A 57,671-nucleotide genomic window follows, 5' to 3' on the forward strand; every position below is an offset into this window, starting at 1 on the left:
AGTTACGTATTGCTTCGGCGGCTCGCTGCGCGATCCCATCTCTCCGGGCTGTGTGGATCGCGTCGGGCAGCCTGCTGCTCCTCAGCGCGGGCGGCTGGTGGGCGGCCCGGTTCGTCCGCTCCCACGGCAGGGGAGGTCACCGCGGCTGCCGACGGCCGGTGACGCCCGGACGGACGCAGTCTGGTTCAGGCACAGCGGAGTCGGAATGGCGGGCCATGCCCAGCGGGTTTCCGTCCCGGCGAGGAAGTCCGCCGGGACTCACGGCAGCACGCGGCAGAGGAGAGACATGGCGACGATCGGCGTACGGCCGGAGCGACAGGAACCGGACTCGACCGTGGCGGAATCGGTCAAGGACTACTACGGCAGGGTCCTCGCGTCCTCCGCGGATCTGAAGACCTCGGCCTGCTGCACGGACGCGGTACCGGCGCCGCACATCGCCGCGGCTCGGCGCAGTACACGACGAGGTCATGGAGCGCTTCTACGGCTGGTGGCTCGCCCATCCCACCCGCGCTTGAGGGGGCCACCGTGCTCGACCTGGGCTGCGGCAGCGGACGCGACGTCTACGCGCTGTCCCAACTGGTGGGTCCCACGGCGGCAGGGTGATCGGCATCGACATGACCGAGGAACAATCCTCGCCGTCGCCCGGCGCCACCAGGACTCGGCACGCCAAACGGTTCGGCCACGCCACCGACTTCCGCCACGCCTGCATCGAGGATCCCGCGGAGCGGGTACCACATCGCTGCGCGATGTGCAAGCGAACCCCCGTGCTGCGCACGGGGGTTGCGCTCCCGCTCCGCGGGAGCGCTGGCGGGTGGCTGCGCCACCCGCCCAACCCCGATGCTACGCATCGGGGTTGACGCTCCGTCCGCTGCGCTCCCGGAGCGGCGGGACTTCGTCCCGCTACCGGGCTCCCGTTGCGCTGCAGTCCGGGCCGGCGGGTCCGCTGCGCTCCCCCACCTGACGGTCCTTCCAGCTGCGCCTCCAGGACCTTTGGGGCCCACTTCGCGGGCCGGGCTGGCTGCGAGAGTGGGGGGCCTCGTTCGTTTCGGGTTCTGGTGTAGTGGGTGCATCAGGTTGATGCACCATGTAGCGTTGGCGGAAGTATGGGACACCCCTCAACCACCCGATGCGGGCCCAGATGCCCGCGCCTTTCGGAAAAGGGAAAACGCATGTGGAGTGCTCAGGACGTGGCGCGGGATCAGGTCCGGCGTCAAGCGAATGGCCTGGACATCGCCGCCGTTGCGGAAAAGGTCGCGGAGGCCGCTGTCCGTGAGCGGGAGACCGCGGAGCAGTTGAGGGGGAACGGTTCCTTCTACGAGTTCGAGATGGACCGGGAGGGGTTGGCTGCCATCTGGCTGGCTAAACACGCTGAGTGGCAGCGCGTCAGAGACTTGATGACTGCAGCCGGTTGGAGCGTGTACGAGCCAGAACAGGACGCTCAAGGCTCGGTGTGGGCTCGCGAGCGTGAGGAACGGCTTGCTGGTGCTCTTGCGGCACAGGCCGCCTTCGGGGAACGGCAGGGGAGGAAGCGGATGAACTGCGAGCGGAGGTCCGGCTGTCCGCCGCGCCCAGTCGACTGATCCAGACGGTGGCCAGCCGGACGGGGCTGCGCCCCTCTCAGGTCCTGGCCCAGCTCGCCGAGCGGATCGTCGTGGGCGAGGACGGCACGGTGTCCGTCCCACCCTTCACGCCGTCCTGGTGATTTCCGAAGCGAGCAGAAAAGAAGGCAGAGGAGGAGCGTGGAAATGCTGGGTATCCGGCTTCGGGAACACCAGGTCGATCAGAAGTCGGCGTTTCGGAGGTGGATGGGATTCCCTGCAAGATCATCAGTGCCGTCGGAGGGGGCACGGGGCACCATCGTGTCCGCGACCGGATCGGGCAAGACGATCACCGCCGCCGCGTGCGCGCTGGACTGCTTCCCGGGCGGCCGGATCCTCGTGACCGTGCCGACCCTGGACCTACTCGCACAGACCGCTGAGGCGTGGCGCCGGGTGGGCCACCGGGCCCCGATGGTGGCGGTGTGCTCGCTGGAGAGCGATGCGGTGCTGGACGGGTTGGGGGTGCGTACCACCACGAATCCGATTCGGGTGTGGCTCCTTTGGAGGGACGGCCCTAGCTGCGTGAACTGCGGCTTGAGGCACGCCCGAGTGATCGACTCGACCACGACAGCGGGTCACGCGGTGACCGGCACCCTCCGCGCTGTCGATCTTGATGCGACGCGCGGGCGTGACCTGCTGGTTCCGAAAGGATCTCCACGACCGGCAGTCGAGCCCAACCGGCAAATGCCCAGCTCAGCCTGTCCCTCCAAAGGAGCCACACCCGTCGGTGATCGTGGAGATGGTGGACTTGGAGATCTCCGCCCCGTAGACCTCGGCGAGATGCGCGGAGATCTCCCCGTGCGTCAGCCCTTTCGCCGACAGGGACAGGACCATTTCGTCCACCCCGCCCAGCCGGCGCTGCCGCTTCTTGACCAGCTGCGGTTCGAACGACCCGGCCCGGTCCCGCGGCACCGCGATCTCGACCGGCCCCGACTCGGTGATCACCGTCTTCGACCGGTGCCCGTTGCGGTAGTTCTCCCGGCCGCCTTCGGCCCGCTCACCGGGCTCATGGCCCAGATGGTCGGTGAGCTCGCCCTCCAGCGCGGACTCCAGCACCCGCTTGGTCAGCTGCTGCAGCAGGCCGCCCTCCCCGGTGAGCTTCACCCCACCGGCCTGGGCCCGGGCCACCAGCTCGGCAACCAGCCCGTCATCCACGGCACCCGTCCCACTCACCACGGCCTCCCCGGCCTTGATGTCACTCGCCACGTCAGTCATCAACTGTCGCTTCCAGCTCGGGAGTTACACCGCTCACCGTACAGACCCGACGGCGGGGGAAGCGTGGGTGCATCTGCTGGTTGTCGGCCATGGCGAGTGCCGCCGGGAGCGGTTCTCCGTCCTGGCGGTCTTCGTCGGCCAGTTTCAGGGTCACGCATTCGTCGTCGTGGTGAAGCCGGGGCGGCCCGGGCAGGTGCTTGCGGCAGCTCTCCGTAGCGGTGGGTGTGGGGCCCGGGGCGTGCGGGTGTTCAGTTGGTGCTGTTGTTCTCCTTGCCTGACGTTTTCGTGTTCGCGTTGTTGTTCGACTCGTCCGGAAGGGCGCCGTTGAGGAGCGCGCCCAGGGGGTTGCCGGAAGCCAGGGCGGAGACGTTGTTGAGGGTGCCGTCGATGATGCCGGCCTGCGCGGGGGCCGCGGAGGCGAGGGCTGCACCGGTGGTGAGCGCGGCGATGGCGAGGATGCGGGAGGATGACTTCTTCATACCGTGATCAACTCCCACAACGCCTGCCGGGATACGCGTGCAGTCCGCTGAAGGGGCCAATCGTGTTGGGTGCGGATCCTTTCCAGGGATGGTTGAGCTGGGGTTTCGCTGATCCGGGTGTGGGTGGGGTGGCGGCTTGTCTACCGTGGCGGTAGAGGAGGCGGTGCCGGATGGGCTAGTTGATCGGTGAGCTGGAGGAACGCCAGGCGGCGGTGCGGTTGCGGGTGGAGGAACTCGAGCGGGAGGTGGCCGCGTTGACCGTTCGGCTGGAGGCCGAGCGGGGCCGGCTGGATCGGCTGACGGTGACGCGGGAGACTCTGGAGGAACTCGCGGCCGAGGGAGTGGCCCTCGAAGTGGCCCGGCCGCCGGCGGAGACCTTGCCGGTGGGCGGGGGCCGGGTGGTGGGGGTGCAGACCGTGACCTTCTGGCGGGAGGGGATGACCAGCGTGGATCTCCCGCCGGTCTACCGCGACATCGTGGACGTGATCGACGACGCGCCGGGGGCGGTGCAGGCGAAGCAGATCGTGCCCAGGATCGGGCTGCCCGCCCAGACCTCGAAGATCGAGGCGACACGGTCGAAGCTGAAGAGGCTGGTTGAGCGGGGCTGGCTGGCCGAACAGGCGCCGGGGCAGTTCACCATCTCGGCCCACCGGGCGGCAGCCGGCTCGGTGAGGTAGGTCAACTCCCGGTGTTCAAGGGGCTCTTCTCCCTACATTCGTAGGTGCGAACCGAAACGAACATCAGGAAGAAGAGCCCGGATGGAACGCTACGGCACCAGCGATGTCCCCGACCCGTTTGCCTGCTCGATGGAGGCGGTGAAGTCGCTGGCAGCACGGCTGTCGGCGCGTGAGACCGCCGAGCTGGACCACGCCGCGGTGGAGCGTCTGATCGAGGTCGACGGCAGGGAGATCCTGCGCCGCTTCTTCCAGGACCACCTCGATCTGCGCGCGGTCCGCGAAGAACAGCACCCGCCGCCGGAGCCGGTCCTCGGTGCGGACGGAGAGAGGCGACCGTACCGCGAGCGGGGACACGAACGGCAGCTGACCTGTCTGTTCGGAAAGGTGACCGTGACCCGGTGCGCCTGGCGGAGCCGGGGGCGGGCCAATGCGCACCCGGCGGACGCGCGGTTGTCGCTGCCGCACGGCCGGCACAGTCACGGCATCAAACGCCTCGCTGTCCGCGAAGCGGTCCGCTCCTCCTACGACCAGGCCGTCTCGGCGATCACCGACCGGTGCGGGAAGGTCCTGGGCAAGCGACGGGCCGAATCCCTGGTCGTTGAGGCCGCCGTCGACATCGACGCCTTCTACCACCACAAGATCGCCCCCGCGTGCACGGCCGACATGCCCCTGGTCATCCAGGTCGACGGCAAGGGTGTGGTGATGCGGCCCGAAGCGTTGCGCGAGGCCACCCGGCGGGCCGCCGAGGCCAAAAAGCGCCGCGGCCGACAGGCCCGGCTCGCGCCGGGTGAGAAACCGAACAGGAAACGGATGGCGACGATCGCCTGCGTCCACGACACCGTCCCCGCCGTGCGTCGTCCGCACGACATCGTCCACCCGCCGGGCGGTCGCAGCGGCCTGCGCACGCCCAGTCCCGGCCCGAAGGCGGTCAACCGGTGGTGCACCGCCTCGCTCATCCACGACCCGGCCGACGTGATCGCCGAGGCGTTCACCCAGGCCGCCGACCGCGACCGGGGCCACCTGCGGCCCTGGCTCGTCCTCGTCGACGGCGCCCACCACCAACTCGATCTGGTCGAGGCCGAGGCACGGCGGCGCAAGGCGACGATCCACGTCCTGATCGACTTCGTGCATGTCGCGGAATACCTCTGGACGGCCGCCCACGCCTTCCACCCGGCCGGCAGCGAGGCCGCGGAGACCTTCGCCGCGGAGAAACTCACCGCGATCCTGCACGGACACGCCGCCCGCGTCACCCGCGAGATGACCACGCAGGCCGAGAAAGACCAGCTCACCGGCTCCAAGCGCGAGGCCGTCGGCACCTGTGTCCGCTACCTGACCGGGCACCTCGCCCGACTCCGCTACGACATCGCGCTGAAGAACGGGTGGCCGATCGCGACCGGTTCCGTCGAGGGAGCCTGCCGCCACCTCATCGGTGACCGCCTCGACATCACCGGCGCCCGCTGGGGCCTCGACAGCGCCGAAGCCGTACTCAAACTCCGCGCCGTCCACGCCAACGGAGACCTCGACGACTACCTCGCCTACCACCACACCCGCGAGCACCAGCGCACCTACCCCGAACAGCGGGATTACCAACTCGGAGCCTGATCAACGACCTTCCCCCAGAAGGATCCGCACCCAATCGTGTTTGTCTGCCGGAGGCGGCTGCCTCCCACAAGGGCACCTGCGCCCGGACCGGCCGGGCGCACTGCCTGGATACGGGCCCGGCCGGCCCTCGCAGTGCACTGCGGCCCCGGAGGCGCCCCAAGGTGAAACCGTAGTTCAGCGGTTCGTACGCCTTGCCCAAGCTTGTTCTTTATCTACCAAGATCTTCCGGGCTTGCCGATGGCCTTGAGGGTCTCGGGGCGTTTGACGGTTTTGCCGACGTCGTAGCGGGGTGCCTGGTGTCTGTTCTTGGCGCCGGAGGGTCGTCCGGGGCCGGCGCCGCGGGGTTTGGGAACGCGGGCCGGGCAGGCGAGGTGAGCGCGGATGTTCCTGAACCCCCGGCGGACCCGGGCCGGGCTGAGCCGGTCCGAGGCGGTGGGTCTCTCCCAGGGCCGGCGGAGGTCTTCGGCGAGAGGGCGGGCGAGCCGGAGCTGGGTGTGAGCGACGATCAGGATCCAGGTCCAGTGGTCCGCCGCCTCGGGAGTACGGAGTTTCGGGGTGGTCCAGCCGAGGGTCTGCTTCGCGAAGCGGAAGGTGTGCTCCAGATCGAAGCGACGGAGAAATGCCTGCCAGAAACGGTCCACATCGTCCGGGGTGGCGCCGGTCTTCGAGGACCATAACCACACCGGCGGAGCGTCTCGTTCCTTTGACAGGTGCTCGACCTTCAGCCGGACCAACGTGCCCTCAACCAGGGGTAGTTCACCGTCGTGGTCGAGCCAGGACGAGCGGTGGGTGAGCCTTGGGTGGACTCGGTCCCATGCCTGTGTTTCGGCCTTGCCGTAGTTGGTGGTGTCGGTGACGGTGGTGATCGCGGGCTCGGGCCAGGTCTCCGGCTTGGTGAAGCGGAACTCCGGTCCGTGCTTGGGCGGCCTGCCGTTCGTCCCCGGCCGGCGGGGCGGCTTCGGCAGCCGCATGACGCGGTCGGAGCGGACCCGGCCGACCAGCTCGACCGGCAGATCGCGCAGGACCCACGCCAGGCGGGTGACGTCATAGCCGGCGTCGCTGACGATCACGATATGCGGGTCCCCGTTCTGCCACTGGCCCGCGGTGATGAGCCGCTCGACGACTCCTCGCAGCTGGGCGGCGGTGACCGCGGTCGCGTCGTCCACCGGTCCGAGCCGGACCGCGTCCAGGATCGCGGTCCAGGACGTGGCGCCCGGCTCCAGCACGGCGACGAAGGAGTAGGGCCAGCCCGGAATGAACTGCGACGCCGTCTTCGCACGGCCGTAGACGTGGCAGAACAGCCGTTCCGCCGAGCACGGCGCGTCCGAGCGAAGCCACGATGACACGTCGACCGCCAGCACCAGGCGCCCGCCGTCGAAACGCGGCAGCGACAGCCCGGCCAGCACCGTCCGCAGCCGATCGGTGTCGATGCGGCCGTGGTTCAGGCCGCCGTACATCGCTCCGTGTCCACGACGATGTTCGGGCAACAGTGTCAGGTCCACCGGGGACTTCACCGCACCGTCGGCACACAGCACCGCGTCCGCCAGCTCGAACAACTCATCCCGCCGGGCGGTCAGACACTCGTAGAACTCTCCCCAGAAGCGTGACGCTTCCGCGAACGCTTCCCTCCGTACGGCATCAGGCAGCAGACTCACCCTCACGGCCTTCGTCTTGGTCAGTGCACCTTGGTCGGAGCACATAATCAGACGAAGGCCGCCCCCGCGTCCGGCGAATCCCTAGGTGAGCGACTCAGTTCGAGACACCGTTCGAGGCCGGAAGAAAAAGAACAAGCTCAGTCACCGAAAGCGAAACGGTCCACCGACTCCGTCGGCAGACCGTCATGCAAGATCGAGGCTAACTGCCACCCCTTCGCTTATCCCTCACATTCTTACTCTTAGGGCTCAGAGTGATCCCCAAAGCGACAGCAAAAAGTACGGGAAGGCTTGTATTCCATGGAGGGCTCAAATCGACGCACAGCCAGAAAGCGACGATGATCAGCGCGATAGACGTGAGGATTTTCCAGATACTCATTTCTATCCCTTTCATAGCTTGAGCGAGTCGACCAGTATTGCGCGCCATTCTGCATCACTCATAGATGTCTCGCTTGATGCCTTGTAGCTTTCTATCGAGTTTCCAGAGCCTGAACTTCATCCTGAGGGTGGACTTGAGTTGCATGGCGTAGGGGCTACCACCAATCTTGGCCGCGACCCCGCCCCCAATCGCTCCAGTTCCGCCCGCCCACAATGCGCCCTCCATTGTCGACTTCTTTCCATTCGCGACCACATAGGCAGTAACGCCTGCGCCAATACCGACTGCCACACCGCAGACAATCGATGCACCGCAAAGTGCGCCCCCGGCAAAACCGGCGACCCCAATAAGAGCCGCACCTATTTCTTTTCTGTGGTCCCAAACGGAATCAGCGACATCCGCAGCGGCCGACGCAACCTCCCCCCCGGTTGCATCCCAGGCGTCACCCAGACCGCTGGTAAAGCTGTCCCAGCCGCTTTTCTTGTTCTGAGTGCGCTGCGCATTTTCCTTATCTTTTCGGTTGGCATTGTCTATCGCTTGGCGCTGCTGGGCATTGGCGTGGTCGACGTTCCACTGCGCCTGAGTGTAGACGTGGTTCGGGCCGTAGGAGTTGCGGCCCTGGTTGCCGTAGACGTTGTATCGGCCCTTGCTGGGGTTTGCGAGGATGCGCTTCTTGCTGCCCGGTGTCCAGGGGACATAGCTGCCGGAGTTGCCGGGGCTGCCGGGGTTTCCGCCTGAAACGGCGGTGTTGGGGCGGGGCTTTGGCTTCTTCGTCGGGCAGGCTTCGTAGCGTCCACCGCAGGCGAGGTACATGCCGGTGGGATCACTGAAGGTGAGGGGGTTGTTGATGCTGTAGCTGTAGCCGTTGAGGGTTTGTGCCTTGTCCGTTTCGAGCAGTGGGTCGACGCTGATGAACTGGCCCAGAGCGGGGTCGTACTGGCGGGCACCGATATGCGTGAGGCCGGTGGTGGCGTCGGAGGTCTTTCCAATGAAGCCCTTGTCGTTGGGCCAGCTGCCAGCCGATGCTCCCCGCGTATTGCCGAAGGGGTCCATGTGGCGCTTGGTGTACGTCTGATCGATGGCGTCGATGGCGAGGGTCGAGGTGCTGTGGTGGTCCGCCGCCAGGTAGGAGAGTCTGTCGCTGCCGGTTTCGTTGGATCGTACCGCGACGGTGACTTCGTCGGTTCCGTAGTGGCGCTGTGCCCAGGTGCTGCCGTCGGCGCGGAGGTGCAGTTCGGTGTCGCCGGCGTAGAGGACTCGTTCGCCGCCAGTGGTGCTGCGGATGAGGAGTTCGCCGGCCGCGTCGTAGAGGTACTCCGTTGCCTTGCCGTCCTCGGTGACCTTGGCGAGGTCGCCTTCCTCGTTCCAGGAGAGGGTCTGCTGCTTGTTCGGTCCGGGTCTGCTGGTGGTGTTGCCTGCGGCGTCGTAGCTGTAGGTGCGGTTGGGGGCATCACAGTTGGCTGCGGTGCTGGTGGCGGTCAGTGTGTGAGGCTGCTGGCCCGTGTAGCAGTACGTGGTGGTGGTGTCACCGGTGCTGGTGTGCTTGGTTTCGCTGGTCCGCTGGCTGGAGGAGTTGTAGGTGTAGCTGTTCCAGTACGGGGCGGGCCCGGACAGTTGGTCGGCATTGCGGGGGGCGGAACAGTCCTGAGAGGAGGGTGTCCAGGCTTCGGTGAGGCGGCGGTAGCTGTCGTAGGTGAAGCACTGAGTGTCGGCGGTGGTGGTACCGCCGAGAGTGGCGGGGTCGGAGATCTTGGTGACGTTGCCCGCCTGGTCGTAGGTGTAGTTGAGGTCTTGCGGCCAGTAGGAGTGGGTCTCATCGGTGACAAAGCTGCGGGTCAGTCTGCCGGTGCCCTCTTCGTACCGGTTGTTGATGTACGCCTTCTTGTGGTCAGGGGTATTCGCGGCGCCAAGCGTCAGTTTCAGGGGCTGTCCGAGGGCGGAGTAGTCCGTCTCGAGGAGGTAGCCGGTGTGGCCGTTGATCGAGGTGACCATGCCCTGGTCGTTGTAGCCGTATTCAACGGGCTCAGAGGGCAGTCCGCCGAGCGCGGGTTCCTTGTTGAACTGCAGGCTTCCGTCCGGGTTGTATTCCGTCTCCATCGGGATGGTTGCCGGTGCTCCGGCTGCGACCAGGGGGTCGGTGTCGGGGAGGCGGAGTTCGGCGGCAACGGGTCGGGACATGATGTCGTAGGCGGTGATGGCCTGGGTGTATGCCCTGCCCGTCTTGCCTCCGACGTACCGGGTGCTGTCTACGGGCAGCCCCTTGAGAAGGGTGTCGTAGCTGTGGGCGGTGAGCTGGGTGGCGTCGCTCTTGGTGCCGCTCCATGTAGCGAGCGGGCGGCCGATCTCGTCGTAGTCGGTCAGAATGCTCTTGCCACGTGAGTCAGTGGCCTTGACCTGCTGGTCCAAAGCGTTGTACGCCAGTGTTGCCTGGCCCTTGTCGGGGTCGCTGACCTTGGTCTTGCGTCCGTAGAGGTCGTAGCCGTAGGTCCATTTGGCGCCGTCAGAACCCGTGACGGAGCTTTCCTGACCGTCGAGGGTGTACTGGTGGGTCACGGCCTGGTAGGCGACGCCGGGAGAGCTTCCATACTCGGTGTCGTTGGGCTGCTCGCCAGCGTAGGTGCGTGTCTCAATGATGCGGCCGCGGATGTCGGTGATGGTGCGTTGTGCGGTGCCGCCTTGGACGGCGGTGGTGGCGGTGGAGTCGCCGGTGTAGCTGGTAGTGGTGGACCACTTCTCCTTGCCGCCGACGAGCAGGGTGCTGGTGGTGGCTCGTTCGGCACCGTCGTAGACGGTCATGGTCTGGGAGGGCGACTCACCGTACTCGGCGCGTACGTAGGTGCCGTTGGGGGTGCTGGAGGTGTCGAAGATGTCGGCGTGTGTTTCGTAGGCCAGGCCGCGGGTGTCATAGCGGGTGTCCGTCAGCAGCCGGCCGCCAAGGGGGGTCGGTGTCTGAGTCTGGACGGGACGCAGCAGGGAGTCGTAGAGGGAGTAGCTGGTGTTGTAGGTCTTTCTGTCTTTCTTGAGGGTGGAGGTGGAGACCCAGGATGGGCCCGTGGTGTTGAGCTGGTACTTGAGGGTGATGTTGGCGGCGTAATCTGTGGCCTTGGGTTGGTTGGGGAGCCATACAGCCGTCAGGCGGCCGAGGGAGTCGTAGGTCTGTTCGGTCTTTTTCGAGTTGGCGTCGTAGGACCGGATGGGCTGGCCTCGGCGTGGGTCGAGGAAGGCCACGGACTGGTGGCCCTTGGCGTTGATGGTGATGGTGCGGGTAAGGGGGCCTGCGTCGGCGGGCGTGTAGGCGATGGTGCTGGTCTTGTTGTCGGCGTTCGTGGTGCTCAGCGGGCGGCCGAGGCTGTCATGGGTAGTTGTGGTGACGGCCTGCCAGCCGGAGGGATTGCGCTGCCCGTTGCTGTCGGCCGTCGCTGCGTAGCCGGTGGGGCGACCGGTCCAGGTCACCAGCCCTTTGATCGGGGTCTGGTTCGGTGTCCAGGTGGTTGCTGCCGGGTTGTCGTAAACGGTGGCGGTGTCGGCCAGGACGTCGCCGCGCGTTGTGGAGGTGCTGGGAAGGCTGAGTGCGGTGTCGAGGACGGAGCAGGCCTGGCCGACGGTGCGGGTGCGGGAGACCAGGTTGGTGATGCCTGCGTCGGCGTTGCGGGCGTACCAGGTCCGGGTGCAGGTGTTGTCGCCGCCCTTGCCGACTTGCCCGGCGTCCTCCACGAGGACGGGCATGCCGTAGTCGTCGTAGGTGGTGCCGACGGCGTGGGCGCGCCAGGTCTTAGACGCGGCCAGGTAGGTGTGGGTGGTTGTCTTCTTGGTGCGGACATAGCGGGCGACGTGGTCGTCGGCTTCCGGGGCGGTCTGCCGGGCGGTTTCCTTGGACCACGGGTCGTTGACGACGGACTCGATGGGTGTGCTGCCGTTGTAGGTGACCTGCTGGCGCAGTTGGCCGGCGTACTGGTCGGCATCGGTGATGGCTGCGATGCCGAGGGCGGGTGCGGCGAGAGGTGCGGTGCTTACGCTACGTGTGGTGCCGTCGCTTTGTTTGTCTCCGTCCATGCCCTGCATGTAGAGGGAGACGGTCTTGGAACGGGTGGTGTCGGTGGCGCCGGTATAGGTGGTGACCTGGCGGTAGCCGCGCCAGTCGGACCAGGTCCGCTCGTCCTTCGGCGTGAAGGGGCTGTCGGCGTGGTGCCAGGCGGCGCCGCTGTAGTCGTAGGCGTGCTCGACTGGCAGGTTGCCCGTGCCTGGGTCCGATTCGAGGACTGCGGTCACGCGGTACTTGTGGAACCAGTCGATGGAGGCTTCGGGATTGCCGTTGATGTTCCAGTACTGCGGGAAGCAGTTGCGGGTATTGGTGTCCGCCGGAGCGTCGATGACCTGGCTTCGGACGCACTCGGGTGAGGACAGGGTGACGGTGGTGACGCCTCCGGTCTCGGAGGTGATGGTGGAGATCCGCGGCCTGGTCAGCGGCAGGATGTCGTCGGTGCCGTCGACCCGGTTCTCTCGCCACTGGTAGGTGAAGCTGACGGGGTTCGTCGTGATGTCCGCTGATCCGGTCTTGCCGGTCCGTTTGATCGTCTGAAGGGTCAGGACGTGGTCGGAGGTGTCGCCGTCGAGGTCTCCGCCGTCCTCGTACTTCTGGGTGAACGCCCAGGAGTCGACGGGCTGGTAGTTGTTGTCAGCCGCTGACCAGGAGTGGGTGCTGATGCCGGTGAGCCGCTTGAGTGAGAAGAATGAAGGGCTGGTCGCGAGGCAGTCGGTGTCGCCGTCGGTGCAGATGGAGTCGAAGGGCACGTCGGGCCACTGGTCGGCCGTGTCCTTCGTCAGCGGGGCGCAGTCGGAGGTGGTGCAGCGGTCGGAGTAGCTGAAGGTGACCTTCGCGTCGGCCTTGTCGGTGAACAGAGCACCCTTGCGGAGGCCGTACTGGATCTCCTTCAGGTAGCCTCCGCGGGTGTAGGAGGCATTGGCTGTGCTTGCCTTGTTCTTCTTGTAATGGTTCGACTCTTTTGTGTACCAGTAGGTTGTGGCATTGCCGCTGGTGTCCACGACATAGTCGAGGTTCCAGCGCCATGCCTGGGTCTCGGCGCGGTCGGCGAAGGCATCGCCGTTGGCGTATCCGGGCTCGCCCGTGTCATCGCCGAAGACCGGGGCGGTCCACACGGAGTTGGTGCGCTCGTCGGTAGCGCCGTCGAGCTTGTGCTTGCCGAAGACGTACTGGGTGCCGTCGCCGGTGGTGACGGTCCAGTACTCGCCGTTGTCATCACCGTTGACCGGGGTGGCGGACGTGTGGCGGGTGACCTTGGAGGCGTCGTCACCGGCCAGATGCCAGGTGCTGTCCCATGAGCCTGACTTCTTGACCAGCCGGGTGGACTTCCCGTTCAGGACGAGCTGAGCGTTGTCGTACTTCCAGCAGCGGTCGAAGACGTCTTTGTGCCCGTCGTCGTCGCAAGAGCCGTAGCTTCGCTCGATGTAGGACTCAGTGAGGGAGAAGCCCTCGCCGAGGGCGCTGCCTTGGTTGTTCGTGGTCGCGGTGCGGCCGTCGACACTGCCTGAGTCGTAGGAAAGGGCCAGAGCCGGTTCTGGTCCTGCGGCGGCCGGCGGGAGAGTGAAGTCGTAGTCCCAGGTGTAGGAGCCGGAATTGCCGCCCGCTGCCCAGGAGGACGAAGTGGAGAGCGGGGTGGCCGAGTAGTCGCCGGCACCCGACGGGGCGGGCCCCGCGCTGGCCGCAGCGGCAAGTGCGAGAACTGTCATGCTGCCGCTGTCACTGCTCGTGCGGAGCTGGGTGGCAGGTCCTGATTCGGCGGTGAGGCTGATCGGGGCGGTGACTGTCTGCGAGGTGATGTCGTTGTGCGAGGTCAGAGGCGTCTGCTTGCGGCAGGCTGCTTTGTCGGGAGTGGTCAGGGCGCAGGCCGGGAGTTCGACGAGGCGGAGGCGCGCACCCCAGGCGCCGCCGGCGGCGGCAGCGAACTTGCTGTAGTCGATGGTGAGACGGGCTGAGCCACTGGCGTCGCTGATGGCAGTGAGCAGGACGCCGGTGACGTCGGCCTTCGCCGCCGCCTTCTGGTCCAGGACAGTGATCCGTGCCTTGGATCCGGGCTTGAGTGACTTCTTGTCCTCGTGCGCCGACAAGGTGACGGGGAGATCGCCGGCCTTACCGGATACGCCACCGGCCTTGAGTGTGAAGGCTTTACTTCCGGACTTCGGCCAGGATGCGGTTGCCTCGGCCTTCGCCTTGTGTGACCGGGCGGCGCTGGCTGCCTTGTCGGCAGCGACCTTCTTGCGTGCCTTCTTGGCGCCGGGCTCGTCGGCCTTCTTCACCTCGGTGACACGCTGCTCTGGCAGGCCAGGGTCTCCCAGAGCCTTGGGGCCGTCCTGGGCGAATGCCACCTGACCGGTCGGCATCATCAGTGCTGCGGTCAGCACTCCGACTACCGTGGTGAGGCGTTTGCGCCCCGATTTTCCTTCCCAGAACCGTGTTCTGCGTATGCCATGCATCATGACTGTCCGTCCCCACCCTGAAGTGCTGCGAACTACAACCGACCAGTGACATGTACTGAAGGGGTGGTGCGGTCTGCTTGAGGACCGCACCACCCTGTATGTGGGTCAGTCGCCCACGTAGGACTCGACCTGCGCGGAGCCGGCCATCGCCCCGGCCCACAGCCTCACGCTGGAGATCTGGGCGGGCAGATGGTGCTTCCACGCTCCGCTCATGTACGCGGTGCCTACAGCGAACTCACCGCTGCCAATCTTTGCCGTGTAGGACGTGGTCTCGCCCTTGTCCACGTAGCTGATGTAGAGACCGACCTTGCCGTCAACGGAGTCGTGGATACCGGTCAGCCGGACATCGCTGCCCACCTCGACTTCGTCGGAGACGACCCCGGAGAAGGTGCCGTCGGTGTTGAGACGGCCGAAGCGCCACTCGCCGAGCAGCCTTGTTTCCTCTTCGAGGGTCTCTTCGTTCCACACCGTGTCCTTGCCGGCCAGCCGGTACCACATGCCCCAGGCTGAGCCGTCCTGTGCCCGCTGTCCGAAGACCTGCCCGGTGTAGCCGATCGGCTTGGAGGCGATCGCATCCTTGTCCAGCTGTACGAGGGCACTCGCCGTGAACGACGCGCTGTCGTCCACCAGCGGACCGCTCGCGGTAGCCGCGTCGTCGACGCCGTCGAACACGATCGTGTCCTGCTCGATATGAGCTCCGCCCGACAGGTTCAGCGTCTTGTCGTAGCCGGAGGTTGCGTCTGTGATCGAGGTGCTGCTGGTGCTGGTCGGGGTGAAGTCCGCCATCAGCTCGACACCGGCGTAGCTCTGTGAGGTCAGCAGCTTGGCTTCGTCCTGCAGCTCCTCCGGTCCGAGGGCGTGCTGCCAGACAGTCACCTCATCGATGGAACCGTGCATGAAGTCCTTGTAGGCGTCAGCATGCATCACGCGCCCGATCTGCAGTGGCCCGTCTGCTTCCCACGCATCACCCGCTGGTGTGCTGCCCTGCGGCACACCGTTCACGTAGAGGCTGATCGTTTTGTCCTGCGCGTTGTGAACGCCAGCGACATGGGTCCACACACCACGAGGAGAGGGCTGCTTCGACTTGATCTCGTGATAAGTCGCATCGGAAGACAGCGTGCGCATGCTCCACGTATTGCCGCTGGATGCGTCGTAGCTGAGATAGAAGGGGCTGTACTTTTTGGCGAACGGGCTCGTGGTGGGCGTCTGCCCCATAACCGTCAAGGTGTGACTGGCAGCAGGATCCACTCGCACCCACGCCGCGACCGTGTACGAGGAACGGGTCTCCAGCACCTGGCCGTCGGTGGCGGCATAGTCATCGACCCCGTCCAGCACCAGTCCCCGGTCCGTGACTTCATCCTGCAGCGGGGCACCGTCGGCGGCGAACTTGATCAGACCGCGGCGCCCCCGGTCATCGCGTGTGGCACCAGCGAGAGTGGCGTCGTCGCTGCCGTCCACGGTTGCGGCATCCACGGCTGTTGCTCCGCTGGTTTCGGCGAAGTGCCATCGGCCGGCCGGTTCCGTCGTGGCAACAAGGAAGTCGATTACGCCTTCGGAGCCGTAGCGGCCCGCTCCCACGTTGTCCTTGGCTCTGACATACAGGGTGTGAAGCCCCGCCCGCTTCGGGGTGACCTTGATGGTCGCAGTGGATCCGGCGATGTCCGGGGACCAGGCCGCCTCCTGCGACATGCGGTACTGATACGCGACCACGTTCGCCTCGCCACGGACGGTGAATGTGGCCTCCGCGTTGGGCGCACCGGCACTGGGGCAGTCATTCGTGACGCAAGGCAGGTACGGCGTGCCAACGGTGATCGTCGGGGCTTCCGGGCGGCTGGAGTCGACTGTGAAGTAGCACCAGCCCGTGGTCGAGGCGTTGGACGGGCCGGGCAGTTGGTTCTTGCCCTCGTTGTAGTAGGAGCGAGTCCATGACCGGTACCGGTACAAGCCCCCGTCGGCCAGGGTGGGTGTTTCCCCCGTGAGCCGGTGGTTGTCTCCCACGTACCCGGTGGTTGGACGTTCCATCTCAGTGATGGCATTCGTCCAGGTGCCGTCGGAAAGCTTCTTGTCCACGTCCATGGCGACCCGCAGCTGCGCCTCCGACTCACCACCAGGAGCCGTCTGAGGGGTGGATGTCAGGACGGGTGTCGGGTCGGAGACCATGGTCGGTGCCGACTCTTTGACCGAACATGTGTGGCTCGTACCGCTCGCGAGACCGATGTTCGACGGCTTGGCCGGCAGTCCGACGAAGTCCACTGCAAGCGTCGCGTCGTTCTTGAACCGCTTCCACGCCGCCGTGTCCGTCTCGTCATGTGCCTTCAGCATTAGCGTGAGACGCGAGAACTTCCCCTCTGCGAAGCTCCGTACGGTGGCGGTCAGGTTCTCATTCGGCTCATCCGGCAGGTTGTCGTTGAACTCGATCGGTGCATCAGGCGAATTCGGATCACACAAAGAACCACGACCGGCCGACACGTGACGGTCAACCATGGTGTCCCACCCGCCCTGCGGACGCGTGGCCCAGGTCGTGGCGGAGGAGATGTTGTCTGGGGTGCGGACCAGATCCACCCACCGCGGTTCGCACTGGAACGCCCACGGCTCGGTGATGCGGAAGGTGGCGTCCAGGACATGCTTGCCCTTCAGGCTCGCGGGCGAGAACTCGAAGTACAGCCGCTGCACGTAGCCCGGCCCGCACTTGTGGCCGTTCCAGGTACCGCACTTGCCCATGCCCATGCCGCGGCCGTCGCTGCCGTTGCCCCAGCCGTAGGACTCGTAGCCGTCGTTGCGCAACAGGGTTCGCTCCGCCTCGCCCCAGGAGACGGTGGGATCGATGAAGATCGGAAACGCCCCGGACTCGGTACTGGTGAGCAGTTGCGGGTCCGAGACGACAGCCAGGCTGTCCTTGTCGACCGTGACGTCCATGCGCACGACCTCATCGCCCTGCCCCGGCGCGAGTCCAGTACCCGAGGGCGCCGTCTCCGACGGATCGCCCGGGACAACCGGATCGTCAAGTGCTGTGACAGCGGTGCCCAGCTGAGTGGTGGTGCCGTCCGGCTGCGGGTCGGCCTGTTTGCCGGCGGAGTTCCACATCTGAGCCGTGGGGGCCTTGAACACCGTGTTTCCGTCGCCGTCGACAGCCGCCAGGTTGCCGGCCGCTCCCTTGCGCACGGTCAGGCCCTTGGTCTTCAAGCCGAAGGTGGGCTCCTTCACTTGCGGCAGCGCAGCTGCCTCGGGCGTCTTGACCACCAGCACTTGCTGGAAGCTTTCGACCGTAGCCGTAACCTGCAAGTCCACATCCGGCAGGACGTTCGGGTAGACCGCGCTCGCACCGTCCAGCACTGGCTCGGGCAGTTCGCCCGGCCAGCTCAGCTCGAGTGACTGGCCGCTCTCGGAAATCCGCGCCAGCGGATCATCCTCACCACCGCCGGAGAACGACATCGGCACAGCAGCTGCCTTCGGGCCGACCGAACCGTCCGCCCGCCGCACCAACGTCGGATCAGGACTCAGCCACCCACCATCCGAGTCCTCCACCCGAACCGGGACAGAGGACTCCTCAAGAGTGAAGGAGAACCCGTCTGGATTGGCAAAGACTGTGGTCCGCTCCGACCGCTCCCCCACCACCTCGACCCGCTCGCCCGACTCAGCAGCCTTGGCAAGCGCCCGCTGGCCCTCTGTCAACGTTGTCGGCTCCGAGTCCGCAGCCGGAGCAGCCGATGCTGTCGGCAACGCCATCACCGACAACATCGACGCCAGCGTCACGCTGACCGCAGCCCCACGTCTGAGCCTCAACACACGACTCCCCCACCACAACTTCACAGTTCCCACCCCGTGGCCAAGAGATCTTCAAAAGTGCCGCGAGTCAACGCCAACCTCCCTGCCAGGTCAAGGGGTTGAAGAAGGGCACGTGGCCGTGTCGGCCGACCCTGATCCCAGGAAATACCACTACATGACGGAGCTGGGCGCTATGCGCAAGGAAGCCGATCAGTCACGATGGGTAATCAGCCCTCGGTGCCCTCATGTCAGGCCGCCGTAGACGGCACAGCAAGACGGTTGGCCGACACGCCGTCAACCATTCAGGGCATTTCCCCGCAGGCCGCGCATCGTTCCGAATTGTGCGTGCGACATTCAGCCCATGGCGCGAGGGGACTTTCAATTGCACTGTGCAACAACCAGCGCGAACCATTAATGTGATGCACATCACACATTCTGACCCGCTATGGGAAGCTCACCAGCCTCAACACGTGAGATGACCTCTTACTGAAATTGAATTCGTGGTCTCGTAAGAGTTGATGGTTGGTCGTCCGCTATGGGGTCGGTTCGTACCGGCCAGTGCAGTGGTGGGTAGCGCCCCGGGCGAGAAAATCCGCAGCGTCCGGACAACCGTGAGGCCCGTCGATATGTGGGCGGCCTCGATGACGCGGTCCTGCTTCAGGCGCGTCTTCGTCGTCCAAGCCGCTGCCTCCGGGTGCACAGTGAGTTGGCCCGAGCCGGCGTCGAAGGTGACGGCTGCGACGTGCCCGGCCAGTCCCCGGGGCGATGGCCGCCCACCGATCGTGCAATGTGGCGCCGGCGGCCGGGAGCTCCCAGACCCGCTCGGTGACCAGTGCCCCGAGCACGTCGCCCAGACCCATTGGATCGCGCCCGTCGTGCCGGGCTGGCCGGACGGTGCGGGGGCTTGGGTTGCTGCACGCGGCCGCCGTTCTTGCGTGCCGTCTCCTTTGCGGCCTTCAGGGCGACCCGGGCCAGGTCAACACCGCTGGGCTGTGCTTCCTGGGACATCAGGCCACCGCCCCGGCGAACTCCTGGACCCGGTGGCGAGCGCACACGCTGCGGCTTGGCAGAGGCGAGCGGCCGCACGAGACATCCCCGTCCCGGCCCGAGCAGACCCGGCCCGAGCTGGGGCTTCACCCCGGATCGTAGACACCTTGGACACTGGACCTTGAGGGTCCAGAGGAAGAGATGTCACTGATGGTGATGAAGGTGTACTCGGCGGAGTTCAAGGCGGATGCTGTCGCGCTGTACCTGTCGGACCCGAAGAATACGTTCGAGGGCGTGAGCAAGGACCTGGGCGTCAGCCGGGAGACGCTGCGGAATTGGGTGCGGGTCGAGCGCACCCGGCAGGGCCGTGCGGCGGCCGCGAGTCGCTCGCCGCGGGCGGTACAGGCCGTTGATGTACCCTCCGACGATGTGCTGAAAGAGGAGAACAAGCAGCTCAGGGCTCGGATCAGGGAGCTGGAGACCGAGCGGGAGATCCTGCGGAGGGCCGCGAAGTATTTCGCCGGCGAGACCAACTGGTGAGCCGTTTCCAGTTCGTTGATGATCATCGCGGCGCGTTCGGCGTCAAGCGGCTGTGCCGGGTCCTGGAGGTCTCCCGGTCCGGGTTCTACCGGTGGCTGAAGGGCGCCCCGGCCCGCATCGAGCGGGCGCGGTCCGACGCCCGCCTGGCCCGGCGGATCCGGGAGATCCACAAGGAGTCCGACGGTACCTACGGCGTCCCGCGGATCACGGCCGAGTTGTGGGACGCCGGGATCGAGGTGAACCACAAGCGGGTCGCGCGTGTGATGGCCCGGATCGGCCTGCAGGGCGTGCATCTGCGTAAGAAGGTCCGCACTACCGTCCCCGAGCCGTCCGCGACGCCGGTGCCCGATCTACTGCGGCGTGACTTCACCGCGAGCGAGCCGAACACCAGGTACGTCGGCGACATCACTTACCTGCCCATCGGCGACGGCCAATTCCTTTATTTGGCAACGGTGTTGGACCTTTGCTCGAAACGGCTGGCGGGCTGGTCGATCGCCGACCACATGCGCACCGAGCTGGTCACCGATGCGCTCCGGGCTGCGGCCCGTACCCGCGGCGGAACTCTTGACGGGGCGATATTCCACAGCGACAACGGCGCCCAGTATGCGTCGAAGGAGTTCGCGAACGTGTGCCGCGAACTCGGCGTGACCAGATCACGTGGGGCGGTCGGAACCTCGGCGGAGGTGAGTCGGCGGCGGGAATTTCACCCACCGCCGCTCTCAGAACCGTGCGTGAACCTCGCGACTCACACGGCTCCCATTGTTGAACCAGTGGGCAACGCGCCATGCTTCCAGTGAGCGAACATGCCCGGGAATGCTGAGGCAATCTCAGCCAGCCTTCTCCGGGCCTTTCTTGAAGCACGACGATACCGTTTGTACTTCCTCCGGGCCCATTTCACCAGGAACGGATTGATCTGCTGTTCCAGAAACCTGATCAACCTGGACTTGTAGAAGCGCCCATAGTAGTTGATCCATCCCGCCACGACGGGGTTGATCATCGCGGCGATCTCCTGAAAGCTCAGCTCGGTACAGCGCCCCAGTCGCCAGCTCCGGATAGTCCTCGCCATGGACTTCATGGCTGTTTCGCTCACTGCGGGAAGGAAGCCGGTCTTCAGCCTCCCATCCCGCAAGCGGGCAGCCCGAGGACGGAAGGTATACCCCAGAAACGTGAACTTCGTGACCGGGAACTCCCGTTCACGACCTTCCTGTTTGCAGTACACCACCCTGGTTTTCTCCGGATGGAGACGTAATCCGAACTGCAGCAGCCTGCCCTCGATGATGTCGCGGACGAAAATCGCCTGCTTCTCACTGGCACAGTGCACCACAGCATCGTCGCCGTACCGCTCGAATCTGATCGCCGGGTACTCCCGGACCAACCACGCGTCAAAGGCGTAGTGCATGAACAGATTCGACAACAATGGTGAAATAGCAGACCCTTGGGGAGTCCCCTTTTCCCGCCTGACGAGCGTTCCGTCGGGCTGTTGTACGGGGGCGACTAGCCACCGTTTCACATACAGCAGAACCCACGGAAGATTGGTATGCCTTTCCACTGCCGCGTTGATGGGGCCGTGCGGCACGTTGTCGAAGAAGCCCTGGATGTCAAGGTCGATCACCCAAGGATGCCTCCAGCACCGCTGCTTGCACGTCTCCACCGCATCCAGCGCGGACCGCCTCGGGCGGTAGCCATACGAGTCCTGATGGAAGATCTGCTCCACCTCAGGCTCCAATGTCATAGCCACTACCGTCTGGGCGATCCTGTCGGCCACGGTCGGAACCCCAAGGCTCCGAATCCCACCGCCGGCTTTGGGAATATCAACCGCTCTCACGGGTGGAGGGAAGTAGCTTCCCGAGGACAGCCGGTTCCACAGCTTGTACAGGTTGTTCTTCTCATCCTGCTCAAACTCCGCTAAAGACTGCCCATCCACCCCAGCCGCTCCCCTGTTGGCCTTGACCTTCAGGTATGCGTTCCAGACCAGCCGCCTCGGAATATCAAACGGCTTGTCCGCTGGCCTTGTCTCGACCATCCGATTCCTCCCATCGCTGGTTGATCGCCGATCGACACCCAACAACACGTCCCCTTCGCTCCACCCCTATTACGGAGGTTTCATCACTACTACGGGACGTTCCGCCCTCCCGACGCGCGACCGGTACTCCGGCCCTCATGACTCTTCGCCACTTGCGCCTCTCCCTCTCGCGAGCCACGTCAACCCCACGGCCCCGGCGTAGTTCTCCCTTGAGTTGTTCTGCCCCGGTTTGATGTGGCTGGTTGCAGGACGAGCGCGACTTCTGATGATCTTTCAGGTCTCTACGCCAAAAGATCGTCACAGGAGTCGCGCTCGTGCCCGTATCTTCGCCGATCCCCCCTGCCGTTGGCCAACTCGCCGACCTCGCCCTGTGGGAGGCCGAGCTCGCCACCGGCCCTGCGGCAGTGGAGTCCAAGCTGGTCAGCAGGTTGCGGCAGGTCCCGGACCTGCGCGCGAAGCGTGGCCGACGCCACGCCCTCGCGGTGATCCTGACACTGACCGCGTGCGCGACGCTGGTGATCGGCGGCGACTCGATCGCCGCGATCTGGCAGTGGGCGACCCGTGCCCCGCAAGCGAAACTGGCCCGCATCGGCGCCCGGTACGACCCGCTGGCCGGCCGCTACCTCGTGCCGAGCGAGCGCACCTTCCGGCGAGTGCTCGCCCATCTGGACGCCGACGCCCTGGACGCCGTGACCTGCGAATACACCACAGACCTCGCGCGCGGCACCGTCCCCGCGCCCGAGATCCCCGCCACCCCGGGACCGGTGGAACGCGAACAGCGCCGCGCCGCTCAACGCTCAGCCGAGCACCCGGTGCCGGACGGGCTGCTGCCGACCGCCGCCCTGGACGGCAAGGCCCTGGCCGGCGCCCGCACCGAGAGCGGACGGGTCTTCCTGGTCGGCGCGATCGACCACACCAGCGGCGCGGTCCTGGGCCAGAGGCAGGTCCCCGACAAGCGCGGCGAGGGCGAGGCCGCACGGGCCCTGCTCACCCGACTCGACCTGCCCGGAAGGGTGTTCACCCTGGACGCGCTGCACACCACGAAGAAGACCGCCCGCCTGATCACAGGCCCTCTCCACAGCCACTACGTCCTGATCCTCAAGGGCAACCAGCCCCTCGCCCACGCCGCCGCCCAGGCGCTGCTGACCGGCGCGGACGCCGACTTCACCGAGACCACCGCGATCGACGACGACCGCGGCCACGGCCGCACCGAACGCCGCACCCTGCGCACCGCACCCGCCGACGACACCCTGTTCCCCGGCGCATCCCAGGTCTTCCGCCTCCGCCGCGACACCGGCAACCTCGACGACGAATGGACCAGCAAGGAGATCGTCTTCGGCGTCACCAGCCTGCCGCCCGACCTCGCCGGCCCCGCTCACCTCAACCACTACGAGAGAACCCACTGGACTGTGGAAAACAAGATCCACTGGGTGCGGGACGTCACCTTCCGAGAAGACAACTCCCAGGTCAGGACCGGTACAGCACCCCGAGCCCTGGCCGGCTTCCGCAACCTGGCGATCAGCACCATCCGCCTCGCCGGACGCGCCAACATCGCCCACGCCCGCCGCGACCTCCTCCGCCACGAAGACGCCTTCGCCGTCTACGGCATCTGACCAACCACCACGGGACCGGACATCACACAACTACGCCGGGGCCGTGACGTCAACCCATGGATCGCGGTTTCGCGTCGAGGAGTTCTCCAGTTCCGTTGTGAAGCCCAGACTGAGCTCGCGCCACCTTCATGCCGGACACCGCCAGACCAGTAAACAGGTTCCCGTCTGGCTTGTCCCAGGACAGCATTGAGGCCCTGGTTTTGATGTCGTCTAAGCTTTACGACACGTCATCGGCGGTTCACTTGCGTTCGCCTTCTCAGCCCACACCTGCCATATTTAGTACGGCTTTTCCATGACGCTCACCACCACGGCTCATTCACCGCAGCAGCTCATGGTGGTTTGACACCTGCACCTGCATGCCGATGCCGAAGGACCTACCTTCATCTCCACAACAGCATGGCAACTGTTCGTTCCCGTCTTCTACATCAGAACCTCACAATCACCTTCTGGACACACCAACGCCGCCGCCGAATCCTTCAACGCAAGCCTGAAACGGGAGACCTTGCAGAGAAGGAAACGCTGGTCAGGGGCGCGCGAGGCCCGCCTCGCGGTGTTCCGGTGGGTCACTCGCTACAACACGAAAAGAAGACACTCCGCACTCGGCCAGATCAGCCCGATCACCTACGAACAACGATCGATTACGCTGGCCACTGCTGCATAGCAAACGGTGTCCACGATCCGGGGTCAAGCCCCCTCACGCCGGAAGCCGGGGGTGCCTGGTCGACGGCCAGGGCGGCGGCTTCCTCCCGGCACAGCTTGCACAGACCGTCCTCGATGGCCCGGCCGGTCAGCATGATCCGCGCATCGCAGTCGCCGCAGTCATCGCGTGGCGGACCGTCCGGCACCCGCTGCTGCACCACCACGGCCGGGGCTGGCTTGGCGATCTCATGACAGGACCTGCCGCCGGTCACCGACGGCCGTAAAGGCGCCAAGGCCTCCCGCCATGGCGACGGCCAAGAGACCGGACAACGAAAAACCCCGTCCCTGCCTGCTGCAGGAACGGGGTTCTTTCGTATCGAGCGCCGGGCAGGCCTTGCACCTGCATCTCCCCGCAGGAAGCGGGGCATCTTTCCTTAGACGACCAACGCACAGACAGCAGCCGCCGAGGCGTACCGCCCATCTTCATGATCGACTCTAGCAGACGCGGCAGCTACGCAGACCGGGGCGTCTTCGCAGTCGCCACCTCCTCGTCCGGACTTTGGCGGGGGACGGCTGCCCGCAGGTTCGTGGCCGGTCCGCGCAGCCCGACGCCGAAGGATGTCCCCGTCGCCCTCGCGGGGCACCGGGCCCGCCCCCAGGCGCCCTGCTCCTCCGCACGGGTGACCTCTGCGGCGAACCGACCCGGCCAGCGCCCGGCGTCCCGTATGTGTAGTGCTGTGATCAAAAACGTGATGCGTGCCGCGGCCGTCGCCGCCCTGGCCCTGTTCCCGCTCACCGCCCCGGCTGCCGCCTCCACCGGGACATCCGCGGGACGGGCGGCGATCGACTGCCCGTCCGGCTACGTGTGCGTCTACCCCGAGATCAACTTCGGCGGGCAGCCCTGGGTACGCCGTGCCGCCGACGGCAGCGTGAAGGACCTGCCCTCCGCGATCCGCGACCGCGGCAGCTCGATCCGCAACAACTCCGACCGCACCGCCCGCGTCTACGAAAAACGCAACCATGTCGGCCGGTGGGTGTGCGTCACCCGCAGCGGCGGCTCCATCCACGACCTGCGCGGCTACAACCTCAACGACCAGACCCGCTCCTTGAAGATCAACTCCAACGACTGCGGCTGACCCTCCCCCACCACCAGGCCGGGGGCCGGCCGGGCATACCGGCCGGCCCTTGACCAGGGCGCCGTGCCAGGGCGCCGTGCCGGACGGGCGGTAACTCTGCGCTCGCCCGGCCCGCAGCAGTCGTGTTCTTTCCCGGTATGACCACTGCCCTCACACGAGTGGTATGAGCGGACAACACCCGACTCACCGTGCGGCCGGCCGCTATCAACGGAACATGCTCAAGCCTGTGTTGCGCGGTCTTGTCGCCGCGGTGCTCGCCGTCCTGCCCCACGTCCTGTCCCCCGCTGTTGCCCATGCCGCGCCCCAGACGCTATTCCTGCCCTGAGGCCGTCGACCGTCTGCCTCAAGGCAGCGAGTCCCGTGACGGCTACAACCGCGACCGTTTCCGCCACTGGAACACCGGCGCCGACCCGGACGACGGCTGCAACACCCACGCCGAGGTTCTCATCGCCGAAGCCCTCGAGGCGCCCGCCGTCGCAACCGGCTGCCGTCTGAGCGGCGGACTGTGGTTCTCCTACTACGACACCACCTGGGTCACCGCGGCCTCCGGCCTGGACATCGACCACATGGTCCCGCTCGCCGAAGCCTGGGACTCCGGCGCCTCCGCTTGGACCCCACAGCGCCGCGAGGTCTACGCCAACGACCAGGGCGCCGCGGCCAGCCTGGTCGCCGTCATCGCCCGCTCCAACCGCAGCAAGGCCGACCAGGACCCCGCCCAATGGCTGCCACCCGCCACCAACGTTCACTGCCGCTACGCCGCGGAATGGCGTTGTCACGTTGGTGGGGTGTTGATCGGTTGAGGACGTGTCAGGGCGTAGAGGGGGCGGACGGGGCCTAGATTACGCTGCGGTGGGCGGGGCGGTGGCGCCAGTGATCTGGTCCCAGATGGCGAAGCAGACGATCATCTCGACGCGGTAGTGGGCGGCGGTCATCAGATAGCGGCGGGGCCGAAAATGGGGTGAGATGCCGCTGAACGCGGACAGGAACCGCTGGGCTCCGCCGACGCTGCGGAAGCCCTTCATGGCACGCTCGCGCTGCCGGGTGGGCTGATGGGAGTTCTCCGCCCGGTTGTTCAGGCTTTTGTGCGAGCGGTGTTCCACGGAGGGCATCACCTCGCGGTGAGCCGCACTGTAGGAGCGCAGCTTGTCGGTGACCACCACCCGCGGCACCGAGCAGGCCTTCTTGAGCAACCTGCGGAAGAACCGCCGGGCCGCAGCGGTGTCCCGCTGGTTCTGGACCAGGATGTCGAGCACGGTGCCGTCGGCGTCGACGGCCCGCCACAGGTACTTCCGCTCGCCGTTGACCCTGATGAAGACCTCGTCCAGGTGCCACTTGTCCCCGAGCCGGGGCCGCCTGCGGCGCAGGCCGTTGGCGTAGGACTGCCCGAACTTCGCGCACTAGGTCCTGTCTGAGATTCAGATCATGAGTTAGGTGGATCGCCTGCGCGCGGAGGCTCGGTCTTGATAGGTCATGAGTCATGGCGCGAGGCGATCTCACCGATGAGCAGTGGTCCCTGGTTGAACCCCATCTCCCGTATGCCGCGGTCGGGCCCATCCCTGATCTGCGAAAGTACTTCAACGCGGCGATGTGGCGGTTCCGCACCGGGGCTCCCTGGCGTGATCTGCCGACCGAGTTTGGGCCCTGGCAGAGTGCGTACGACCGCTTCCGGATCTGGGCGAAGCGGGGCATCTTCCAGCAGGTGATGGAAGCGATGATCGCCGAGGCTGCCGCCCGTGACCAGGTTGACATGGGTCTGGTCAGCGTGGACTCGGCAACCTCCCGCGCTCACCACCATGCCGCCGGGATGGTCCTCGATCCCGAGCAGCTGGCGGCCCTTGAGGCCGCCGCCGAAGCGGAAAAGGGGGCGGCAAGGAGGGACAACAGCCGCAGGACGGACAAGGTGATGCCCAAGGCGAAGACGAGGCACGCACCGAGCGACGACGGATCCGCAGACGGCGCCGGGCCCGGTTGAAAGCCGCTGAACTGGGACGTTCCCGAGGCGGGCTGACCAGCAAGATCCATGTTGCGGCCGATCGCCGGTGCCGGCCGCTGGTGTTCGTCCTCACCCCTGGACAGGCGGGTGACAGCCCGCAGTTCACCGCGGTCCTCAAGCGGATTAAGGTCCGCGGCCCCGTCGGACGCCCCGGACCCGGCCGGACGCCGTGGCCGGGGACAAGGCGTACTCCTCCCGGAAGAACCGCCGCTACCTACGCATACGCGGGATCAAGGCGGTCATTCCGGAGAAGGCCGACCAAGCCGCGAACCGCAAGAAGCGCGGCAGCGCCGGCGGCCGACCCATCTCCCACGACGCCGAGCTGTACAAGGACCGCAACACCGTGGAGCGCTGTATCAACCGGCTCCGCAACTGGCGTGGCATCGCCACCCGCTATGACAAAACCCCGCAGAGCTACGAAGCCGGACTCCATCTCTGCGGCGCGATGCTCTGGATCCGCAGCATCACACCGCACTCATGATCCGAATCCCAGACAGGACCTAGGGTCTGTCCGGGTCAGCGGCCCCTGCGCACCCGGGCCGCCGCCCGGGCCTCCGCCGCCTTGCGGGCCTCGGCGGCCTTGCGGGACTCCTTGGCGGGACGGCCCGGACGGCTGCCGAGGCCACGGAAGGGCATGTTACCGCTGTTGGCCTTTGTCCCAGCCGGCGGCCGCTTCGCACCGGTGATGGCGGTCAGCGTCGCCTCGCCGGAGCGCACGGGGGTGACGGTCGGCCGGATGCCGGCGTCGGACATCATCCGGTTCATCTCGCGCCGTTGGGCGGGAGTGACCAGGGTGACCACGGTCCCGGACTGTCCGGCCCGTGCTGTGCGTCCACCGCGGTGCAGGTAGTCCTTGGGGTCGTCCGGCGGATCGACGTTGACGACGAGGTCGAGCGCGTCGATGTGAATGCCCCGTGCCGCGACGTTGGTAGCCACCAGCACGGTGATGTCACCGTCCGCGAACCGGGTGAGCGTGTGCGTGCGCTGCGGCTGCGACTTGCCACTGTGCAGGGCGCCGGCCCGCACACCGCCGGCCCGCAGATGACGTGTGAACTGGTCGACGCCCGCCTTGGTGTCCAGGAACATTAGCACCCGGCCGTCCCGCGCGGCGATCTCGGTCGCCGTGGCGTACTTGTCGGCGGGATGAACGGTCAGGACGTGATGGTCCATGGTGCTCACCGAGCCCGCCCCGGGGTCGACCGACGCGTGGACCGGGTCGTTCAGATGACTCCGCACCAGCTGCTCGACGTGACGGTCGAGCGTGGCTGAGAACAGAAGCCGCTGCCCATCGGAGGGGACCTGTTCCAGAATGTCCGAGACCTGCGGCAGAAACCCTAGGTCGCACATCTGGTCCGCCTCGTCCAACACCGTGATCCGAACGTGGTTCAGATGGCAGTCCCGGCGCGACACGAGGTCGGCCAGCCGCCCTGGTGTCGCGACGACCACATCGGCACCGCTCCGCAGCTCCGCCACCTGCCGGTTGATCGACAGCCCGCCGACCACCGTCGCCAGCCGCACGTTCAGCGTCCGTGCGTACGGCACCAGGGCGTCGCTCACCTGCTGGGCGAGCTCCCGGGTCGGCACCAGGACCAGCGCGAGCGGCCGCTTCGCCTCCGCCCGTCGGCCCGCTGTCCGGACGAGCAGAGCGAGCCCGAAGGCCAGCGTCTTGCCAGACCCCGTCCGCGCCCGTCCGAGGACGTCCCGGCCGGCCAGCGCGTCGGGCAGCGTCGCCGCCTGGATGGGGAACGGTTTTGTCACCCCGAGCTCTCCCAGTGTCTCCACCAGCTCCGGCGGCAGCCCGAACGCGTCGAACGACGTGGCCGGGGTCGCCTCCGGCGACGCTGTCACTCGTGGGGGCGTGCCACCCCTGGAGAGTCCGGAGGCCGACGGCTTCGCGTTCATGAGGCACCTTCCTGATCTGGCGCCCGGAACACACCGGGGTCCGTACCGAGCGGTACGGACCCCGGTGCAGTGAAGCGCGAGCACAGTTTATCAGCGGCCCGGAATACACCTCCGGCGCCGATTTCTCCGTCTTCGCCGGTGCCCGCAGCCCTCCCTGATCTTGCGTGGGTGTCCCCGGCTTCAGTCGGGAGGGGAACGCATCCTTATCCCGGAGGCGCGAAGCGCCGGAGTTCTCTGCGCCTCCGGGGTGGTAGTCAGACAGGCCGCCTCTGGTCCTCGATGTACTGACGGACCACGGTCAGCGGCGCTCCGCCGCAGGAACCCGCGAAGTAGGAGCGGGACCAGAAAACCGAGCCCAATGCCGTTTAGATAGGCGGTAGTTGCTAGGTTCACGGCATGCCGCAGGGGGATGGGGAACGCCGGGGCGTACGTCCGACGGATCTGGTGTCGCTGGGAGCGTTGACGACGTTGGTGCCGCGATCGGTGCTGGACGAGGCGATCGCGGTGACCGAGGCACATGAGGTGCGGGTCCGCAAGCTGCCCGCGCACGTGATCGTATACCTCCTGATGGCATTGTGTCAAGCCCCTGGTTTCGTAGAGACCTCTTCTATGCGGCCTGACGCCTCTGGGCACTCTGGTCGCGTGCTTCGATGATGATCCGTTCGAACTCTTGCGGCGGCACCCCGCCGGCCGCGCTGTGCCTCCGGCACGGGTTGTAGAACCCGGTGATCCAGGTAGCGATCTTCAGTCGAGCCTCTGTCCGGGTCTCGAATTGGTGCCGGTGAATGTACTCGACCTTGATCAGCGAGTTGAACGATTCCGCGGCGGCGTTGTCCAGGGCTGACCCCACTCGCCCCATGGACTGCACCACGCCCAGCCGGTCACACAGGGTGTCGTACGCCTCGGACGTGTACTCGCTGCCCCTGTCGCTGTGAAAGATCGTTCCCTCCACCTGACCACCCCGTATCGCGGCTGCCATCTTCAAGGACGCGCCGACCAGAGCCGCGTCGTGTGAGGGGCCTCGCGTTTTCCGGACAGTGAGCTGACCGTCTATTTCACGCGGCTATGTGCAACTCCGTGTATTCGGCGTGGACTTCTCGCGGCGGGCGGTAACCAACAGCCGAGTGGAGGCGCTTGTGATTGTACCAGAGTTCGATGTATCGAGTGATGTCCTGTCGGGCGGCCTCTCGGGTCAGGTAAGTCACGCGGGAAACCCGCTCGTTCTTCAAGGCCCCGAAGAACGATTCTGCCATGGCGTTGGTGTGTCCAGAAGGTGATTGTGAGGTTCTGATGTAGAAGACGGGAACGAACAGTTGCCATGCTGTTGTGGAGATGACCTCGATTCTTCACTTGCGGTGTGACGTCGGTCGGTTCGGCGGTTTGCCCGTAATGTCCCCTGCCGTTCGAGGACGGGCCGTCGCGTGACGCTGCGGGGCGTCGGGTTCCACGGGCCCGAGGGTGCTGCGGGTCCTCTCCTCTCCGCTGTCGTCGGGGCGGGGCCGACCGTCAGGTGTGGGCCGGAAGCTGGGTGGCCCGCTGCCAGGCGGTGGCGAACGCCGGCGCCCAGGGCCAGGTGCGGTCGAGGTGGAGGGTGCGTCTGCGTGCGTGGGCGGTGAGCCGGGCGGGCAGGTGGTAGAGCCTCCTGCGGATCGTCTCCGGTTCGGCGGCGGCGAGTTCGGGCTCGTCATGCAGGAGAAGGAGCCTGGTCCATGCGTCGAGGTCCGCGGCGATAGTGGCAGCCAGCACCCAGGCGGCGTTCAGCTGCCAGGACTTCGAGGGCAGCAGCCCGAGGCCGATCCGCTTGATCGCCTTGACACGATCCTCGACCTCGGCATGATCACGGTAGAGAGCATCGACGAACCACACCTGCCCGGAGCCGGACACCCCGGAAAGCCCCTGGTGGGCGGGAATGTTCGTGGCGACGATCTGGTAACGCCAGCCGGTGCGCTGCTCGAACGCGGTCAGCTTCTTCAGATCGCGGCGCGAGGGCTTGACCCGGCGCACGATCAGCCGCATCCCCTCGGGCCAGCCGCTCAGGTCGCGCACCCCGGTCAGCTCGGCGACCTGGTAGGTGACCTTCTGTCCGTCCGGGCCCTTGATCTCGTGGACCTCGCCGTCCTGCCGCAGCGCGTCGTTCCACACGTCCGCGGGCAGCAGTGCGATCGCGGCCTCGTCGGCGGTATTGATGGCCCAGCCGGTCACCCAGCGCACTCGGCGGCGGCTGGTGGTCAGCGCCTGCAGATGCTCAAGGAGGCCGTGGCTGAAGGCCGCGCCGTCGATCCTCACCAGCAGCTTCGACCACAGCGGCAGCGGAGTTGCCGCAGCGCGGCGGCCAGCACCGTCTTGTGGTCGGCGACGTCGTTGGACGCCGCGTTGCCCGGCCGTAGCAGCATGGTCACGCACTCGCGGGTATTGGCCAGCCAGGCGCCCAGCGGGTGATGTCCGTAGCCGCCCTTGAACGTGCCGGCCGCGCCGTCCTTCTTGCTGGTGCAGGTCACCAAGGTGGCATCGAGATCCAGGACGTACCAGTTGGTGAGCGTGCGCCCGCATACCGAGATCCACGGGAACCCACCGGGTCGCAGGGCGAGCAGCGTCCACACCCCACGCCGTATCACGGCGCGCACGCGCTCCACCCGGGCTCCGACAGGGCCGTCGATGGCTTCCAGCGTGCGCCACAGGGTGCTGTCCGAGACCGGACGGGGGAAGAACGGCCTCCAGTGCTGCTGCAGTTGCTCGGCCTGCAGGACATTCCTCGCGCCGAGGACGATCGCGCAGGCCAGCTGGACCAGGGCCATCCCGCGATCCCGCCACCCCGGCCCGACGCCGCGGGGCAGCGCGGCGGCCAGGGCGCGGGTCAGCCCGACCCGGTCCGCGATCCGGTGCAGCAGCACCACGCCCGCATGCCCGACCAGGTTCTTGCCGTCGGCCCGCACAACGAGCCGACGATCCCATTCGGTAGCCTGCACCTGTTGGGTGCCCCCACTCTGCGACGTTCTTGATCTAGGAAATTCAGATCATCGCAGGTCAGGGGCACCCTTCCGCTATCAGGGCGTCACATCACTGACGGACGGCCCTCGTAGCTGAATACACGAGGATGAAGGTAGGTCCTTCGGCATCGGCATGCAGGTGCAGGTGTCAAACCACCATGAGCTGCTGCGGTGAATGAGCCGTGGTGGTGAGCGTCATGGAAAAGCCGTACTAAATATGGCAGGTGTGGGCTGAGAAGGCGAACGCAAGTGAACCGCCGATGACGTGTCGTAAAGCTTAGACGACATCAAAACCAGGGCCTCAATGCTGTCCTGGGACAAGCCAGACGGGAACCTGTTTACTGGTCTGGCGGTGTCCGGCATGAAGGTGGCGCGAGCTCAGTCTGGGCTTCACAACGGAACTGGAGAACTCCTCGACGCGAAACCGCGATCCATGGGTTGACGTGGCTCGCGAGAGGGAGAGGCGCAAGTGGCGAAGAGTCATGAGGGCCGGAGTACCGGTCGCGCGTCGGGAGGGCGGAACGTCCCGTAGTAGTGATGAAACCTCCGTAATAGGGGTGGAGCGAAGGGGACGTGTTGTTGGGTGTCGATCGGCGATCAACCAGCGATGGGAGGAATCGGATGGTCGAGACAAGGCCAGCGGACAAGCCGTTTGATATTCCGAGGCGGCTGGTCTGGAACGCATACCTGAAGGTCAAGGCCAACAGGGGAGCGGCTGGGGTGGATGGGCAGTCTTTAGCGGAGTTTGAGCAGGATGAGAAGAACAACCTGTACAAGCTGTGGAACCGGCTGTCCTCGGGAAGCTACTTCCCTCCACCCGTGAGAGCGGTTGATATTCCCAAAGCCGGCGGTGGGATTCGGAGCCTTGGGGTTCCGACCGTGGCCGACAGGATCGCCCAGACGGTAGTGGCTATGACATTGGAGCCTGAGGTGGAGCAGATCTTCCATCAGGACTCGTATGGCTACCGCCCGAGGCGGTCCGCGCTGGATGCGGTGGAGACGTGCAAGCAGCGGTGCTGGAGGCATCCTTGGGTGATCGACCTTGACATCCAGGGCTTCTTCGACAACGTGCCGCACGGCCCCATCAACGCGGCAGTGGAAAGGCATACCAATCTTCCGTGGGTTCTGCTGTATGTGAAACGGTGGCTAGTCGCCCCCGTACAACAGCCCGACGGAACGCTCGTCAGGCGGGAAAAGGGGACTCCCCAAGGGTCTGCTATTTCACCATTGTTGTCGAATCTGTTCATGCACTACGCCTTTGACGCGTGGTTGGTCCGGGAGTACCCGGCGATCAGATTCGAGCGGTACGGCGACGATGCTGTGGTGCACTGTGCCAGTGAGAAGCAGGCGATTTTCGTCCGCGACATCATCGAGGGCAGGCTGCTGCAGTTCGGATTACGTCTCCATCCGGAGAAAACCAGGGTGGTGTACTGCAAACAGGAAGGTCGTGAACGGGAGTTCCCGGTCACGAAGTTCACGTTTCTGGGGTATACCTTCCGTCCTCGGGCTGCCCGCTTGCGGGATGGGAGGCTGAAGACCGGCTTCCTTCCCGCAGTGAGCGAAACAGCCATGAAGTCCATGGCGAGGACTATCCGGAGCTGGCGACTGGGGCGCTGTACCGAGCTGAGCTTTCAGGAGATCGCCGCGATGATCAACCCCGTCGTGGCGGGATGGATCAACTACTATGGGCGCTTCTACAAGTCCAGGTTGATCAGGTTTCTGGAACAGCAGATCAATCCGTTCCTGGTGAAATGGGCCCGGAGGAAGTACAAACGGTATCGTCGTGCTTCAAGAAAGGCCCGGAGAAGGCTGGCTGAGATTGCCTCAGCATTCCCGGGCATGTTCGCTCACTGGAAGCATGGCGCGTTGCCCACTGGTTCAACAATGGGAGCCGTGTGAGTCGCGAGGTTCACGCACGGTTCTGAGAGCGGCGGTGGGTGAAATTCCCGCCGCCGACTCACCTCGAAGCAGACCCCGGTACGCCCGGAAGATCTGCGGAGCCTGAACCGCTTCAGCGTCGCCGCGAACTCTGCTGACATGTAGTTCGACCCGCGATCGGAGTGAAATATCGCGCCGTCGGCGAGTTTCCTGTTCCGTGCCGCGTTGCGAATTGCCTGGGATATGAGGGGAGTTTGATAGTGGTCGTCCATCGCGTAGCCGATGACTTCCTTCGTGCAGCAGTCGATGACGGTCGCGAGATACAGCCACCCTTCTCCGGTCTTGATGTAAGTGATGTCGCCGACGAGTTTCTCGCCGGGGGCGTCGGCGGTGAAGTTGCGGCCGACGAGATCCGGCACGGCGCCCGCGGCGGCCTTGGTGAGCGACCACCGCTTCGGCTTCGGCTGGCAGGGCACCAGGCCCAGTTCACGCATCAGCATACGGATCAGCTCCAGGCCGGCGGTGTGGCCCCAGCGGGCGAGCTGGGCGTGGATGCGCCGGTAGCCGTAGGTGCTGTCGGACATGTCGAATGCCTTCTTGATGAGCAGTTTCAGTTCCTCGCGCCGCTGGACCGTCGCAGAATTGGGACGGTTCCGCCATTCGTAATAGCCAGACTTGGACACGCCGAGCCGTTCACACATGAACTCGACGGAATACGCGCACTCCGCTGTGCCGAGCCGCATCGTTTCGATGAACTCGTACTTGCTCGCTACCGGGGATCCTTCGCGAAGTACGCTGCGGCTTTTTCAAGAAGGAGACTTCCGCCTCCAGTTCACGGATGCGCCGGTCCTGTTCCTTCAAGCGCGCCCGCTCATCGAGCGTCAACGGTGCACCGGCAGCTGGCTCGTTCCGTTTCTGGTGTTTCTTCACCCAGCCCCGGAGTGTCTCCGAGTTCAATTCGAGCTCGCGGGCCGTCTCCGAGATGGTCTTGCTGGACCGGAGTGCCATCTGGACGGCTTCCTCACGAAACTCCGGGGTGTACTTGCTGGGTGGCGCCACTTCGAACTTCCTCATTTCCTTGACAGAACAACCCTATTGGGTCCCTGTCCGGAAACTCCGGGGCACCTCAAAGTTCACCACCTCCGACCTGGACGATCTACTGGCCAGGCTCGACCGGCACACCGCCGATCACCAGGCAGAATCCTCCGCCGCCCCAGCCGCATGATCAACCCCCGAAGAACTTACGACGCAGACCACTAAGTGAAGTGGCCGAAGTGCCTGCGCTGTTCCTCGCTCAGATAGTTGGTGGGCAACGCCCGCTCCTTGATCGTCGGCGTGATGCGCGCGCGGCGGTGCCAGGCGACCTGGCGGAACGTGAGGTGATCTCCCATTTCAGCCCAAGACATCAACCCATGTGGTAAATGGTCAGCCTGAACGCATCCGCCTGTGCCGGCACCCCGTACGGGGTGCCGGCACAGGCGGGTTCATGGGGAGTGCGAGGGTGGCGAGGTCGGGGTGGGTGCGGCCGGGCGCTTCGGCTGTGCCGGGCCGCACCCGTGGTTACAGAGTGCGGGTCAGGCGGTCGGTGAGCAGCCGGGTGAAGCGGGTCGGGTCGGGCAGGTCACCCCCTTCGGCGAGCAGTGCGCTGCCGTATATCAGTTCGGCGATCTCCGCCAGCGCGGGGTCGTCGGCACCTGCGTCGTGTGCTGTGCGCAGGGCGGTGATCAGTGGGTGTGCGGGGTTGAGTTCCAGGATCCGCTTGACCGGGGGTATCTGCTGTCCCATCGCCCGGTACATCTTCTCCAGGGTCGGCGTCACGTCGTGGGCGTCGCCGACGATGCAGGCAGCCGAGGTCGTCAGGCGTGACGACAGGCGGACCTGCTTGACCTGCTCGGACAGGGTGGTGGTCAGCCACGCCAGCAGGGCTGCGAAGTCCTGCTCGCGCTGGGCCTTCTCGGCGTCGGTTTCCTGGTCGCCGTCGGCGGACTCGTCGAGATCAACCTGGCCCTTGGCGATGGACTGCAGACGGTGGCCGTCGAAGGCCGGGACCCGGTCCACCCACACCTCGTCGACGGGGTCGGTGAGGATCAGAACCTCGTACCCCTTGGCTGTGAAGGCTTCCATGTGCGGGGAGTTCTCCACCATCGCGCGGGTCTCGCCGGTCAGGTAGTAGATGGTGTCCTGGCCGTCCTTCATGCGCTCGACGTACTCGCGCAGCGTGGTGGTCTTCTCCGGGTCGTGCGTGGAGGCGGCCGACACCAGCTCCAGCAGGGCCTCGGTGTTGTCCGTGTCCTCGACCAGGCCTTCCTTCAGCGCCCGGCCGAACTGCGCCCACACCTTCGCGTAGCGCTCGGCATCCTTGGACTGCATGTCCTTGATGGCGCCGAGGACCTTCTTGACCAGGCGCCGGCGTACGCCGCGGATCTGTCGGTCGTGCTGGAGGATCTCGCGGGAGACGTTCAGGGACAGGTCGTGGGCGTCCACGACACCCTTGACGAAGCGCAGGTAGTCGGGCATGAGCGCTTCGCAGTCGTCCATGATGAACACTCGCTTGACGTACAGCTGCACGCCGGGCTTGGTCTCGCGGGAGAACAGGTCGAAGGGCGCCTGCGAGGGGATGAACAGCAGCGCCTCGTACTCGAAGGTGCCTTCGGCGCGCATATGGATCGTCTCGGCCGGGGGCAGCCAGTCGTGGCTGATCTGCTGGTAGAACTCGTTGTACTCGTCCTCGGTCACCTCGCTGCGCGGTCGGGCCCACAGCGCCTTCATCGAGTTGAGCGTGTCGATGTCGCGGGTGGTATCGCCCTCGGTGTCGGTGCGCTCGGTGGCCATCCGGATCGGCCAGCGGATGAAGTCCGAGTACCGCTTGACGATCTGACGGATCTTCGACTCGGAAAGGTAGTCGGCGAGCCCGTCCTCGCTGTCGGCGGGCTTGAGGTGCAGGGCGACCGAGGTGCCCACGGGCAGGCCGTCGACGGCCTGGAGGTCGTAGGTGCCCTCGCCGTCGGACTCCCACTGGGTGCCGGAGTCGGTGCCGGCCCGCCGGGTGCGCAGGGTGACTTTGTCGGCAACCATGAACGCCGAGTAGAAGCCGACGCCGAACTGCCCGATCAGGCTCTCAGCGGTGGCGGCGTCCTTGGACTCCATGATCTTCTCCAGCAGGCCGACGGTGCCGGACTTGGCGATCGTGCCGATCAGCTCCACGAGATCGTCCCGGGTCATGCCGATCCCGTTGTCACGGACGGTCAGTACGCGGGCGTCCTTGTCGACCTCCAACCAGATGTGCAGGTCGGTGGCGTCGATCTCGGCGAGGCTGGAGTCGGTCAGCGATTCCAGCCGCAGCTTGTCCAAGGCGTCGGAGGCGTTCGAGATCAGCTCGCGGAGGAAGATGTCCTTGTTCGAGTAGATCGAGTGAATCACCAGTCGGAGCAACTGGCGGGTCTCGGCCTGAAATTCCAGCGTCTCGACACTGCTGCCCATGTGGGTCTCTTTCTGTGGGAACGTCATGAACGGACTTGGACTCGGGCCGAGACGGACCGTTGCCCGCCGTCGGCGTGGTTCGGGGCGGCCCGGACCGCACCCGCGTGATGTGACTCTGCGTGGTGGGAGTCAGTCATCGTCAGCGGCTGTCGTCGTGCGCCGGCTTTCGAGGGCGTCCAGGGATTCGACGAGGCCGGTGTGGCGGGCATCGAGGTAGGGACGCATGCCGGCCAGGGGCGCAATGAGCTCGGCGGCGTCGGCGGCGCCAAGAGCGGCATGCAGGGCGGCCTGGGCTGAACGCGCTTCGGGCCCGAGGTGGGCGAGCGCGGTGATCTGTCCGGCGAGGCGGCGCAGGTCGGCGGCGTGGGCACGGGCCCAGGTGGCGGTGGCGCGTTTGGCGGCCCTGGCCTGGCGGGTGGCCGTCACGCGCTGTTCGCCGGTGGTGCCGACGGTACCGGGGCGGCCTCGCAGGTAGCGGCGTTCGGCGGCCTGGCGGCTGGCGACGCCGAGAGGGCCGGCGAGGTCGGCCCAGCTGGCGCCCGCGTCGCGGGCGGTTTCGATCAGGCCGGTCTCCCAGCCGGCGAGCTGCTCGCGCACCTGCCGCAGCAGCATCAGGGAGGCCAGCGCCTGCTCGGGACCGGGCCCGGCGGCGTCGGGGGTCTCGTGCCGGGCATCGCGCAGCGCGTCGTCTATGGCGGCAAGGGCCGCCGCGGCGGCGAGAAAGGACGCCGGGCTGTGGGCGTCGGTACTGGTCGTGGACGGCTGGTCGGCTGCGGTCACGGGCACCTCCCTCGGACGGCCATCGGGTCGACGACATCGTGTTTGTCATCCATTGGATGACATGTTACAACGGTGTCAGTGCAGCGCATTAGCAGCAACTACTCGAACCTGCTGGAGGTGTTTTCACGATGTTGATGCGCACTGACCCCTTCCGTGAGTTGGACCGGATGGCGCAGCAGCTGATGGGCCCGGGCACCTGGTCGAAGCCGTCGGTAATGCCTATGGACGCTTACCGCGAGGGCGACGAGTATATGGTGGCCTTCGACATCCCCGGCGTGACCGCGGACGCGATCGACATCGACGTCGAACGGAACATGCTGACCGTCAAGGCCGAGCGGCGGCCAGCGGCGAAGGCCGACGACGTGAAGGTGGAGCTGTCCGAGCGGCCGCTGGGCGTCTTCTCCCGCCAGATCATGCTCGCCGACACCCTGGACACCGAGCGCATCCAGGCCGACTACGACGCCGGTGTGCTCACCCTGCGCATTCCGATCGCCGAGCGCGCCAAGCCCCGCAAGATCTCCATCGGCGTCGACTCCGGCCGCAAGGAGATCTCCGGCTGACACCGGCCGGACCGGTGCGGAGGACGGACAACTGATCTCCCCTCCCCGCCCTCCGCACCCCCGTGGACAGCCCGACGACAAAAAGGGATGGCGGCCGATGACCTTGCGACACGAAGCATTCCTCGACCGCGTGAAGCAACGCGGCGAATACGACACTGCTGAGGAAGTGAGTCCATCATGATTTAGGTGTTTTTCGACTCTTTGGCCTAGTGGTTTTTTGTGGCTCTCCTACCGTATGGGTGGGTCACGCTGTGGCGGGTTGGCGGTCGGGGAGGGTGGGGCGATTGCCCGCGAGGGTGAGCATGACCAGGGAGATGATCGCGTCTGGGGAGTGGAAGCCGAAGCCCCGGCGGATGATCAGGCGGGTTTTCGTGTTCGTGCTCTCGATGAGGCCGTTACTCATGCCGGTGGTCAGGGCCGCGCGGATCGCTTCGTAGTGGCGGCGGATGCGGTGTTGAAGGTCGACGAAGGCGTCGGTGCGGCACCGTCGCGCGCAGCCGATCCACCGGTCCAGGGCCTTCAGGGCGGCGGCGGGTCGGGTCTTTGCCAGGGCGAACACCGTGCGCAGGGTCTCCTTCAGTCGCCAGGCGCGGTGGAGGCGGGGGTCGGTCGCGGTGATCCAGGTGAGCTTGGCGGCCTGCCGGTCGGTGAGGTCGCCTCCGTTCTTCCACAACGCGAACCGGGAATCCTTGAGTGCCTGGGCCTGCTCGCGGCCCTCGGCGCCTTGGGCCTGGTGGCGGGCCCGGTTCCACGAGGCCCGGCGCTCGGTGTCCAAGGCGTCGGTGGCCCAGGCGACGACATGGAGGGGATCCATCACCCGGACCGCCTGCGGGGCCCGTTCGGCCAGGGTTTCGGCGATCCGGGCCGCGCCGTCGGCGCTGATGTGGGTGAGCCGGCCGGCCCGCCTCTCGCCGAGGTCGTCGAAGAAGCGGTGCAGGACGTCCTTGCCGTGGCCGCCGGCCATCCACACCACCTTCGCGGTGTCGTGGTCCACGATCACGGTCATGCACTTCTGCCCCTTGCGGTGGCTGATCTCGTCGATCCCGATCCGGGTCAGCCCCGCGAGCCGGTCGACGGCCGCGTCGCGGTCGGCGACCACCCGCGCCACGATGCCGCCGACCGTCCGCCAGGAGGTCCGCGTCCACTGCGCGGTCGCGGACTTGGAGCACTCCGCGGCCAGCCACGCGGCCTGCCGGTCGAAGGCCAGAGTGTGTCCGGCGTCGTGGCGGGCCCAGGGCACCGCACCGGTCACGATGCCGTGGGTCCGGCAGCGCACCCGCGGCGTGTCGGCCTCCAGGAACACCCGCATCGCCCCGTGGCCGAGATCCCGCCACCGGCGTCGGCCCCCTCCGGCCTCATAGCCCGGGGCCCGACGACGGCACACCCCGCACGCCCCCGCCGCCGCGCGTCGGACCGTACCGACACGATCACACACTGCTCGTACTCATCGATCCGGACACCTTCGATCACCGTGTGGTCGACCGTCAGCGTCCACTTCCATATCCCGAAGACGGACACGCCGTTTTCCTGCTTGATCCAACTTGGGACTCGAGACCTCAAGGATCACAGGAGACGGCGTGTTCCACGTATCCGGGCAGGTCAGGACACCCACTCATACCGCAGGAGAGCCGAAAACTGCCGCTGGAGATTGGGGTTCAGGCAGTCAAGCTTTCGCCATACCGCGCGGGTCCCCGACGCACCGTCCCAGGCACCTGAGCCCGGCCGCCGGTTTCCTGGCATGCTGTGGTCCCCTTCACCTTTCGGATCCCGGTCAGCCATCGGACCCAGCAGACCTCCCTCCGAGTCTGTCCCGCCTGAAGCGGGGATGTGTCAAAGCGCCTCGTGACGCACAGGTTGGTCTTGACCACGGCGATGCAGTGGGCCTTCTTCGTCTCGACCAGCCAGGTGACGTTGGCCTTCACCGAGTGCAGGGCATCGAAAGTGACCACCGCGCCGGCCAGGTCCAGCGGCGCGAGCAGCAGCCTGAAGTGCCGGGTTTCGTTGGTCTTCGCGCCGACCTCGACCTGGCCGAGCGTGGCGACCCGGTGGTGCGTGACCGCCGAGAGCAGATGGCGGCGCGGCGCGTCCAGGCGGGCCGAGCCCTTGAGTGCCTTGCCGTCGACGGCGATAACCCGCCGCGGTCGCCTCGCCGACGTGTCCGCGCCCGCCGACGTGCGGTGCTGGTCGGCGAGGCAGGCACCCACGGCCTGATCCAGGGCGTCGCCGTCGAGCGCCATCAGGACGCGTCCGATCGTGACCGGCTTCGGGCCACGCCGCCGGCCGAGCAGATGACGGCGGATCCCCAGGGAAGCCAGCACCGTGTTCGTGGCCCGCTCGGCGAACCCGGCGATCTCATCGAGGCTCTTCGCGCCGGACACGACCGCACAGGCACACACCAGCGGAACTGACACCAGCGAGTACCACCGGCCCCGACGCGAGCGCGGATCCGGCACCGACTCGAGGTAAGGGCGCAGATCAGCAACTCGGTCCGCATCCAGCGGCCCCAGCTTCTCCGGTACGGCAGGGATGGAGGAAGATGCAGCGGCAGGCACGGGACATCCTCATGATCATCTGGCTTAGCCACCACAACGATCACGAACCCCCGCGCCTGCACTGCTACCCGCGGCCCCGATCATCAACCACCCGTGCATCCACGGAACTTGAAGGAGCCCTGCGAGATAGGCCACGTCCCACCCGTCGAGTACGAGACCAACTACTACACGGAACTCACGAAACCACAGGTCACACCCGCAATCTGAGATCTCTACCGAACCCGGGGCGGTTCATCATGGGCCAGGGCCATCGTGCACCTCCCGGTCGGATTCACCGTTCACCGCGGAGAGTTGTACGGTGGCCCCTCCTTCTTCAGGGTGCACGAGCGGTCCACCAGGGGCAACACGGCGGCGAGCCGAGGGCGCACATCGGCCAAGAACGACTACACCACATCAAGGGACGCCATCGCTCACGCTCGGCCACAGCTGTCCCCTGCCGGGCTGAACGGCCCATTACCGATCACCTTCGTGAACCGGCCACGGCCTTCTCGTCCCACAGCCATGCACATCGCTCGATCATCACGCGGCGGTCCCGGCCTCGGCGTGAAGCGGCTGTGCCGGGTTCCGGGGGTCTCCCGCTCCGGCTGCTACCGCCACCAGGCCACCCCCACCCCCTTGTGATCGCCGACCGCGAGCTTCACTGCCGAAAACGTCCGCGCGTCCTGCTCCCCACCGCCGGAGACCCCGCTCCGGCCTGATCGGCGATCGTCTACGGTCTTGCCACCCCTCGACCTAACCCGACAAAAACACACATAACACAATCGCACAAAGTCCCGGAGGATGCTCTGTTCATGGCGGAATCTCGTGGTACTGTCGCTGCGTTATGCGCTTCGGTTCGGGGGAGGAGAAGCAGCGTGATGATCAATATGCCAGGGGAGACCACCCCCGGAGGCAGGCTTCCTCAAGATCAGATCTGTCGGCCTGTCAGGGTGGATCACTCGACTGAACTTTCTGATTCGATCATTCGGATTCCGATCGACATGCTCCGCAACGCGGAATCCCCTCGCCTGGCCGGTATCGACCAGGGCCATGTACGCACCCTGGCCGCGTGTGCCGACAAACTCCCACCGATCATCGTGCACCGTTCGACCATGAAGGTCATCGACGGAATGCATCGGCTGCACGTGGCCCGTCTGAACGACCAGGAAACCGTTGAGGTCCGCTACTTCGAGGGATCGGAGCGGGAAGCGTTCCTCTTGGCCGTCGAGTTGAACATGAAGCACGGCCTGGCGCTGACCCTCTCCGACCGCAAGAAGTCGGCGATGAAGATCCTGGAGGGTTTCCCCGAGTGGTCGGACCGGGCGATCGCTGTGAAGACCGGCCTTTCCGGCAAGACCGTCGGGGCATTACGCCGAAAATTCGCGGGGCAGATCGCGCAGGCTCCCCTCAGAGTCGGGCGCGACGGCCGGGTCCGGCCGCTCAATTCCCACAAAGGCCGCCGGAAAACCATCGGAATTCCCCCCGAGGAATCGGACGTCCTCCTGCGGGAGACCACTAAACCGGCCAGTATGTCGGTGCCGACGGCCCGGGACACGCAAAAACGATTGGTCAGGGACGACAGCCCACTGCAGGGCGCTAAGGCGCACACCCGTGCGCCGCAGGCCGGCCTCTACCCGATGGGCTCGCTCGTCGACCCCGTCGCCCAGCTCGAGTCGTTGAAACGGGACCCCGCCCTGAAGTACAGCAACGACGGTCGGGAGATGATCCGCTGGCTGGAAGCCCGCATCATCCGCAGGACCGATCCCGGTCTGGTGCTGCAGGCACCCGCTCATCAGGCGAGGAAGATCGCCGCCCTGGCACGTGCGTGCGCGGCGCAGTGGAACTGCATAGCGATGCGTATGGAGCTCGTCTGCGACGAGTGCTCGCAGGCGTCCAACTGAGGAAATTCCGCAGTCGGCCCTCGTGACCTGGATCTCTGTGCCGCCCCGTGCCGGGCTCGCGGCGTCATGGCCTCGTCGTGACGCCGCTGGCGGCATCCCCCGCGGAGAAGGCGCACTCTCCGGAGACCTGCAGATGCCGCCGACGACACCACGCGTGCCTGCCGCTCAGCTCGCGTAGCGGTCGAACGTGGACGAGGGCTGAGGCCCCGCGATCACGTCCAGTCGCGGGTCGACCGTGAGGATCGCCTGATGAAGCCGCTGCAACTGCGGCGACGGCTCCACCCCCAGGTCCTCGATCAGCCGGGTCCGCAGGCGCTGGTAGACGCCCAGCGCCGACGCCTGCCGGCCCGAGCGGTACAGCGCCACCATCGCCTGCGAGTGCAGGCCCTCGTGTCGGGGATGCCGCGCGATCAGATCGGTCAGCTCCGCGATGAACTCGCAGTGCCGGCCCAGCCTCAGCTCGGCGTCGATCCGCCGCTCTATGGTGACCAGACGGCTCTCCTCCAGACGGGTCGCCTCGATCTCCAGCACGGAACCGATCCGCACGTCGACCAGAGCGGTCCCGTCCCAGAGGTCGAGTGCCCGCCGGAAGAGGGTGGCCGCCATCAGGTCGTCGCCTCTGTCGAACGCGCGCTGCCCCACGGTCACCAGACGCTCGTACTCGTGGAGGTCCACCTGTTCGGGCGGGATCTGGAGGAGGTATCCACCGTACCGGGTGACCAGGATGTCCTTGGCGGTGCCCGGGGCGTCCGGGCCCATGGCCGTGCTCAGCCGCCGCCGCAGCTGAAGGATGTACGTCTGCAGCGTCGTCGGGGCGCTCGCGGGCAGATCGACTCCCCAGATCTCCTCCATGAGCGTCGAGATCGGAACGACCCGCCCTGGATAGAGAGCCAGAAGCGCCAGTATCTGCCGGGGCTTACTTGCGGTTGGTACGACATTCACACCGTTGACATCGGCACCAAGCGGGCCGAGGACCTTTACCCTCACAGATTCCTCCTAGAATCCGGCGGCTTCGCGCTTGCGAGCCGACATCGAATCTGATCTGTAGCGCATGTCGCATTGACAGACTCCGCAGCCTCCCCCTGCCAACCGAGCCGTCGAGTACGTTAACCGCTGGTGCGGCCCGGCTCCGCAGATACTCCACCGCTTTTCAGGTATCCCCCTAATGGCGCTTTCGCCGTTGCCCACCGATACCTCTTGGACCAGCGGAATTGTGTCGACCCATTGCCAGGTGCGGCAAGTGCTTCCCTCAGGACGCGACCGAGGAGGTAAAGTCCGGTTCAAGCGGAAGGAATATCTCCGCCAGCCTCCTGAACGGGGGTCTCCCATCCCGCGCGCACCTGTAATAAGGTCTTCGTGATTGCGATCTGTCCGGTGCGCTGGACCGGCGTCTGACGTGACGCCATGCCTCAATGAACTGTTCCCAGTAACCGTCGGCCACCGTCCGTGAGCATGAGGCGCGTCGTGCAGTTCGCGGTGTCCCCGAGTCCGGGCAGGCGTAAGGCCCCTGGCAGGAACGATCTTGCGAGAGAAAGATCCGACCGAGGGGCCTCACGTGCAGACCGGTGTCACATACACCGCCGTGCTCGATGTGAAGCGGTCCACCGCCGAGCACCTGGCCCGCCTCCTGCGCGACCAACGGATCGCGGCCGGAACCCGCGAGGGGCGACGTGCGCTGGGCTGCTTCGAGCAGGCCGTGCTCGTGCTGCGCTGGTTCCTCGACGGCACCCGGCTGGCCCAACTCGCCCGAGACAATGACCTGTCGGCCTCCACCGCATACCGCTGTCTCCACGAGGGACTGGCCGTCCTGGCCGCCGGCGCACCGGACCTGTCCACCGCGCTGGAGCGTGCGAAGGCAGCCCCGGGCTGACGCATCTGAACCTCGACGGCACCGTCATCCGCACCGACCGCGTCGCCGCCCCCGGCCCCAACGGCGCAGACCTGTGGTGGTCCGGAAAACACAAGCACCATGGCGGGAACGTACAGGTCATCGCCACCCCGGACGGCCGGCCGATCTGGGTCTCGCCGGTGCGGCCGGGCCGCGAGCACGACACCACCTGCGCCCGCCACCACGGGCTGGTCGACGCCCTCAACCGCATCGCGGCCGAGCTGGACATGCCGACCCTCGTCGACCTCGGTCACGAGAACGCCGGCGACGGCTTCCGCCACCCGCACAGGAAGCCCGCGGGCGGCAAGCTGACCGAGGCCCAGCAGACCTACAACAAGGTCATCCGCGAAATTCACGGCGTCTGCGAGCGCGCCAACTCCCTGCTCAGGACCACCTTCAAGGCCCTGCGCAGGGTCAGCCTCGACCCCAGCCGCATCACGCAGATCGCCGCCGCAGCCCTCGTCCTGCTCCAACTCGAGTGCGACCGGACCATCTGATCAGTCACGCAACGCCATGATTCGTTACTGGCAAAGACTCAGTGACACGCCGTACTCCCTTCCGTAGCTTCCTGCTCTTGGCGATCAAGAAGCTACGAGGGATGCGGCGTTCGTCGTCTCATGACACGAACCGACCCACATATCTGGGCGAAGAGCCGAAAACACCGTCCGCTGGTGTCGAGACGTCACCTTCAACGAGGACAAGTCCCAGGTCAGGACCCACAACGCGCCCGCCGTACTCGCTGCCCTCCGCGACCTGATCCGCAGCGCGCTCAAGCTCACCGGCTACGTCAACACCGCCGCCGGACGCCGAGCCCCCACCGAGCGCCCCCGCGTCCTCGCCCTCTACGGCATCACATGATCAAACCGGACCATCCAGGCACTCGCCGGGGGCCTGCTCCGGGTGTGACGCGAGCTACGGTCGTTCCTGTCGTGCAGGTGCGGCTTCGCGCACGGTACAGCCGCACCTCCGGCCGGGAAACTCGCGGCCGGAACGGCTTCCCTTCCGTTCCCGTCCCTTTTCCAAGGCGGGTGAGTACCCGTCGTCCTTTGAGACATGCTCCAGCGCCGCTCAGCCGACCGCTGCGATTTTCGCGAAAGGCGCTCTCCACTGTCAGCAAGCCAGTTCGCAACCGCCAAGCAGTCGCCTCAGCCGGAGGAATGCCATGCCGCCACTGCCGCCCGCCCGTGTCGTCCGTGCCGTCGAAAGGGTGCGCGCAGCTCTGCAGAGTCTGACGCGCAAACTCGCACCGCCGCCGTTCGCACTCCTCGAACTCGTCCAGGGGGCCATGGCCAGCCAGGCGATCTACGTGGCCGCCGAGCTGCGCATCGCGGAGACCCTCGTGGACGGCCCGCTGGAGCCGGAGCGGATCGCGGAGAGGACCGGTGCGGACCCCGACGCGCTCCACCGCCTGCTGCGGCTGCTGGCGACCTATGACATCTTCGCCGAGCAGAAGGACGGGCGGTTCAAGCTGACCCCGATGGCCAGGGCGCTGCTCCAGGACACCCCGATGTCCATGCACGGCATAGCCCGGTTGATGGGCCACCCCATCCACTGGGAGGACTGGGGCCACCTGGTCGACGCGGTTCGCACCGGCGAGCCGAGCCTGCCCAAGTTGCGCGGTATGGACGCGTTCGAGTACCTGGAGGCCAATGCGGAGTACGGGGCGATCTTCACCAACGGCATGGGCGCGATGTCGAGCACGGAGACGGAACCGCTCCTCGCCGCCTACGACTTCGCGCGCTACGGCACCGTGGTCGACTTCTGCGGCGGCCGGGGCGACCTGCTCGCCGGCGTCCTGAAGAAGGCGCCCTCAGCGCGCGGGATCCTCTCCGACCCCCGCGTGGGATCCAACGGCGCCGCCGCCTTCCTCGAGGAGCAGGGCGTGTCCGACCGGTGCACGGTCGCGGACGGCGGCCTGTTCGACGCGGTACCCGGCGGCGGCGACGCGTACATCCTCAAGCACATCGTCCATGACTGGCCGGAGCCGCAGGCCCTGGAGATCCTGGGGAACGTGCGGGAGGCAATGAACCCCGGCGGCCGCCTGCTGGTGATGGAGATGGTCATCCCCGACAAGCTCAACGGCCCGCACTCCGGGAAGCTGGTCGACCTGTGGCTGATGCTGCTGGTCGGCGGCAAGGAGCGCACCCGCGCCCAGTACTCCGATCTGCTGGCCAAGGCCGGGTTCAAGCTGGAGCGCGTCGTGGAGACGCCGGCGGCGATCTCGATCGTCGAGGCGAGCCGGCGCTGACCGCACCGGCGCCGGATCCGGCCCCACGGCCTCTTCGGGCCGGGGGTCGGCCTTTTGAGGCTCTCCTGCTGTATGTGTGGGTCACTCTGTGGCGGGTTGGCGGCCGGGGAGTGTGGGGGGCTGGCAAGGGTGAGCATGACGAGGGCGATGATCGCGTCGGCGGTGTGGAAGCCGAAGCCGCGGCGGATGATGAGGCGGGTCTTGGTGTTGGTGGACTCGATCAGTCCGTTGCTCATGCCGGTGGTCAGGGCGGCGCGGATGGCGTCGTCATGGCGGCGGATGCGGCGTTGGAGGTCGACGAAGCCGTCGATGCGGCAGCGGCGGGCCCAGCCGGTCCACCGGTCCAGGGCCCTCAGGGCGGCGGTGGGCCGGGACTTGGCCAGGGTGAACACCGCGCGGAGGGCTTCCTCCAGGCGCCAGGCCCGGTGCAGGCGGGGGTCGGTGGCCGCGATCCAGGTGAGCCTGGCGGCCTGCCGGTCGGTGAGGTCGTCGGCGTTCTTCCACAGCGCGAAGCGGGAGTCCTTCAGCGCCCGGGCCCGCTCGCGGTCGCCGGGTTCACGGCGGGCCCGGTTCCACGTGGCCCGGCGCTCGGCATCCAGCGTCTCGGTGGCCCACGCGATGACATGAAAAGGGGTCCATCACCCGCACCGCGCCGGGGGCCCGCTCGCGGAGGACCCGGGCGATCCAGGCGGCGCCGTCGGCGCTGATGTGCGTCAGGCGGGCGGTGCGCTGTTCCCCGAGCCGGTCGAAGAAGCGGTCGAGGACGTCCTTGCCGTGGCCGTCAGCCCTCCACACCACTTTCGCGCTGTCGTGGTCGACCACGACGGTCATGTACTTCTGCCCCTTGCGGTAGCTGATCTCGTCGATCCCGATCCGGGCCAGCCCCGCCAGCCGGTCGACGGCCCGGTCGCGGTCGGCGACCACCCGCTGCACGATCGCCCCGCCCGTGCGCCAGGAGGCGCGCATCAACTCTGCCGGGGGTTGGTGCCGCTCCGGGACGCTGGTGGGGTTCGTTCCGGCCGAAACCGATGCCTCTGTGATGCCCGTGAGCTCGCAGGTCAGCGTGGTGCTGGGGGCCGTCCACGGGAACCGTGGAGTGTTGCTGTGAGCACATGCGTCAGAATTCCTGATTCACCCTGGTTCTCCCGGAACGGCATACCGATCGGGAGGGAGCGGGAGGGGGGACGTACTGCATGAACGGTGCGCCGGCCTGGACATCAGCAAGAAGGACGCCAGGGTGTGCGTCCGGGCCCCGAGTACGAAACGGCGGGGATCGTTCACCGACGAGACCACGACCTGGGGCTCGACGACGAACGCGGTCCTGGCCCTGCGCGAGCACCTGCTCGCTGCCGAGGTCACGCTGGTGGTGATCGAGGCGACCTCGGACTACTGGAAGCCCTTCTCCTACGTGCCGGCCGACGATCTGAATGCGATTCTGGTCAACGCCCGGCAGGTCAAGAACCTGCCCGGCCGCAAGACGGACGTCTCGGACGCGGCCTGGCTGGCCCAGCTCGGCGCTCACGGGCTGGTTCGTCCCTCCTTCGTCACACCGCAGCCCATCCGGGAACTGCGGGACCTGACCCGGGCCCGCACCACCGCCACCCGGGAACGCTCTCGTACCGTCCAGCGCCTGGAGAAGCTGCTGGAGGACACCGGCATCAAACTGTCCGCGGTCGCCTCCTGTATCACGGGCGTCTCCGGGCGGGCCATGCTCGAAGCCCTCATCAGCGGTGAACGCGACCCGCAGACCCTCGCGGAGATGGCCAAACGCAAGCTCCGGAGCAAGATCCCCGAACTCACCGAGGCGATGACCGGACGCTTCCGTGAGCACCACGCCTTCCTGGTCCGGCTACGTCTGGACCCGTACGACCAGCTCACCGCGATGATCGACCAGATCAGCGGACGGGTCGAAGAGGCGATGGTGCCCTTTCACGACGCCCTCGACCTGCTCGACACCATCCCCGGAATCAACCAGGCCACCGCCGAAGTGATCATCGCGGAGACCGGTGGTGACATGACCCGCTTCGCCTCCGCCAAGCACCTCGCGTCCTGGGTCGGGGTCTGCCCCGGCCACCACGAGTCCGCAGGCCGCACCAAGAACACCAAGGTCCGGCCCGGCAACCCCTACCGCAAAGGAGCCCTCGACATCGCCGCCTTCGGCGCGGTCGGAACCAAGGACACCTACCTCGCCGCCCGTTGCCGGCGGCTGACCGCCCGCCGCGGCCCGCTCAGGGCACTGGTCGCCGTCGAGCACTCGATCGTCACCGCCATCTGGCACATGCTCACCGACCACACGCCCTACGCCGAGCTCGGCGGCTCCTACTTCACCCGGCGGAACCCCGAACGGGCCACCCGCCGCGCGATCACCCAGCTCAACCAGCTCCGCTACACCGTCACCCTCAACCCGATGGAGACCGCGGCCTGCCCCAGCAGCGACCAGCCACCCGGCAGCCACAACGGCCACCGGGCACACAACCCTGCCCACACCCACCCTGACCTGCTTCTATTTACGCGTCAGAGCATCCACTCATGCGGCAGGAGAGCCTCCTTTTGAGGGGGTGCGGCTTCCCCTACTTGCGGGCGGTCCGGAGGGGGACCTCGCGGACGAGGAGCGCGGTCAGCAACGCGAGGCCCGCGGCCGACGACGCCAGCAGGAAGGCCTCTTGGACGCCCTCGGCGACGGCGCTCCTGTACATCGTGCGCATCCCGGCTTCCAGCCGGCCCATGCCCTCCGCGTCCAGACGGGTGTCGGGGAGGGACGCGCCGTCCGCCCGCTCGGCCATCACGTCGCGCACCCGGCCGTTGAACAGCGTGCCCATGACGGCGACGCCGACCGACTGGCCCAGTGTGCGGAAGAGCGTCATCGCGGCGGAGGCGACACCCACCTCCTGGATGACGACGCTGTTCTGCGCGACGGTCATCACGTTCTGCCCCAGGAAGCCCATGCCGGCGCCCAGCAGCACCATGAAGAGCGCGGCGGTGAGCCGTGAGGTCTCCGTGTCCACTCTCGACAGCAGAAGCGTGCCCACGAACATGGCGGCTCCGCCACTGACCTGGAGGACCTTGTACCGGCCGGTCCGGGCGACGAACCGCCCGGAGAGCTGGGAGACCAGGACCAGTGCGCCGAGCATCGGCAGCAGCAGCAGACCGGACCCTGTCGCAGAGACGCCGTGCACGGCCTGCTGGTACAGCGGGAGGTACAGGACCGCGCCGAACATCACGAAGCCGTTGGTGAAGCTCAGCACGGACATCAGCGAGAAGTTGAGGCTGCGGAAGAGATGCGGCGGCAGCACCGGCTCGGCGGCCCGGGACTGGGCGTGGACGAAGCCGGCCAGGGCCGCGACGGAGACGGCCGCGAGCGCCACGATCATCCCGGAGCCCCAGGCGTACTCGACGCCGCCCCAGGTGACCACCAGCACGAACGACACGATGCAGGCGACCAGCAGCACCGCGCCCACGTAGTCGATGCGCGCCTTTTTGCACCGGCTCGACACCCGCACCAGACGGGCGATCAGGACCATGGCGAGGACGCCGACCGGCAGGTTGACCAGGAACGTCCAGCGCCAGCCGACGGAGTCGGTGATGCCGCCGCCGATCAGCGGGCCGACGATCATGGAGAACACCATGACGCTGGTGATCATGCCCTGGTACCGGCCGCGCTCGCGCGGCGGGATCAGCTCGCCGATGACCGCCATGACGCCGACCGCGAGCCCTCCCCCGCCAAGACCCTGGACCGTGCGGGCGGCGATCAGCTCCCCCATGTCCTGGGCCAGTCCGCACAGGGCGGACCCGGTCAGGAAGACCGACATCGCCACGACGAGCCAGCGCTTGCGCCCGTACATGTCGCCGAGCCTGCCCCAGACCGGGATGGCCGCCGCGGCGGCCAGGGTGTACGAGGTGACCGCCCAGGACAGGTATGCGACGCCGCCGAGCTCACCGGCGATGGTCGGCATCGAGGTCGCGACGATCGTGGTGCCCAGCGAGGAGGGCAGCATCGCGAGCAGAAGCGGTATCAGCGCGAGACGTACGCGGTGTTGCCCGGGGCCGCGTCTGGTCCCCTCGGCCTCGCCGGTCGTCGCGTCCACGGGCTCCCCCTCCTGGCCGGAACGCCTCATCTGATGTGCATCGTGGCCATCATGCCCCGCACGCCGTGCTCGAACATGTGGCAGTGGTAGACGTAGTGCCCCCGGTACGTGTCGAACACGGCCTGGAGCCTGACCGTCTCACCCGGGGCGAGGAAGACGGTGTCCTTCAGCCCGGTCTCCCCCGGCTCCGGAGGCCGTCCGCCGCGCTCCAGCACCCGGAACTGCACCAGGTGCATGTGGAAGTTGTGCTCGGCCCGCGCGTTGGCGTTGGTGACCGTCCAGATCTCGCTCGTCCCGAACCTGACGGCGGCGTCGACGCGTCCGGGGTCGTACACCTTCTCGTCGATGTACGCACCGGGGTGCTCCCCGCCCTCGTCCATGCGCAGCGCCACCTCGCGCTCCACGTCGGGGCGGGGCAGCGGCGGCAGCGAGCGGAGCCGCGCGGGGATCTCGCTCGGGTCGTCGGCCGTGCGCACCACGTCGAAGCGCAGCACCTCGCCGATCTCCTCGACCGGACCGGAACCCGTGGTGTTCTTCAGCACCACGCTGCTGCCGACCGGGTAGCGGGAGAAGTCGACGACGACGTCGGCGCGTTCGCCCGCGGACATCAGAACGCGGTCGGTGGTGTGGGGAGCGGGGAGCAGACCGCCGTCGGAGCCGATCTGGACGAGCGGGCCGCCGTCCGCCAGCCGCAGCTCGAAGCGGCGCTGGTTGGACGCGTTCAGCAGGCGCAGCCGGTACTTGCGGGCGGCGACCTCGAAGTACGGATAGGGCACGCCGTTGGTGAGGATGGTGTTCCGGCCCCGGTCACCCATCGCGTAGACGAGCCGGCCCTGCTCGTCGAACCGGGCGTCGCGCAGGGCGATGACGGCCTCGTACCGCCCCGCGGGCAGGGGCAGCGACCGTTCCGTGTCGTCGGTGAGCAGGTACGAGCCGGACAGTCCCCTGTAGACGTTCTCCGCCTCGAGGTGGTGGGCGTGGTCGTGGAACCACAGCGGCGCGTGCGACTGCCGGTTGGGGTAGTGGTACACGCGGTCGGCGCCGGGCTCGATGACGTCCATCGGGTCGCCGTCGCTGTCCGGGCGGACGGAGGCCCCGTGCAGGTGCACCGCGGTCGGCACGGTGAGGCGGTTGCGCTGTCTGATCACCACGGGACGGCCGGTGCGCGCCCTGATGACCGGTCCGGGGAAGTGACCGTCATAGGTGAGGACGTCGGTCTGTATTCCGGGCAGGATCTCCGCACGCGCGGGCTTCATGGTCATCACGTACACGTCGGATCTGCCGGTGTTGCCCAGCGGTCTCTTCACGGGCAGCAGGCGCATCGGCCGCCGGAACTTCTCCACCGCCGCCGCCAGGGCCGTCGGTGCCGTCCCGGTCGCCGGCCCGGCCGTCATGTGCGCGGCGACCAGCGGTGCGAGGCCAGCTCCGGTCAGCCCCACACCTGTGGTGGCGACCGCAACGCCCAGTGCACTGCGTCGGGTGATCATGGTGTTCTCCTGGACTCGTCCGCACAGCTACCTGCGTGGGGGGGCAGCTGTAGTCCAGCAAGACGCACTTGCGTCCGGCTTGTGCGGTGTGCTCGCGGCGCCCGGCCGCTCACCCCGCGCCCAGCCTGAACCCCACCCCGCGCACGGTGACGACCCATCCATTGCCGCCGAGTTTGCCGCGCAGGCTGCTGACGTGCGTGTCGATCGTGCGGCGCGACCAGGAGTCGCCCCACACCTGCTGCAGGAGCTGCTTCCGCGGGATCACCGTGTCGGGCTGGGACGCCAGCAGGTACAGCAGGTCGAACTCCTTGCGGGTGAGGGCCACCGGCTCGTCGTCCACGGTGACCACGCGCGAGTCGACGTCGATGCGCAGGCGGCCGTGGTGTATCTCCCTGGCCGCGGCGGGCTGCCACCGGGCGCGGCGCATCACCGCCTCGATCCGGGCCATGAGTTCGCGCAGCCCGTAGGGCTTGGTCACGTAGTCGTCGGCGCCCGCGTGCAGTCCGAGCACGCAGTCGAGCTCGGACTGCCGGGCGGTGACGATGATGATCGGGACCCTGCTGACCTCGCGGATCGCGCGGCACACCTCCAGGCCGTCGAGATCGGGCAGATCGAGGTCGAGCAGCACCATCTCGACGTCCTCGTAGGCCTGCAGGGCCGCGCTGCCGTGCCGGACGCCGACCGGGTCGTGCCCGTGCCGCCGCAGCTGGGCGGTCAGTGATCCGGCGAGGGCGGCGTCGCCGTCCACCACCAGGATGCGCTGGCCGGTCGGTGCCCGGGCCGCCGTCGAAGCGCCCGGCTCCGCGAGCCGGGCGGCCTCGGGCGCGGGGGCGAAGGGCTCCAGCATCGCCTGTGACGGAATTTGGCTCATGCCTCCCCCGTGGAATGTGCTGTGCCCGCCCGTCCGCCCGCGCGGGCCGCGGACAGACGGTTCCCGCCGACGAACCTAGGAACGCGTGGTCGAGTCCCGCTACGGCTGGGCTTGTGGCCCGTCCAGCGGCTGCCCGGGGTTCAGGACCCACGCCGAGTCGTGCCGGGTGAAGCCGACGCGCGGGTAGTAGGCGGTCGCGGCGGGCGCCGAGAGCAGCACCACCTTCGCGTCGGGGGCCTCCCGCCGGGTCGCCTCCAGGAGGGCGAGCCCCACCCCCGAGCGCTGATGCCGGCGCACCACGGCGATGTCCGACAGGTAGGTGACGTAGGAGAAGTCGGAGACGCTGCGGGCGATGCCGATGAGCGCGCCGTCCGCATCCCGGGCGACGACGATGAGGTTCGCCTCCCGCACCATCGCGGCCATCCGGTCGCGGTCGTCGACGGGCCGCCGCTCACCGAGCCCCGACTCGTGGTAAATCGCCAGCACCTCGTCCAGGTCGAGGGTTCGCCCGCTGACGCGTTCAGTCTTCCAGCTCATCGAGCATCTCCAATCGCCGCCGTACGACGTCGTGATGGATGAGGAAGCGCTCGGGACGCAGTTCCTCGCGCAGTTCGACGCCTTCCTCGGCCAGGGTGTCCACGAACGGTGTGCCGGTGGCCACCGTCCGGTTCGCGGCGGCCTGTGCCGAGCGGTACGCCCGCTCCCGCTCCGCGCCGTCGCCGAGCAACTCCACCAGAACGGCCGAACTGTAGACGAGACCATGGGTCCGGTCGAGAGCGGCCCGCATCCGGTCCGGGTGGACACGGAGGCAGGACACCAGTTCCTCGGCCGTCGTGGCCTGGAAGTGGCCGACGGCCAGGCTGTCGGGCAGGATGACCCGCTCGACAGCCTGGTGGGCCAGGTCCCGTTCGTGCCACAGGGCGACGTTCTCGAGCGCGGTCGTGGCGTAGCCGCGCAGCAGGCGCGCCAGGCCGCACAGCCGCTCGCTGGTGGTCGGGTTGCGCTTGTGCGGCATGGCGCTCGAGCCCTGGTAGGCCGGGGCCCGCCGCTCCTCGACCTCGGCCACCTCGGTTCGCTGCAGCAGCCGCAGCTCCAGGGCGACCTGCTCGACGCAGGCCCCCATGGCGGCGACGGCCTGAACCAGTTGGGCGTGCCGGTCACGGGCGACGACCTGGCTGGGCGCCGGTTCGATGCCCAGGCCCAGCGACTCGCACACGTACCTCTCCACGAACGGGTCGATGAGCGCGTACGTGCCGACCGAACCGGAGATCGTGCCGACCGCGACGGCGTCGCGCGCCGCCGCCAGCCGCCGCAGCGAGCGGTCGACGGCGAAGGCGTAGCCGGCGAGTTTATGCCCGAAGGTGGTGGGCTCCGCGTGCACGCCGTGCGTGCGCCCGACCATCAGCGTGTCCCAGTGCTCCAGCGCCTTGGCCACCAGTGTGCGGCGCAGCCGCCGCCCCGCCGCCATCAGGAGGTCGGTGGCCCGGGCCAGGGTGTGACCGAGGGCGGTGTCCACCAGGTCGTAGCTGGTCATGCCCAGGTGCACCCAGCGGGCCGAGGACTCGGGGATGTCCTCGCAGTACGCGGCGAGGAAGGAGAGCACCTCGTGGTCGCGTTCCTTCTCGATCTCCGCGACCCGGTCCGCGAGCGGCACCCGGGCCCGGCGCATGTCCCGGACCGCGTCCTCGGGTACGCGTCCCAGCCGTACCTGCGCCTCCGTCGCGAGGATCTCCACGCGGACCCAGGTGGCGTAGCGCGACTGGTCGGAGAAGAGATCCGCCATCTCGGGCAAGGTGTATCGGGGAATCATGCAACGACCTCTGTTCTCCGGTTGTCAGTACGCCTCGAAGTACTCTCGCTGCTCCCACTCCGTGACCTGGCCGTCGCCGGACCCGGTCGTGGTGCACCACGTCTCGTAACGCCGCAGCTCGCTCTCCTTGAGTTTGACCAGGCAGGCTGTGAGCGGCCTGCCGAGCAGTTGCTCGGCGCGTCCGGCCCGGAACGCGGCGAGCGACTCGCCCAGGGACTGCGGCACGAACTCCGCCGCCACCCCGCCGGACCGTCCGCCGGTTTCCGGCCCGGCTGCGCCGCCGAGGCCGTCCAGGCCCGCGAACAGCTGGGCGGCGATGGTGAGATAGGGGTTGGCGCACGGTTCTCCGCTGCGGTTCTCGATGTGCGCGCCGGTGCCGCCACCGACCATGCGGAGCATGACGCTGCGGTCCTCCACGCTCCAGTCGATCCGGGTGGGGGCCAGGGCGTGCCGGGAGTCCAGCCGCCGGTAGCCGTTGACTGTGGGCACCGACAGCAGGAACAGCTCCCGGCTCCAGGCCAGCAGCCCGTCGGCGTAGGCCTTGGCCTCCGGTGACAGGCCGCCGGACGGCCCTTCGGCGGAGAAGAGGTTGCGTCCCGTCGCGTTCTCCCGCACGGACTGGTGCAGGTGCCAGCCGCTGGGGTCGAAGGCGTCCAGACGCGGCTGCGACATGAAGGAGGCGTGGTAGCCGCGCTGTGCGCACCACCGTTTGGCGGTGGTGCGGAACAGCAGCATCGCGTCGGCGGTGTCGAGCGCGGACATGGGGCTGAACGTGGACTCGACCTGGCCGGGGCCCGACTCGTGTTCCATCGAGCGCAGCGGCAGGCCGAGCGCGGTCAGGTGCAGGGCGAGCGGGTCGGTGACGTGGGCCACGGAGTCATAGCGTGCGTCCAGGTTGAACTGGTAGCCCGCGTTCAGGGGAGCCACCCGCGGGGCCCTGCCCTGCAGGCCGAAGCCGTTGCCCTCGTTGCCCGGCTCGTCGTCGAGCAGCCGCGTGAGGTACCACTCGACTTCGAGGCCCACCACCGGAGAGTAACCGCGTTCGGCGTAGGCGGCGTCGAGCCGCCGCAGCACGGCCCGCGACGACAGCGGGTGCGGGGTGCCGTCGCGCAGGTACTCGTCGCCGACGACCCAGGCGGTGCGCGGCTCGGTACCGGGCAGGACCTGGAACGTCAACGGGTCGGGGACCAGGATGAAGTTCCCCGCGCCCACGATCTCCTCCACTCCGAGACCGGGCTCGCCGAGGAAGTCGACCGCGATGGCGTGTCCGGTGTCGAAGAGGAAGGGTCCCGGGCTGAAGTTCATGCCGTTGCGCAGGACCGAGCGGAACGCGTCCGCGGTCAACGTCTTGGAGCGGGCGAGGCCGTGCGGGTCCGGGAAGACCAGGCGCACGAAGTCGATCTGCCCGAGGTCGGCCTCGATCTGCTCGGCGACGGCGAACTGCTCCTCGCTCCACAGCCCGTGGTCGGAGACGAACGAGGGACTGCCGACGGCGTCCTCGGCGGAGACGGAGCGCCATGACCGGGTGTACATGGTTCAGAGGGTCCTTTCGGTGGCGGGGACAAGCTCGTGCTGCGCGTGGGGCGGGGGCAGCGGTCCCAGCTCCGTCTCCAGCCGGTGAGCCACCGTCAGGACCACCTCGTCGGCCCCGACGGGCCCGACGAGCTGCACCCCGGCAGGCAGCCCGGAGCCGGTCAGGCCGGCCGGGAGCGTCACCGCGGGCTGACCGGTCATGTTGAAGGGGTACGAAGCGGGCGACCACGCCAGCCAGAGCAGATCACGCGGGTCGGCCGCCCACTGCGGCCCGATGGCCCGCACGTCGAACGGCTCAATGGGGACGGTGGCCATGGCCAGCAGGCCGTACCGGCGCATCACGGAGCGCAGCCTCGTGCGCAGCCCCTGGCGGACCTCCTCGGCCCGCATCAAAGCGGTGCCGCTGAGGGTACGTCCGTAGCGGACGATCTCCAGCCTGCCCGGGTCGCACCACTCCTCGTCCTCCGGCGGCGCCCCCGCCGCCTCGGCCGCGGCCAGGATGTCGACGAGGGCCGGGTAGAGGTCGTCGCAGCGTACCTCCACCCGCTCGACCCGGTGACCCTGGCCGGCCAGGGCGGCCATCGCCTGCTCCGTCACCTTGCGGATCTCGTCCGTGGTGCCCTCGTACTCGATCCATCCGATGTGCTGGGAGCGGCTGTCGGAAGGCAGGTCGATCGAGCCGAGCCCCGAGTCGGGGTCGGCCGGGTGCGGTCCGGCGACGACGGCGGCGAGCGCGGCCGCGTCGGCGACGCTGCGTGCCAGCGTGCCCTGGTGGGCCAGCCGGTCGACGCCGTTGGGAACGTACGGGACCCGCCCGTACGACGGTTTGTACCCGGCCACTCCGCAGAACGCCGCGGGGATCCGGATGGAGCCGGCCCCGTCGGTGCCCAGGGCGCCCTCGCCGAGCCCGGTCGCCACGGCGGCGGCGGCACCGCCGCTG

Annotated in this window: 36 protein-coding genes and 13 pseudogenes (1 of these 49 running past the window's edge); 18 read left to right on the top strand and 31 right to left on the bottom strand. The window is 67.3% G+C overall.

Going from position 1 to position 57,671, the window contains the following annotated elements; all coding sequences use genetic code 11:
- Nucleotides 1–1,187 precede the first annotated feature (1,187 nt).
- Both HUV60_RS00005 and HUV60_RS00010 read left to right on the top strand, forming a co-directional pair.
- A complete protein-coding gene (locus HUV60_RS00005) occupies nucleotides 1,188–1,580 on the top strand; it encodes a hypothetical protein (protein ID WP_269441093.1) in 393 nt (130 codons plus the stop codon).
- A gap of 165 nt (nucleotides 1,581–1,745) precedes the next feature.
- A pseudogene (locus tag HUV60_RS00010) lies at nucleotides 1,746–2,123 on the top strand (DEAD/DEAH box helicase family protein); the annotation flags it as partial.
- A 198-nt stretch (nucleotides 2,124–2,321) separates the two neighbouring features.
- Here the strand turns inward: HUV60_RS00010 and HUV60_RS00015 are convergent.
- The 3 genes and pseudogenes from HUV60_RS00015 to HUV60_RS00025 form a co-directional block, all read right to left on the bottom strand.
- Nucleotides 2,322–2,813 (bottom strand): annotated as a pseudogene (locus tag HUV60_RS00015) (transposase); the annotation flags it as partial.
- On the bottom strand, nucleotides 2,806–2,967 hold the full coding sequence (locus HUV60_RS00020; RefSeq protein ID WP_257850499.1) for a hypothetical protein: 162 nt from the start codon (nucleotides 2,965–2,967) through the stop codon (nucleotides 2,806–2,808). The gene HUV60_RS00020 and the pseudogene HUV60_RS00015, both read right to left, overlap by 8 nt.
- Nucleotides 2,968–3,061: 94 nt before the next feature.
- Nucleotides 3,062–3,292 carry a hypothetical protein gene (locus tag HUV60_RS00025; protein ID WP_257850498.1) on the bottom strand — a complete coding sequence of 77 codons (231 nt, stop codon included), beginning with the start codon at nucleotides 3,290–3,292 and terminating at the stop codon, nucleotides 3,062–3,064.
- A gap of 179 nt (nucleotides 3,293–3,471) precedes the next feature.
- On the opposite strand from HUV60_RS00025, the gene HUV60_RS00030 reads away from it, so the two are divergent.
- Entirely contained in the window at nucleotides 3,472–3,969 is a 498-nt protein-coding gene (locus tag HUV60_RS00030; protein ID WP_269441094.1) for a hypothetical protein, read from the top strand.
- Between the two features lie 81 nt (nucleotides 3,970–4,050).
- Nucleotides 4,051–5,571, top strand: a complete 1,521-nt coding sequence (locus HUV60_RS00035) for an ISKra4 family transposase (protein ID WP_269441095.1) — start codon at nucleotides 4,051–4,053, stop codon at nucleotides 5,569–5,571.
- A 212-nt stretch (nucleotides 5,572–5,783) separates the two neighbouring features.
- On the opposite strand, the gene HUV60_RS00040 is transcribed toward HUV60_RS00035, so the two are convergent.
- From HUV60_RS00040 to HUV60_RS00050, 3 genes are all read right to left on the bottom strand, one after another.
- A complete protein-coding gene (locus HUV60_RS00040) occupies nucleotides 5,784–7,226 on the bottom strand; it encodes an NF041680 family putative transposase (protein ID WP_331461963.1) in 1,443 nt (480 codons plus the stop codon).
- A gap of 430 nt (nucleotides 7,227–7,656) precedes the next feature.
- Entirely contained in the window at nucleotides 7,657–14,001 is a 6,345-nt protein-coding gene (locus HUV60_RS00045; RefSeq protein ID WP_257853214.1) for an RHS repeat-associated core domain-containing protein, read from the bottom strand.
- Between the two features lie 198 nt (nucleotides 14,002–14,199).
- On the bottom strand, nucleotides 14,200–17,832 hold the full coding sequence (locus tag HUV60_RS00050; protein ID WP_443047484.1) for a LamG-like jellyroll fold domain-containing protein: 3,633 nt from the start codon (nucleotides 17,830–17,832) through the stop codon (nucleotides 14,200–14,202).
- A 1,224-nt stretch (nucleotides 17,833–19,056) separates the two neighbouring features.
- On the opposite strand from HUV60_RS00050, the pseudogene HUV60_RS00060 reads away from it, so the two are divergent.
- Nucleotides 19,057–20,069 (top strand): annotated as a pseudogene (locus tag HUV60_RS00060) (IS3 family transposase); the annotation flags it as partial.
- 62 nt (nucleotides 20,070–20,131) lie between these two features.
- Here HUV60_RS00060 and ltrA (HUV60_RS00065) read toward each other — a convergent pair.
- Nucleotides 20,132–21,409: a group II intron reverse transcriptase/maturase gene (gene ltrA / locus HUV60_RS00065; protein WP_257847794.1), complete on the bottom strand. Its 1,278-nt coding sequence runs from the start codon at nucleotides 21,407–21,409 to the stop codon at nucleotides 20,132–20,134.
- Nucleotides 21,410–21,723: 314 nt separating this feature from the next.
- Here ltrA (HUV60_RS00065) and HUV60_RS00070 point away from each other — a divergent pair, with 314 nt between their 5' ends.
- The 4 genes and pseudogenes from HUV60_RS00070 to HUV60_RS00085 form a co-directional block, all read left to right on the top strand.
- Entirely contained in the window at nucleotides 21,724–23,022 is a 1,299-nt protein-coding gene (locus HUV60_RS00070) for an ISAs1 family transposase (protein ID WP_269441097.1), read from the top strand.
- Between the two features lie 457 nt (nucleotides 23,023–23,479).
- Nucleotides 23,480–23,683, top strand: a pseudogene (locus HUV60_RS00075) (integrase core domain-containing protein); the annotation flags it as partial.
- 715 nt (nucleotides 23,684–24,398) lie between these two features.
- Nucleotides 24,399–24,797 (top strand): peptidase inhibitor family I36 protein, encoded by a 399-nt coding sequence (locus HUV60_RS00080; protein WP_269441098.1) that lies wholly within the window; start codon nucleotides 24,399–24,401, stop codon nucleotides 24,795–24,797.
- A 214-nt stretch (nucleotides 24,798–25,011) separates the two neighbouring features.
- Nucleotides 25,012–25,564 (top strand): annotated as a pseudogene (locus HUV60_RS00085) (GmrSD restriction endonuclease domain-containing protein); the annotation flags it as partial.
- A 72-nt stretch (nucleotides 25,565–25,636) separates the two neighbouring features.
- On the opposite strand, the pseudogene HUV60_RS00090 reads toward HUV60_RS00085, so the two are convergent.
- Nucleotides 25,637–26,188: pseudogene (locus HUV60_RS00090) on the bottom strand (IS6 family transposase); the annotation flags it as partial.
- A gap of 86 nt (nucleotides 26,189–26,274) precedes the next feature.
- Here HUV60_RS00090 and HUV60_RS00095 point away from each other — a divergent pair.
- Nucleotides 26,275–27,271: pseudogene (locus HUV60_RS00095) on the top strand (IS5 family transposase).
- Nucleotides 27,272–27,306: 35 nt separating this feature from the next.
- Here the strand turns inward: HUV60_RS00095 and HUV60_RS00100 are convergent.
- Together HUV60_RS00100 and HUV60_RS00105 are read right to left on the bottom strand one after the other, a co-directional pair.
- Entirely contained in the window at nucleotides 27,307–28,692 is a 1,386-nt protein-coding gene (locus HUV60_RS00100; RefSeq protein ID WP_257853093.1) for a DEAD/DEAH box helicase, read from the bottom strand.
- A 254-nt stretch (nucleotides 28,693–28,946) separates the two neighbouring features.
- Nucleotides 28,947–29,042: pseudogene (locus tag HUV60_RS00105) on the bottom strand (transposase); the annotation flags it as partial.
- Nucleotides 29,043–29,088: 46 nt separating this feature from the next.
- Here HUV60_RS00105 and HUV60_RS33725 point away from each other — a divergent pair.
- A complete protein-coding gene (locus tag HUV60_RS33725; RefSeq protein WP_443047195.1) occupies nucleotides 29,089–29,346 on the top strand; it encodes a transposase domain-containing protein in 258 nt (85 codons plus the stop codon).
- On the opposite strand, the gene HUV60_RS00110 is transcribed toward HUV60_RS33725, so the two are convergent.
- The 4 genes from HUV60_RS00110 to HUV60_RS00125 all read right to left on the bottom strand — a co-directional run bounded on the left by HUV60_RS00110 (nucleotide 29,300) and on the right by HUV60_RS00125 (nucleotide 31,658).
- A complete protein-coding gene (locus HUV60_RS00110) occupies nucleotides 29,300–29,746 on the bottom strand; it encodes an integrase core domain-containing protein (protein ID WP_257853210.1) in 447 nt (148 codons plus the stop codon). The genes HUV60_RS33725 and HUV60_RS00110 overlap by 47 nt on opposite strands.
- A 1-nt stretch (nucleotide 29,747) precedes the next feature.
- Complete coding sequence (locus HUV60_RS00115; protein WP_443047485.1) at nucleotides 29,748–30,035, bottom strand: integrase core domain-containing protein; 288 nt, start codon at nucleotides 30,033–30,035, stop codon at nucleotides 29,748–29,750.
- Between the two features lie 163 nt (nucleotides 30,036–30,198).
- Nucleotides 30,199–30,978 (bottom strand): transposase, encoded by a 780-nt coding sequence (locus tag HUV60_RS00120; RefSeq protein WP_257853091.1) that lies wholly within the window; start codon nucleotides 30,976–30,978, stop codon nucleotides 30,199–30,201.
- Nucleotides 30,975–31,658 (bottom strand): transposase, encoded by a 684-nt coding sequence (locus HUV60_RS00125; RefSeq protein ID WP_269441099.1) that lies wholly within the window; start codon nucleotides 31,656–31,658, stop codon nucleotides 30,975–30,977. The genes HUV60_RS00120 and HUV60_RS00125 overlap by 4 nt, the downstream gene beginning before the upstream one ends.
- A gap of 642 nt (nucleotides 31,659–32,300) precedes the next feature.
- Here HUV60_RS00125 and ltrA (HUV60_RS00130) point away from each other — a divergent pair.
- Nucleotides 32,301–33,578, top strand: coding sequence for a group II intron reverse transcriptase/maturase (ltrA, locus tag HUV60_RS00130; protein ID WP_257847794.1), 1,278 nt, complete (start codon nucleotides 32,301–32,303; stop codon nucleotides 33,576–33,578).
- Here ltrA (HUV60_RS00130) and HUV60_RS00135 read toward each other — a convergent pair.
- The 5 genes from HUV60_RS00135 to HUV60_RS00155 all read right to left on the bottom strand — a co-directional run bounded on the left by HUV60_RS00135 (nucleotide 33,527) and on the right by HUV60_RS00155 (nucleotide 37,817).
- Nucleotides 33,527–34,300, bottom strand: coding sequence for an IS3 family transposase (locus tag HUV60_RS00135; RefSeq protein WP_257853086.1), 774 nt, complete (start codon nucleotides 34,298–34,300; stop codon nucleotides 33,527–33,529). The two genes, ltrA (HUV60_RS00130) and HUV60_RS00135, sit on opposite strands and share 52 nt — an antisense overlap.
- On the bottom strand, nucleotides 34,251–34,631 hold the full coding sequence (locus HUV60_RS00140; RefSeq protein ID WP_257853085.1) for a transposase: 381 nt from the start codon (nucleotides 34,629–34,631) through the stop codon (nucleotides 34,251–34,253). The genes HUV60_RS00135 and HUV60_RS00140 overlap by 50 nt, the downstream gene beginning before the upstream one ends.
- A gap of 182 nt (nucleotides 34,632–34,813) precedes the next feature.
- A complete protein-coding gene (locus tag HUV60_RS00145) occupies nucleotides 34,814–34,963 on the bottom strand; it encodes a hypothetical protein (protein WP_257853084.1) in 150 nt (49 codons plus the stop codon).
- A gap of 154 nt (nucleotides 34,964–35,117) precedes the next feature.
- Nucleotides 35,118–37,037, bottom strand: a complete 1,920-nt coding sequence (gene htpG / locus HUV60_RS00150; protein WP_257853083.1) for a molecular chaperone HtpG — start codon at nucleotides 37,035–37,037, stop codon at nucleotides 35,118–35,120.
- Between the two features lie 129 nt (nucleotides 37,038–37,166).
- Nucleotides 37,167–37,817, bottom strand: a complete 651-nt coding sequence (locus HUV60_RS00155) for a type III effector protein (RefSeq protein WP_257853081.1) — start codon at nucleotides 37,815–37,817, stop codon at nucleotides 37,167–37,169.
- 128 nt (nucleotides 37,818–37,945) lie between these two features.
- Here HUV60_RS00155 and HUV60_RS00160 point away from each other — a divergent pair, with 128 nt between their 5' ends.
- Nucleotides 37,946–38,377: an Hsp20/alpha crystallin family protein gene (locus HUV60_RS00160; RefSeq protein WP_257853080.1), complete on the top strand. Its 432-nt coding sequence runs from the start codon at nucleotides 37,946–37,948 to the stop codon at nucleotides 38,375–38,377.
- Nucleotides 38,378–38,621: 244 nt separating this feature from the next.
- Here HUV60_RS00160 and HUV60_RS00165 read toward each other — a convergent pair.
- Together HUV60_RS00165 and HUV60_RS00170 are read right to left on the bottom strand one after the other, a co-directional pair.
- Nucleotides 38,622–39,895 (bottom strand): annotated as a pseudogene (locus tag HUV60_RS00165) (ISL3 family transposase).
- A 137-nt stretch (nucleotides 39,896–40,032) separates the two neighbouring features.
- Nucleotides 40,033–40,929, bottom strand: a complete 897-nt coding sequence (locus tag HUV60_RS00170; RefSeq protein WP_331461964.1) for an ISAs1 family transposase — start codon at nucleotides 40,927–40,929, stop codon at nucleotides 40,033–40,035.
- Nucleotides 40,930–41,783: 854 nt separating this feature from the next.
- On the opposite strand from HUV60_RS00170, the gene HUV60_RS00175 reads away from it, so the two are divergent.
- Nucleotides 41,784–42,809, top strand: a complete 1,026-nt coding sequence (locus tag HUV60_RS00175; protein WP_257853079.1) for a ParB/RepB/Spo0J family partition protein — start codon at nucleotides 41,784–41,786, stop codon at nucleotides 42,807–42,809.
- 165 nt (nucleotides 42,810–42,974) lie between these two features.
- On the opposite strand, the gene HUV60_RS00180 is transcribed toward HUV60_RS00175, so the two are convergent.
- Entirely contained in the window at nucleotides 42,975–43,796 is an 822-nt protein-coding gene (locus HUV60_RS00180; RefSeq protein WP_257853077.1) for an AfsR/SARP family transcriptional regulator, read from the bottom strand.
- A gap of 568 nt (nucleotides 43,797–44,364) precedes the next feature.
- Here HUV60_RS00180 and HUV60_RS00185 point away from each other — a divergent pair.
- The 3 genes and pseudogenes from HUV60_RS00185 to HUV60_RS00195 all read left to right on the top strand — a co-directional run bounded on the left by HUV60_RS00185 (nucleotide 44,365) and on the right by HUV60_RS00195 (nucleotide 46,945).
- A pseudogene (locus HUV60_RS00185) lies at nucleotides 44,365–45,194 on the top strand (HARBI1 family protein).
- Between the two features lie 157 nt (nucleotides 45,195–45,351).
- Nucleotides 45,352–45,555, top strand: a pseudogene (locus HUV60_RS00190) (ISAs1 family transposase); the annotation flags it as partial.
- Nucleotides 45,556–45,859: 304 nt separating this feature from the next.
- Nucleotides 45,860–46,945 (top strand): acetylserotonin O-methyltransferase, encoded by a 1,086-nt coding sequence (locus HUV60_RS00195; RefSeq protein WP_257853076.1) that lies wholly within the window; start codon nucleotides 45,860–45,862, stop codon nucleotides 46,943–46,945.
- A 206-nt stretch (nucleotides 46,946–47,151) separates the two neighbouring features.
- On the opposite strand, the pseudogene HUV60_RS33730 reads toward HUV60_RS00195, so the two are convergent.
- Nucleotides 47,152–47,565: pseudogene (locus HUV60_RS33730) on the bottom strand (ISL3 family transposase); the annotation flags it as partial.
- A complete protein-coding gene (locus HUV60_RS33735) occupies nucleotides 47,501–47,911 on the bottom strand; it encodes an ISL3 family transposase (protein ID WP_443047196.1) in 411 nt (136 codons plus the stop codon). The pseudogene HUV60_RS33730 and the gene HUV60_RS33735, both read right to left, overlap by 65 nt.
- 163 nt (nucleotides 47,912–48,074) lie before the next feature.
- Between HUV60_RS33735 and HUV60_RS00205 the strand changes: the two are divergent.
- Nucleotides 48,075–49,358 (top strand): annotated as a pseudogene (locus HUV60_RS00205) (IS110 family transposase); the annotation flags it as partial.
- Nucleotides 49,359–49,515: 157 nt separating this feature from the next.
- Here HUV60_RS00205 and HUV60_RS00210 read toward each other — a convergent pair.
- From HUV60_RS00210 to HUV60_RS00240, 7 genes are all read right to left on the bottom strand, one after another.
- Nucleotides 49,516–51,030 (bottom strand): MDR family MFS transporter, encoded by a 1,515-nt coding sequence (locus HUV60_RS00210; RefSeq protein WP_257853074.1) that lies wholly within the window; start codon nucleotides 51,028–51,030, stop codon nucleotides 49,516–49,518.
- Nucleotides 51,031–51,056: 26 nt separating this feature from the next.
- The gene (locus HUV60_RS00215; protein WP_257853072.1) at nucleotides 51,057–52,517 is read right to left on the bottom strand and encodes a multicopper oxidase family protein; all 1,461 of its coding nucleotides are present in this window, start codon (nucleotides 52,515–52,517) and stop codon (nucleotides 51,057–51,059) included.
- Between the two features lie 109 nt (nucleotides 52,518–52,626).
- A complete protein-coding gene (locus HUV60_RS00220; protein WP_257853068.1) occupies nucleotides 52,627–53,388 on the bottom strand; it encodes a response regulator transcription factor in 762 nt (253 codons plus the stop codon).
- A 99-nt stretch (nucleotides 53,389–53,487) separates the two neighbouring features.
- On the bottom strand, nucleotides 53,488–53,925 hold the full coding sequence (locus tag HUV60_RS00225) for a GNAT family N-acetyltransferase (protein WP_257853067.1): 438 nt from the start codon (nucleotides 53,923–53,925) through the stop codon (nucleotides 53,488–53,490).
- Nucleotides 53,909–55,198: an adenylosuccinate lyase gene (gene purB / locus HUV60_RS00230; RefSeq protein WP_257853066.1), complete on the bottom strand. Its 1,290-nt coding sequence runs from the start codon at nucleotides 55,196–55,198 to the stop codon at nucleotides 53,909–53,911. The genes HUV60_RS00225 and purB overlap by 17 nt, the downstream gene beginning before the upstream one ends.
- 24 nt (nucleotides 55,199–55,222) lie before the next feature.
- Nucleotides 55,223–56,731: a glutamine synthetase family protein gene (locus HUV60_RS00235; protein ID WP_257853065.1), complete on the bottom strand. Its 1,509-nt coding sequence runs from the start codon at nucleotides 56,729–56,731 to the stop codon at nucleotides 55,223–55,225.
- A 3-nt stretch (nucleotides 56,732–56,734) separates the two neighbouring features.
- Nucleotides 56,735–57,671: the 3' portion of an amidase gene (locus HUV60_RS00240; protein WP_257853064.1), read on the bottom strand. The gene runs 461 nt beyond the window's last position; the window shows 937 of its 1,398 coding nt (coding positions 462–1,398); the start codon falls outside the window, past its right edge; the stop codon is at nucleotides 56,735–56,737.

Source organism: Streptomyces sp. KMM 9044 (genome assembly GCF_024701375.2).
Classification (GTDB): Bacteria; Actinomycetota; Actinomycetes; order Streptomycetales; family Streptomycetaceae; genus Streptomyces.

Bases quoted from the DNA above. Each gene is read 5' to 3' on its own strand.
- HUV60_RS00025 (WP_257850498.1), bottom strand. From the start codon at position 3,292: ATGAAGAAGTCATCCTCCCGCATCCTCGCCATCGCCGCGCTCACCACC.
- HUV60_RS00035 (WP_269441095.1), top strand. From the start codon at position 4,051: ATGGAACGCTACGGCACCAGCGATGTCCCCGACCCGTTTGCCTGCTCG.
- HUV60_RS00045 (WP_257853214.1), bottom strand. From the start codon at position 14,001: ATGATGCCGACCGGTCAGGTGGCATTCGCCCAGGACGGCCCCAAGGCT.
- HUV60_RS00050 (WP_443047484.1), bottom strand. From the start codon at position 17,832: ATGTTGTCGGTGATGGCGTTGCCGACAGCATCGGCTGCTCCGGCTGCG.
- ltrA (WP_257847794.1), bottom strand. From the start codon at position 21,409: ATGGTCGAGACAAGGCCAGCGGACAAGCCGTTTGATATTCCGAGGCGG.
- HUV60_RS00100 (WP_257853093.1), bottom strand. From the start codon at position 28,692: ATGAACGCGAAGCCGTCGGCCTCCGGACTCTCCAGGGGTGGCACGCCC.
- HUV60_RS33725 (WP_443047195.1), top strand. From the start codon at position 29,089: ATGCCGCAGGGGGATGGGGAACGCCGGGGCGTACGTCCGACGGATCTG.
- ltrA (WP_257847794.1), top strand. From the start codon at position 32,301: ATGGTCGAGACAAGGCCAGCGGACAAGCCGTTTGATATTCCGAGGCGG.
- HUV60_RS00135 (WP_257853086.1), bottom strand. From the start codon at position 34,300: ATGCGGCTCGGCACAGCGGAGTGCGCGTATTCCGTCGAGTTCATGTGT.
- HUV60_RS00140 (WP_257853085.1), bottom strand. From the start codon at position 34,631: ATGAGGAAGTTCGAAGTGGCGCCACCCAGCAAGTACACCCCGGAGTTT.
- HUV60_RS00145 (WP_257853084.1), bottom strand. From the start codon at position 34,963: ATGTCTTGGGCTGAAATGGGAGATCACCTCACGTTCCGCCAGGTCGCC.
- htpG (WP_257853083.1), bottom strand. From the start codon at position 37,037: ATGGGCAGCAGTGTCGAGACGCTGGAATTTCAGGCCGAGACCCGCCAG.
- HUV60_RS00160 (WP_257853080.1), top strand. From the start codon at position 37,946: ATGTTGATGCGCACTGACCCCTTCCGTGAGTTGGACCGGATGGCGCAG.
- HUV60_RS00195 (WP_257853076.1), top strand. From the start codon at position 45,860: ATGCCGCCACTGCCGCCCGCCCGTGTCGTCCGTGCCGTCGAAAGGGTG.
- HUV60_RS33735 (WP_443047196.1), bottom strand. From the start codon at position 47,911: ATGCGCGCCTCCTGGCGCACGGGCGGGGCGATCGTGCAGCGGGTGGTC.
- HUV60_RS00215 (WP_257853072.1), bottom strand. From the start codon at position 52,517: ATGATCACCCGACGCAGTGCACTGGGCGTTGCGGTCGCCACCACAGGT.
- HUV60_RS00220 (WP_257853068.1), bottom strand. From the start codon at position 53,388: ATGAGCCAAATTCCGTCACAGGCGATGCTGGAGCCCTTCGCCCCCGCG.
- HUV60_RS00225 (WP_257853067.1), bottom strand. From the start codon at position 53,925: ATGAGCTGGAAGACTGAACGCGTCAGCGGGCGAACCCTCGACCTGGAC.
- purB (WP_257853066.1), bottom strand. From the start codon at position 55,198: ATGATTCCCCGATACACCTTGCCCGAGATGGCGGATCTCTTCTCCGAC.
- HUV60_RS00235 (WP_257853065.1), bottom strand. From the start codon at position 56,731: ATGTACACCCGGTCATGGCGCTCCGTCTCCGCCGAGGACGCCGTCGGC.